This window comes from Aporhodopirellula rubra (assembly GCF_014192335.1).
GTDB lineage: Bacteria > Planctomycetota > Planctomycetia > Pirellulales > Pirellulaceae > Rhodopirellula > Rhodopirellula rubra.
Window position 1 is genome coordinate 1 of sequence record NZ_JACHXU010000037.1, and the last position, 57,671, is coordinate 57,671.

General features: G+C 58.2%; 40 protein-coding genes and 1 riboswitch (1 of these 41 running past the window's edge). Of the genes, 10 read left to right on the forward strand and 30 right to left on the reverse strand.

Annotation, left to right across the window (positions count from 1 at the left end; all coding sequences use genetic code 11):
- Nucleotides 1–171: 171 nt before the first annotated feature.
- Genes FHS27_RS29130 through FHS27_RS29140 form a run of 3 tightly spaced genes read right to left on the reverse strand, consistent with a single transcriptional unit; the run spans nt 172 to nt 2,689 of the window.
- The gene (locus FHS27_RS29130) at nt 172–1,245 is read right to left on the reverse strand and encodes an NACHT domain-containing protein (RefSeq protein ID WP_184309686.1); all 1,074 of its coding nucleotides are present in this window, start codon (nt 1,243–1,245) and stop codon (nt 172–174) included.
- 8 nt (nt 1,246–1,253) lie between these two features.
- Nucleotides 1,254–2,336 carry a helicase gene (locus FHS27_RS29135; protein WP_246421253.1) on the reverse strand — a complete coding sequence of 361 codons (1,083 nt, stop codon included), beginning with the start codon at nt 2,334–2,336 and terminating at the stop codon, nt 1,254–1,256.
- Nucleotides 2,333–2,689 carry a hypothetical protein gene (locus FHS27_RS29140; protein ID WP_184309688.1) on the reverse strand — a complete coding sequence of 119 codons (357 nt, stop codon included), beginning with the start codon at nt 2,687–2,689 and terminating at the stop codon, nt 2,333–2,335. Before FHS27_RS29140 ends, FHS27_RS29135 begins: the two co-directional genes overlap by 4 nt.
- A gap of 745 nt (nt 2,690–3,434) precedes the next feature.
- Here FHS27_RS29140 and ilvB point away from each other — a divergent pair.
- A complete protein-coding gene (gene ilvB / locus FHS27_RS29145; protein ID WP_184309690.1) occupies nt 3,435–5,312 on the forward strand; it encodes a biosynthetic-type acetolactate synthase large subunit in 1,878 nt (625 codons plus the stop codon).
- A 107-nt stretch (nt 5,313–5,419) separates the two neighbouring features.
- On the opposite strand, the gene FHS27_RS29150 is transcribed toward ilvB, so the two are convergent.
- The 3 genes from FHS27_RS29150 to FHS27_RS29160 all read right to left on the reverse strand — a co-directional run bounded on the left by FHS27_RS29150 (nt 5,420) and on the right by FHS27_RS29160 (nt 11,496).
- Nucleotides 5,420–7,786: a serine/threonine protein kinase gene (locus FHS27_RS29150; protein WP_184309692.1), complete on the reverse strand. Its 2,367-nt coding sequence runs from the start codon at nt 7,784–7,786 to the stop codon at nt 5,420–5,422.
- On the reverse strand, nt 7,783–8,418 hold the full coding sequence (locus tag FHS27_RS29155; protein ID WP_236624844.1) for a sigma-70 family RNA polymerase sigma factor: 636 nt from the start codon (nt 8,416–8,418) through the stop codon (nt 7,783–7,785). Before FHS27_RS29155 ends, FHS27_RS29150 begins: the two co-directional genes overlap by 4 nt.
- A gap of 297 nt (nt 8,419–8,715) precedes the next feature.
- Nucleotides 8,716–11,496, reverse strand: a complete 2,781-nt coding sequence (locus FHS27_RS29160) for a DUF11 domain-containing protein (RefSeq protein WP_184309694.1) — start codon at nt 11,494–11,496, stop codon at nt 8,716–8,718.
- Between the two features lie 303 nt (nt 11,497–11,799).
- Here FHS27_RS29160 and FHS27_RS29165 point away from each other — a divergent pair, with 303 nt between their 5' ends.
- Nucleotides 11,800–12,894, forward strand: coding sequence for a TIGR03009 domain-containing protein (locus FHS27_RS29165; protein WP_390854859.1), 1,095 nt, complete (start codon nt 11,800–11,802; stop codon nt 12,892–12,894).
- Between the two features lie 222 nt (nt 12,895–13,116).
- On the opposite strand, the gene FHS27_RS29170 is transcribed toward FHS27_RS29165, so the two are convergent.
- A complete protein-coding gene (locus FHS27_RS29170; protein ID WP_184309698.1) occupies nt 13,117–14,133 on the reverse strand; it encodes a metal ABC transporter solute-binding protein, Zn/Mn family in 1,017 nt (338 codons plus the stop codon).
- Between the two features lie 288 nt (nt 14,134–14,421).
- On the opposite strand from FHS27_RS29170, the gene FHS27_RS29175 reads away from it, so the two are divergent.
- Complete coding sequence (locus tag FHS27_RS29175; RefSeq protein WP_184309700.1) at nt 14,422–15,240, forward strand: hypothetical protein; 819 nt, start codon at nt 14,422–14,424, stop codon at nt 15,238–15,240.
- A 209-nt stretch (nt 15,241–15,449) separates the two neighbouring features.
- Here the strand turns inward: FHS27_RS29175 and FHS27_RS29180 are convergent, their stop codons facing one another.
- Nucleotides 15,450–16,121 carry a BON domain-containing protein gene (locus FHS27_RS29180; protein WP_246421255.1) on the reverse strand — a complete coding sequence of 224 codons (672 nt, stop codon included), beginning with the start codon at nt 16,119–16,121 and terminating at the stop codon, nt 15,450–15,452.
- A gap of 357 nt (nt 16,122–16,478) precedes the next feature.
- On the opposite strand from FHS27_RS29180, the gene FHS27_RS29185 reads away from it, so the two are divergent.
- The 3 genes from FHS27_RS29185 to FHS27_RS29195 all read left to right on the forward strand — a co-directional run bounded on the left by FHS27_RS29185 (nt 16,479) and on the right by FHS27_RS29195 (nt 19,984).
- Entirely contained in the window at nt 16,479–18,386 is a 1,908-nt protein-coding gene (locus tag FHS27_RS29185; protein WP_315854750.1) for a DUF3352 domain-containing protein, read from the forward strand.
- 514 nt (nt 18,387–18,900) lie between these two features.
- Nucleotides 18,901–19,323: a TraR/DksA family transcriptional regulator gene (locus FHS27_RS29190; protein WP_009097874.1), complete on the forward strand. Its 423-nt coding sequence runs from the start codon at nt 18,901–18,903 to the stop codon at nt 19,321–19,323.
- 85 nt (nt 19,324–19,408) lie between these two features.
- Nucleotides 19,409–19,984, forward strand: coding sequence for an adenine phosphoribosyltransferase (locus FHS27_RS29195; RefSeq protein WP_184309706.1), 576 nt, complete (start codon nt 19,409–19,411; stop codon nt 19,982–19,984).
- Nucleotides 19,985–20,038: 54 nt separating this feature from the next.
- Here FHS27_RS29195 and FHS27_RS29200 read toward each other — a convergent pair whose 3' ends face one another.
- The 13 genes from FHS27_RS29200 to FHS27_RS29260 all read right to left on the reverse strand — a co-directional run bounded on the left by FHS27_RS29200 (nt 20,039) and on the right by FHS27_RS29260 (nt 36,845).
- Nucleotides 20,039–20,920, reverse strand: coding sequence for a DUF4465 domain-containing protein (locus FHS27_RS29200; protein WP_246421260.1), 882 nt, complete (start codon nt 20,918–20,920; stop codon nt 20,039–20,041).
- A gap of 114 nt (nt 20,921–21,034) precedes the next feature.
- Nucleotides 21,035–21,850: a DUF1559 domain-containing protein gene (locus FHS27_RS29205; RefSeq protein WP_184309710.1), complete on the reverse strand. Its 816-nt coding sequence runs from the start codon at nt 21,848–21,850 to the stop codon at nt 21,035–21,037.
- Nucleotides 21,847–22,719, reverse strand: coding sequence for a PEP-CTERM sorting domain-containing protein (locus FHS27_RS29210; protein ID WP_184309712.1), 873 nt, complete (start codon nt 22,717–22,719; stop codon nt 21,847–21,849). The genes FHS27_RS29205 and FHS27_RS29210 overlap by 4 nt, the downstream gene beginning before the upstream one ends.
- Nucleotides 22,720–22,964: 245 nt before the next feature.
- Nucleotides 22,965–23,190, reverse strand: a riboswitch (cobalamin riboswitch).
- Nucleotides 23,191–23,424: 234 nt separating this feature from the next.
- A complete protein-coding gene (gene rsgA, locus FHS27_RS29215; RefSeq protein ID WP_184309714.1) occupies nt 23,425–24,612 on the reverse strand; it encodes a ribosome small subunit-dependent GTPase A in 1,188 nt (395 codons plus the stop codon).
- A 5-nt stretch (nt 24,613–24,617) separates the two neighbouring features.
- On the reverse strand, nt 24,618–26,636 hold the full coding sequence (gene ftsH, locus FHS27_RS29220) for an ATP-dependent zinc metalloprotease FtsH (RefSeq protein ID WP_184309716.1): 2,019 nt from the start codon (nt 26,634–26,636) through the stop codon (nt 24,618–24,620).
- Between the two features lie 114 nt (nt 26,637–26,750).
- Nucleotides 26,751–28,112 carry an outer membrane protein assembly factor BamB family protein gene (locus FHS27_RS29225; RefSeq protein ID WP_184309718.1) on the reverse strand — a complete coding sequence of 454 codons (1,362 nt, stop codon included), beginning with the start codon at nt 28,110–28,112 and terminating at the stop codon, nt 26,751–26,753.
- A 231-nt stretch (nt 28,113–28,343) separates the two neighbouring features.
- The gene (locus FHS27_RS29230; protein WP_184309720.1) at nt 28,344–29,360 is read right to left on the reverse strand and encodes a DMT family transporter; all 1,017 of its coding nucleotides are present in this window, start codon (nt 29,358–29,360) and stop codon (nt 28,344–28,346) included.
- Nucleotides 29,357–30,796, reverse strand: coding sequence for an exodeoxyribonuclease VII large subunit (gene xseA / locus FHS27_RS29235; RefSeq protein WP_184309721.1), 1,440 nt, complete (start codon nt 30,794–30,796; stop codon nt 29,357–29,359). The genes FHS27_RS29230 and xseA overlap by 4 nt, the downstream gene beginning before the upstream one ends.
- Nucleotides 30,793–32,073 carry an aminotransferase class V-fold PLP-dependent enzyme gene (locus FHS27_RS29240; RefSeq protein WP_184309723.1) on the reverse strand — a complete coding sequence of 427 codons (1,281 nt, stop codon included), beginning with the start codon at nt 32,071–32,073 and terminating at the stop codon, nt 30,793–30,795. Before FHS27_RS29240 ends, xseA begins: the two co-directional genes overlap by 4 nt.
- Nucleotides 32,070–32,558 carry a Fe-S cluster assembly sulfur transfer protein SufU gene (gene sufU, locus FHS27_RS29245; protein WP_184309725.1) on the reverse strand — a complete coding sequence of 163 codons (489 nt, stop codon included), beginning with the start codon at nt 32,556–32,558 and terminating at the stop codon, nt 32,070–32,072. The genes FHS27_RS29240 and sufU overlap by 4 nt, the downstream gene beginning before the upstream one ends.
- A 434-nt stretch (nt 32,559–32,992) precedes the next feature.
- Complete coding sequence (locus FHS27_RS29250; RefSeq protein WP_184309727.1) at nt 32,993–34,315, reverse strand: PQQ-binding-like beta-propeller repeat protein; 1,323 nt, start codon at nt 34,313–34,315, stop codon at nt 32,993–32,995.
- Between the two features lie 49 nt (nt 34,316–34,364).
- Nucleotides 34,365–34,952, reverse strand: a complete 588-nt coding sequence (gene hisB, locus FHS27_RS29255; RefSeq protein WP_184309729.1) for an imidazoleglycerol-phosphate dehydratase HisB — start codon at nt 34,950–34,952, stop codon at nt 34,365–34,367.
- A gap of 513 nt (nt 34,953–35,465) precedes the next feature.
- Entirely contained in the window at nt 35,466–36,845 is a 1,380-nt protein-coding gene (locus tag FHS27_RS29260; RefSeq protein ID WP_184309731.1) for a radical SAM protein, read from the reverse strand.
- 154 nt (nt 36,846–36,999) lie between these two features.
- Between FHS27_RS29260 and FHS27_RS29265 the strand changes: the two genes are divergently transcribed.
- The gene (locus FHS27_RS29265; RefSeq protein ID WP_184309733.1) at nt 37,000–37,176 is read left to right on the forward strand and encodes a hypothetical protein; all 177 of its coding nucleotides are present in this window, start codon (nt 37,000–37,002) and stop codon (nt 37,174–37,176) included.
- A 30-nt stretch (nt 37,177–37,206) separates the two neighbouring features.
- On the opposite strand, the gene acnA is transcribed toward FHS27_RS29265, so the two are convergent.
- Entirely contained in the window at nt 37,207–39,912 is a 2,706-nt protein-coding gene (acnA, locus tag FHS27_RS29270; protein ID WP_184309735.1) for an aconitate hydratase AcnA, read from the reverse strand.
- Between the two features lie 154 nt (nt 39,913–40,066).
- On the opposite strand from acnA, the gene FHS27_RS29275 reads away from it, so the two are divergent.
- Nucleotides 40,067–41,632, forward strand: coding sequence for an aldehyde dehydrogenase (NADP(+)) (locus tag FHS27_RS29275; protein ID WP_246421264.1), 1,566 nt, complete (start codon nt 40,067–40,069; stop codon nt 41,630–41,632).
- Nucleotides 41,633–42,389: 757 nt separating this feature from the next.
- Here the strand turns inward: FHS27_RS29275 and tnpA are convergent.
- The 8 genes from tnpA to FHS27_RS29315 all read right to left on the reverse strand — a co-directional run bounded on the left by tnpA (nt 42,390) and on the right by FHS27_RS29315 (nt 54,763).
- Nucleotides 42,390–42,899 (reverse strand): IS200/IS605 family transposase, encoded by a 510-nt coding sequence (tnpA, locus tag FHS27_RS29280; protein ID WP_246421266.1) that lies wholly within the window; start codon nt 42,897–42,899, stop codon nt 42,390–42,392.
- A 433-nt stretch (nt 42,900–43,332) separates the two neighbouring features.
- A complete protein-coding gene (locus FHS27_RS29285; protein WP_184309739.1) occupies nt 43,333–45,033 on the reverse strand; it encodes a Kelch repeat-containing protein in 1,701 nt (566 codons plus the stop codon).
- A 115-nt stretch (nt 45,034–45,148) separates the two neighbouring features.
- Nucleotides 45,149–45,583 carry a carboxypeptidase-like regulatory domain-containing protein gene (locus FHS27_RS29290; protein ID WP_184309741.1) on the reverse strand — a complete coding sequence of 145 codons (435 nt, stop codon included), beginning with the start codon at nt 45,581–45,583 and terminating at the stop codon, nt 45,149–45,151.
- Nucleotides 45,580–46,491, reverse strand: a complete 912-nt coding sequence (locus tag FHS27_RS29295) for a DUF1559 domain-containing protein (RefSeq protein ID WP_184309743.1) — start codon at nt 46,489–46,491, stop codon at nt 45,580–45,582. The genes FHS27_RS29290 and FHS27_RS29295 overlap by 4 nt, the downstream gene beginning before the upstream one ends.
- A gap of 272 nt (nt 46,492–46,763) precedes the next feature.
- Nucleotides 46,764–47,543 carry a hypothetical protein gene (locus FHS27_RS29300; RefSeq protein WP_184309745.1) on the reverse strand — a complete coding sequence of 260 codons (780 nt, stop codon included), beginning with the start codon at nt 47,541–47,543 and terminating at the stop codon, nt 46,764–46,766.
- A gap of 125 nt (nt 47,544–47,668) precedes the next feature.
- Nucleotides 47,669–48,862, reverse strand: coding sequence for a prenyltransferase/squalene oxidase repeat-containing protein (locus FHS27_RS29305; protein WP_184309747.1), 1,194 nt, complete (start codon nt 48,860–48,862; stop codon nt 47,669–47,671).
- 319 nt (nt 48,863–49,181) lie between these two features.
- A complete protein-coding gene (locus tag FHS27_RS29310; protein WP_184309749.1) occupies nt 49,182–53,543 on the reverse strand; it encodes a PVC-type heme-binding CxxCH protein in 4,362 nt (1,453 codons plus the stop codon).
- A 59-nt stretch (nt 53,544–53,602) separates the two neighbouring features.
- Nucleotides 53,603–54,763 (reverse strand): Gfo/Idh/MocA family protein, encoded by a 1,161-nt coding sequence (locus FHS27_RS29315; protein WP_184309751.1) that lies wholly within the window; start codon nt 54,761–54,763, stop codon nt 53,603–53,605.
- 699 nt (nt 54,764–55,462) lie between these two features.
- Between FHS27_RS29315 and FHS27_RS29320 the strand changes: the two genes are divergently transcribed.
- Complete coding sequence (locus tag FHS27_RS29320) at nt 55,463–56,101, forward strand: hypothetical protein (RefSeq protein ID WP_246421268.1); 639 nt, start codon at nt 55,463–55,465, stop codon at nt 56,099–56,101.
- A 259-nt stretch (nt 56,102–56,360) separates the two neighbouring features.
- Nucleotides 56,361–57,671, forward strand: the 5' portion of a protein-coding gene (locus FHS27_RS29325; protein ID WP_184309755.1) for a peroxidase family protein. It continues 906 nt past the right edge of the window; only the first 1,311 of its 2,217 coding nucleotides appear in the window; it begins with the start codon at nt 56,361–56,363; its stop codon lies off the right edge, out of view.

The following is a 57,671-nucleotide window of genomic DNA, read 5'->3' on the forward strand; positions in this document are numbered from 1 at the left end:
AAACAACGGGGCGTCGACTGGCAATTGCAGATCGGCGAAGCAAGAACCAAACTCGCGCGGCTCTACCCCCAAATTAAGACTGGATGATGCACTAGGTAGCTCTTTCCAATCATTACTAACTTTTGGTGTTGTTCTTTTTGGCTCCGTTATTGACGTGCCCGAAGAAGTGCATCATTGCACCAGGAGGTTCGTCTGCACCTCCCACGTCAAACGCATCTCCCAGTGAATCGACAGCTTGCAGCTCCTCTCGAATCCTATCGTAGGCATGGTGGACTTCTCACCAAACCTAACAACTTCGTCGCGGTGCATCTCAGCTCGTTGAGCAGCAAGCGAAAGGAAGCAAACTCCCTCAAAAAATCTTCCCAGTTTGCTATCAGTTGCCCCAGATTTACGTGGGCGTTCATAACCAGCCTTTGAACGGTCGTGCCTACGTAGAAGGAGGTCAAAAAGGTCACCGAAGAATGCTTCCTCGTTTTCTGGGATAGTGGCATCAATTCTGTATCGCAAAACCAATAACGCCACCATCAAGGGGGTGTCGAGCAAATGTTTTATTCTGCATTCACTGCTTTCTACGCCTTCGATAATTCTGGCCGCATCTGCTGCGCTATCTGTCATCTTGCGTATCAGCTGCACATATTCTTCACTTTGCAGGTAGCTCATCTCAAGCAAGCGAAGAAAGGACGAGGCTTCGACACCAGAGTTTGGCCGTGATGAGACGAATAGTCTTGAGTCCGGATAGCGTCGGACGAGTTCTTCAATCTCGGATATTGTCCGCCCCTGTTTTCCCTGTGGGATTTCGTCGAATGCGTCAAGAAAGAAGACGAGTTTTCCGTGGGTACCTAGGTGCTCGAGGACGGCTCGATGCGATGAGAATCCCAAGATACTGAGTTCGTTCTTAATCAGTTCACCAAGAGTTTCAGCATGGACAAGTTTTCGTAGCTCAATAAAGATTGGCAAAACTGTGCCCGTCTCCATGGCCTTTCCAGCAAGGTATCGAAAGAATACTGACTTTCCTTGTCCTGCAACTCCTCGGAAAACAATGCTTCCCTTTTCAGGAATTGCGTCAATGGTGGTTACGAGACATCTCTTTTGAGCCTTATTGACATATTGCGGACTGTAGAAGGATTCCAGATCAACCTCGTGTTCTAGATCGAGAATCGTCTTTACCTTTCGAACCTCCTCAATTCGCTTGCAGATTGTCTTTGTTAGATTCTCTATGGATCGTATCTGCTGTGCCTCAGACACTTTGCTTTTTATGCCAGCATGGACATCGCTCGCTGACCTTTCGACTCAGCTTCCTGGAGTCGCCGTCGAAGCTCTTCCACTTCGGCGGAGTGCTCGTCTTGGGATTGAGCCAACGCCTCCGCCAAAGCCTTTTCAATGGCTTGGCGTTCCGCCGCGATCCGTTTCATTTCCCGTTCAAGCTCGCGTTCGGCTTTTTGTTCTTCTTTGATCTGTTCCCGAATTCGCGCTTGCTCGGCCCGCTGGACTTCTTTGCGAACCGCTTCCGCATAATCTTCTTTCAGTTCGGCTTTGACAGACTCATAGATCTCGGGTTCCACTGGATACCCTTTCTTGCCACAAAACTCGACCGCTTTCTCGTACGTTTCGAGCTGCTTGTGGTAGTTGTTGGAATTGAGCTTGGATTTGATTCCTTTGCGAACTTCGGCGAGATACTTGGTCGCGATTGCTGCTGCGGCAGCCTCGTATGAGGCAATCTCGGTCTTGGCCTCGTCCATCGCCTCTGACACTCGATCTTGGACTGCCGACCATTCGTCCGCAGCCATTTCTCGTTCGGCTGCCGCGTCGGCCAAGAGTCTGGCGTGTTGTTTCTGTATCGCCGCTTTTTCCGCATCGACCAATTCACCAAAATTTGTCTGAAATCCATGGCACTGCTGTACGAGCGCGGTCTGCTGGCGATGCAATTCTTCGGCCGTTTCCAACAATGAACGATAGGATTGACGCAGTTGATTCGCCTCGGTGCTGTGGTCCAGCCAATACGCGACGCCCGCGACTCCCAAGGCGAAGGTGATTGCTGCGACAATGAATAATGCGAGGGTGATCCCAGAAGACGCTGCGCCAATGAACCCGATCGCGAGTGCGACAACTGCAAACAATGCGATCAGTTGCACCTTGGGTTGCATTAACGGATTGCCGGAATCGACGAATTCAACCAGGTCAGGTGTGAGCTCGGGCCGGACGTTGACATAGTCGACGAACAGCACGCGAGTTTTGCATTTCGGACAAATCTGTGGCTTGGCAAACTTGTGTTTTTCCGCAGTGACCTTTGCTTTGCACTCAGGGCAATAACGGGTGACTTTTTGGGGTTCGTTCATGGTCGTGCACTTCCGGCGCGATCGCGTGGGGACGGTGTGTCGCTGGCATAGCGGGTGATCGCTTGCTGGACTTCTTTGGCGACTTCCGTGCGGAGTGATTGGGTGGCAATGACTCCGGCGGTGGAGCCGATGCTGGGGATGTCGCTTTTGATTTCGATCGTGCTGGTCAGTTTGACACTCACGTCGAGACTGCCGCCGGGGCCGGGGGGGCGCGGTGCTGTGTTGTTTCGGTGGGGCGTCTGCGTGCTGATGCGGTGCGGTGTGGCGGGCGTGCCGTTGGTTTTGTTGACCTGGCCGTGAGGTGTCGATCGCTGGGATCGTGGATGTCGCTTCCGCTGCGTTTTGATGCTCATCTAAAGAAAACCCCTCGCTTCTGAGCCGTCGTGGCTCTTCTGTGTGCCCCAAAATGTCGTGCGCTTCAAAAATCGCACTCGGGTGAGTTTAGCAGGTTGCTGGATGGAGGGGGGAGGGGTGGAGTGCCCCGGGAGGTTTTTTGTTTGACGATGAGGCGTGGATTGGGCTTTGCCGCACGCGAGTCGCTGGTTTCTCGTGCGAGGGCGACGTGTCCGGCGGCCTCGGGCTGGGCTTGCAGTCGGGTGGGGCTTGCTGGCGGCCGGGACGTGCTGTCGGGCGGGACTTGATCGCGCTCTACGGACTTCGATCGATGGTTCGGTTGCGTCAGATCGTTGGTATGGCGAGTGATGATTTTGTTCGTTGCTTTCTGGCGATTGAGCGTAACACTCGCGTTTGAGAGTTAGGCGCCGGGACGCTCGATGCGCATGGTTTGGGGGGAGCCGTGTTGAAATGGGGGCGATCCGTGTCGGGGCGGGGTGAACCTTTGGCTTGCAATGCCTATCAATGGAAGCAAATTTGTGCGACCGTTTAGCGAGCGTGCTCACGCGATGCGGATCGATTGATTCGTGTCCGTGACGCGTGGTTTGTTAACGCGGAAATTGCGGTCGCGAGACGGGGCGAGAGTTTTCGTTGGTCTCGTTGTGGGCCGAACGTCTTAACCCCATTCGCTAAACCGTGAACTCACGTTTTCGATGTGCGCAACCTTCGTCTTCCCTGCCCCCGTAGCGCCGAAAAGGCAACTTCATGAACAAGAACGATCCCTCCCAACTCGTTCACGTTACCTACGACGACGTTTCTACGATTACGGGTGGCGCGATTACGGATCTGGTGGAGTCCGATCGTGCGCACGCGAAACGGGGTGCACGGCTTCTCGCCGAAGCACTGGTGGCCGAGGGCGTCGATGTGGTTTTTGGCTATCCGGGAGGGGCAAACCTCGAAATTTTTGACGTGCTGCCTGAAGTCGGTATCGAGATTGTCCGGGTTGAACACGAACAGGGCGCCGCGCACGCGGCCCAAGGCTACGCACGCGCGTCGGGGAAAGTCGGCGTCTGTCTCGCGACGTCAGGTCCCGGCGCGACTAACCTGGTGACGGGAATCGCGGACGCCAATTCCGACTCGGTTCCGATCGTCGCGATCACGGGAAACGTGCCGACTCATTTGTTGGGCAAGAACGCGTTTCAAGAGGTCGACATCGTTGGCATCTGCAAACCCGTTACCAAGCGAGCGTATTTGGTCAAACGGGTTGCCGAGATTCCCGAAACCGTGCGCGAAGCATTTGAGCTCGCTGGGGGACAGCGACCGGGGCCGGTGTTGATCGACATCCCCAAAGACATCCAGCAACACTATCCACGTAACCCCGAAGGCCGTTACGCGCCGCCGCGCATCCCCGCGGTCATCTCGGCGCCCGAACGTCCCGCCGGCGCGATCAACCCGGGGCAGTTGGATGAGTGTTGCCATCTGATTCGTGACGCGAGCAAACCGATTCTCTACATCGGTGGTGGTGTGGTGAGTTCGGACACGGGGCCGCAGTTGGTCGCTCTGGCGGAAAAGTTAGGCATCCCGGTGACGTCGACGGTCATGGGGCTCGGTGCGTTTCCACCCGGCCATGAACTCGCTCTCGGTGTCTTGGGCATGCACGGATCGAAGTTTGCCAACATGGCGATCAACGAAGCCGATTTGGTGGTTGCGATCGGTGTGCGTTTCGATGACCGCGTGACGGGCAAGGTCGATGAGTTTATCAAGCATGGGAAGATCGTTCACATCGATATCGATCGTCGTGAACTCAATAAGAACAAGCCTGTCACCTTGCCCGTTTGTGCCGACCTGAAACATGCGCTGGCGCAGTTGCTCGAATCCGCGACGCCGGGAGACTACAGCGATTGGCGAGCGGAAGTTGCCGCCAACCGGGCCCGTTATCCTTTCACGGTTCCCGAGGGCGAGGAGCTCAGCCCGCAGGCGACGATTCGTGCGATCTCGGAGGCGACCGATGGGCAGGCGATCGTTTCGCTCGGCGTCGGTCAGCACCAAATGTGGGCGATGCAGCACTACCAGGTCGCGCGTTCGCGTTCGTTCTTGAGCTCCAGCGGGTTTGGCACGATGGGTTATGGTTTGCCGGCCGCGATCGGGGCGAAGGTGGGGTGTCCCGATCGGACGGTGATCGATATCGACGGTGACGGTTCGCTGAACATGACCGTTCACGAACTGAGCACGTGCCATCGATACGGCATCGGCGTCAAAGTCGTTGTGATCAACAACCAATGGCTGGGGATGGTGAGGCAGTGGCAGGACATGATCTACGACGGTCACCGCAGCGGCACGGCGTTGGGCGATCCGATGGCGGTCAAGCGTCCGGGCGAGGAGGACATCTATCCCGACTTTCTCTCGATCGCGAAGGGATACCGCGTCAAAGCGGAGCGGGTCACGCGGGCCGCCGATCTACCCGCGGCGATCGAACGCATGTTGGCCGATCCCAACGAGCCTTACCTATTGGATGTGATCGTGACGTTTGAAGAAAACGTGTATCCGATGATCCCAGCGGGTGGAACGTACCGGGACATCATTATGAGTTCGGAAGATTTGGCGCGGGGAGAAAGTAAGGCGGCTCAGGGGAGTAATGTTTGAGAGATGCTAGTTGCAGGTTGCAGGTTGCAGGTTTCTCGTTTCTCGTTTCTAACTTCTCGCCTCTCGCCTCTAGCCTCTAGCCTCTAACTTCTCGTTTACTCTCGGGTTCAAAAGGGGGGGCCGATGAGGGCTTTCCATTTTTCTTTTTGTTCGGCGGTTAGGATCTTGAGGATCTCGTTGACCGTGTTTTGGGTGGCGGCCGAGCGGGCTCTTTCGAATTCGAGATGGACGCGAGAATCGGGCGAGTTGCGTGGTGAGTCGTTGGGCCGGGGGCGATTGGGATCGTTGTTGTCCGTCGGTGGACGTTGAGGGTCGCCGCTGTTTCGGGGGCGGCCATCGCCGCCGTCAAATCGGTCTCGGGATCCGCCGCCTCTGGGATTTCCAAAATTGGGATTTCCAAAATTGGGATTTCCGAAATTGGGGCCGCCGAAATTCGGTCCTCCAAAATTGGGGCCTCCGAACCGCGGTGGTCCGCCGCGGCCGGGGCCTTCGCGTCCGTTGCCCGGGAACGGACGTGTTTCTTCGATGATGCGATTGATGTCGTCGATCTGTTCACGTGAGAGATCGAGTGCCGCGATCACGCGAGATGATTTGAACGTGAACGGCAACATCTCTTGGGCCATGATTTGGCTCAGTCGTGTCATCTGCTGCGTCGAGAGTCGCTGGGTGACGAACGCGTTGAATTCTTGTGCGAGTTCGGACGTCGCGTCATTGTTGGCGGGGCCACCGGAGTACTGGCTGCCGAGCGTTTGGCGTTGGAGGTGGAACTGTTGCACGGCGGCTTCGATCTCATCGGCGTCGTTGTCGTTGATGTCGATCTCTCGTCGCACGCGTTGATCGGCGAGGGCACGCAGCGGCCAGATGCTTTCGAGGATTTGCAGCTCATCTAACATCTTGGTAACCCGGTCGGACGTCGCCTCGAGTTCTTTGGCGAGCGTCGGATCGTCGGCTCGATCGGCGAGGAAGTCTTGGTAGAACGCCAACGAGGTTTCCAGGAAGCTGCGCCGGAGGTCTTGCAAGTCCGGCCGATGGGCGAGTTCGCTTTCGCTCAGGCTGCTGAACGTGTCGACGGCGCTGCGGGCCTGCTGAAAGCTCCGCTGCGCTTGCTCACGTTGATGCATTTCGCGGCTGAGTGCGTTTTTGGTGTGACGTTGTTCTCGCCAAATCATCAGCGTGGTGACGAGCAGTGCCAACGAAGCGAACAGCAACAGTCCGCTCGCGACGGCAACGAGTCCGCTGTTGCGTCGACGCCATTTCGATAGCCGTTCGAAAACGGTCGGTGGTTTCGCGGTGATCGGTTTGTCGTCCAACCAAGCTTGCAGGTCGGCGGCGAAATCGCCCGCGCTGCTGTATCGTTCGCCCGGGAGTTTGGCCATCGCCTTTCGAACGATCGTGTCCAGTTCCATCGGCAGAGCCGGATCGATCGAGCGTGGCGACGGTGGTTCGTGGAGGGCTACGTTGTTGAGCATTTCCCGATAGCCGTTGCCCTCGATCGCGGGGCGCAGCGTCAGCAGTTCGTAGAGCGTGACGCCGAGCGAATAGATGTCCGTTCGGTGGTCCAGTTCGTCGCGTTTGCCGGCGGCCTGTTCGGGGCTCATGTAACGGAGCGTTCCCATCGGGTCGCCCGTGCGGGTTAAGTGCGAGGCTTCGGTTTGCACTTGGGCCAATCCAAAGTCCGTGACCCAGATTTTGCCGGTCGAATCGAGCAACAGGTTGGCCGGTTTGATGTCGCGGTGCACCACGCCATATTGATGCGCGTGCTGGATCGCGAGTGCGGCTTGGTGAGCCATCCGAACGACGGATCGATAGTAGCGAGAACGCGACGAGACGTTGCTGTTGAGCAGCGTGGTGTGCCGGGCGACGGTGTCGTTGGCGCGTGTGGGGGACGCGGTGCCGATCGGGGCGGAGTCGATCGCAGCGGTGTTGTCGGTTGAACCATGCGCGTTCGTCTTTCGCATGTTTTCGATCAACTCGGCCAGCGTGCTGCCGTCGATCATTTGCATCGCGTAGTAGTGGACGCCGCGATCGCTGCCGACGGCGTACACGGGGACGATGTTGGTGTGATGGATCGCGGCGGCGGCGTGGGCTTCATTGCGGAACCGTTGCAAGCGGACTTCGTCGAGGCCGCTGGCGAAGGGCAGTACTTTGAGGGCAACGTGACGACCGAGCGATAGTTGGATCGCTTCGTAGACGACGCCCATGCCGCCGCGTCCGAGTTCACCGACAATTTGAAAGTCGCCGATCGGTTTGGTTGTGAACTCCGCGTCGGGGGCGACCATCGTTGATGGCGTGGGGTCGGCGGCGCGGTGAACCAGTGCGAGACCTTCGAGCGAGGGACGCAGTTCGTCGGCGATGTTGGCGTGTTGTTGCAAGAACTCGTCAGGCGTCGGCGCGTTGCCGGCGTCCAGCATTCGCATGTAGTCTTTCACGGCCGAGACGACGCGTCCGTCATCGGTTTCGTCGAGGTTGCTCATTCGTCGCTCATGCTAGATTTGAGTTTTGCTAAAGCGCGTACCCATAATTTCTCGACGCTGTCGACGGTGCGTCCCATCGTGCGAGCGACTTCCGCGAACGGCAGTCCCTCGACGTGACGCAGCACAATCACGCGTCGGTAATCCTCGGGTAACCCTTCGAGTGCGCCGGCGAGTTGCAAGAACGCTTCGTTTCTCGCAAAGTTTTGGCTCGGCGAGGTGACGTCTCCGGCGAGCTGCGATTGCAGGAATCCCGTCGCGCTCGCCATGCTTTGGTTGAGTTGTTGTTCGAGTCGAGGGTCGCGTTTCGCCGTGCCGAGGTATTTGCGGACATGCATGGCCATCGTGTTGGTCAGGATGCCTCGCAGCCATCCGGCGAACTCTTCGGCCGATTCGCCTCGGAAGTCGGCGATATTCCCATGCGCGGCCAGGCAGACTTCTTGAGCGATGTCCGACGGGTCCGCTTTGCCTTGCATGTGATGGTGCAATCCTGTGCGAGCGAGGAATACGAGGTAACGACGATAGTTGCCGAGCAATTCACCCAGTGCGTCTGCATCGCCGTCTCGCGCAGCGTCGATCAGTCGCTCCATCCGGCTGGGCGGTTGCGAGGGGTCAGCGTGGGAAGGGTTTTCCAATGTGACTGTTTTGGGGTTGGATAGTGCGACAAAGAGATGGTTGCGGCGGGACAACGAATCCGCCGCAAAAAGTTGAGGAAATTCTGTCGGATATCCTACCCGATCGACACGCGGGCTTTGTGCGGGGAAGGCGGCCGTTTCTGTTGCCCGGCCGAGCTCCTTTGGCGGAAAACGTGAAAACGAAAAAAGGCGTCGGGGTTGAGTAATTTCAACCTCGACGCCTTTCGACGTTTGTTACCGATTCGGACGGGCGTGATCCTTTGGGATCGTGCCCGTCACGTTGAGTGTTCGGAGACCTTAGCGGTCGGCGTAAACCATCGTGCTTTCTTCCTTGGTGACGGGCACGCGTGACTGGTCGCTGGTGACGACGGCTTTGATCACGTGTGTGTCGGGTTGGACGCCGCGGACGCGGATGCGATAGACGAGTTCTTCACCGGCGGGCAGGTTGCCGTGAGGAGCGAACATCACACCGCCGCGACCGTCGGTGCCGGCATCGGAGTCGCTGCCCAACATTTCGATGCCCGGAGGCAGCAACATTTGGACTTGGACGTTGGTGTCGTTACGCGATCCGGAGTTGCGGACTTTGATCTCGTACGTCGTTTCGCTGCCCAGTTCGATCGGGTCGGCGGTGTCGGCGATCGAGAACGTCAGTTCGGCTTGCGATTCGACCGAAACGGTGTTTTCGATTTCGCTGCGTGCGTTCAAATCGGCACTGGCTTCGAGCCGGATGACTTGATCACCCGCTTCGACAGGCAGCAACGTGACGGGAACGGAGGCGACGTCACCGGCCGGCAGGTCAACGATCGACCACAGAACGGCGTGGCGGTTGGGATCGTAGTGGCCGTTGTTTTCGGTGCTGACAAAGGTGAAGCCGCGATCGAGTCGGGCGACGATTTCGACGTTGGTCGCCGGAGCGGTGCCGCGGTTTTCGATGTTGACGGTGTACGTTGCTTGGCGTTCGAGGAACCGGCGTGACGGTCCCGACAGAGCCACGTTGATATTCGGCGAGACGACTTCGACGGATACCGTGTGCGAGACCGCTTCGGCGTCTTCGGCGACGAGGTGAACGACGTTTTCGACCATGCCAGGTTCGGCAGCCCGCATCCGCAAGACTTCACGTCGGACTTCACCGGGGCGTAACGATCCGAGTGCGTTGTCGAGTTGTCGGCCACGTGGGTGATCCAGGCCCGGAGGCACGTCGGCTTGCAAGATCACACCGGTTGCTTCGCCGGTACCGACGTTGGCGACTTCGAGTTCGATTTCGAGTTGTTGTCCGATGAGGACTTTCGCGGGAGCACGCTGGGTGATTTTGAGTTCGGGGCGTGTGCTGCGGGTTCGCACCGAAGCGGCGGCTTCGAACGTGACGCGTGCGACGCTGCCGAGTTCGCCTTCTTCTTGTGGGATTAACTGCATCGTGATCGATCGTTCGTCACCGGCGGGCATTGCACCGAGTTGCCAGACCAGCAAATCGCCTTGCATGGTCGGGGCGGGCGTGGCGTCGACGAGTTGCATGCCGGCGGGCACGCGGTCGTGAACGAGAACACCGAGGGCTTCGGCACTGCCAACGTTGCGGACTTGGATGACAAACGTTGCCGGACGTCCGACCTTGACTTCGGCGGGAGCCCGTTTGTGAATCACGATGCTCGGCGTTTGGACGCCTTCGAGGTGCCGGTCGCCGGGCTGGCTGATGGTGATCGGGTCGCCACCGTTTGCCAGGTAAGGATCGGGAGCGTAACCGCCGGCGCGGGCCATGTTGTTGGGTAGCTGTCCGCCCATGGGAGAGCGGCCGTCACGTTGATGTCCGGCAAACTGAGCGGGCGTTTCGCGATACGGTTCGGGTTGACCGTACATCGATGGTTCGTTGCCGGGCTGTTCTTGGGCGCCGCGAGGTTCGGGTAGGGGTGGCAAACCGGTTTGACGCAAATCGGTCGGCGGTGCGTTCGAGCGTAGTTGGTTCTGAACGCCGGAAGGATCGCGTAGCGAATTGCCGCCAAACGTTTGAGCGGCCGGTTGTCCGTAGTCGCCGACGAAACCCTGCATGGCGGGGCCTTGGTTCGTGTGCGACGGTTGGACGTCGGTGTCTTGGTAGGCCGAAGGACCCGCGTCTGACGCGGCGCCGTACATGGAGGGGCCGGCGTTCATGCTAGGACCAGAATTCATGCTTGGACCAGAATTCAAGCTTGGACCGGCATTCATACTTGGGCCGGCATTCATACTTGGGCCGGCGTTCATGTCGGCGGCGTGCATGTTGGGACCCAGGCTGTTTGGGCCGTCTTGCATTGCGACTTCGTCCATCGGTCCGGCGCCCATGCTGGGACCCGCAGCCAGGCTGGGTCCGGCACTCATGCTGGGGCCGCTACTCATGCTCGGGCCGGCGTCGAATTGGATTTCCTGCATTGTCGGCTGGCTGAGTTGGGCCGGCGGTGGTTCGGATGCGGCGGCGTCGTGAGCTCCCGGTTGCGGCATTTGCATCTGTGGCATTTGCATCGCGGTCGGCTCGGGGAGCCCCGGTTCAGCGGATGGTTGCCCCGCGTCGTTGGAGGTTTGCTCAGGCAGGCCCATCATCGGCATTGCCATTGCGGGAGCGTCCGCGGGGCCGCTGTTGTCGGATTGTTCGGGCATGCCCATCAATCCGGCTGGGTTGAATCCGCCGGGGGCGGGCATTGCCATCGGGGCATCGTTTTCGGCGTAGCCGGAATCGTCGATCGTTTCCTCGTGGCTGACTTGCGAGACGAGGATGGGCGACGGTCCGTTGTCGTTTCGTGGTTGCGATGCCGCCCAAGGGTCGTTGGCGTTTCCATTGGGGCCCGGGTTTCCACTGGAGCCCGGGATTCCACTGGAGTCAGTGGACGGCAACTCGGCGGCGTAGGACGCGTTTATGACGCCGGGGGCGTCCGCCGAATCGGCTCCGATCGGCATCGGCAGCGAATCGGCCCAGGCCGGAGCCTCGAGGGCGGGAACATCTGTGGCGTCGCTGATCTCTTGGCGCTGGGCCTGTGCCGCCGCGAGGGCACCCAGGGCGATGGCTACAACGCCACCGGAGAGACGCCATGAGAGTCGTTTTCCGAATTCCATCATCGTTCGCGTTCCTTTCGCGTGTCCTCGAGTCACCGGGGGTGACCCGATATGCCAATCCGTGGCGTTCAGGTGGACAATTTGTGTTGTTTTTTGATGCCGAACCGATCCGTCGGGACAGATCGTCGTTCCGCTCACCCCTAGCCTCTATCAAATCCCCCCGTCCGCCGCCAAGAGAGAATCTGTTCTCTTTTTCGCTCTTTCGTTCAAGTGGCTCGATTCGTTAGGTTCTCCCCAAATGGACGTTGCGATCCTGTCCACCCCGGCTCCTGTTCACCCCGACTCGATGCGTCAAGGATGATGCGAATGAACCTCTGTTGCCCCCACACCGGCCCCACGCCCCACACCGGACGTACGCTTTCGGCCGGTGGTCGAAACCAATCACCGGTTGCTCTGTTTCCGGTCGCATCGCGATCTGCTCGTCGAGCAATGGGGAGGTTCGTCGTGATGAGCGTTGTCGCGGCATGCACGTTCGCCATGGCCGTGACGGTGAGTGAATCCGCATCCGCACAAGCACCCGGCGGGCAAGCTTACAACGCGACGCCGACCGGTGAACGCGCCGCCGACGGTGGACCCGCGATCGATCCTAACGCGGCACCGTTTCCTCCGCTCGACGCCAAGTCGCAAGCACAACTCAACGCGATGTTGAAAGCGTGGGAAACACAAAGCAAAGGAACCAAGACGCTCGAGTGCAAATTCCAACGTTGGCACTACGACCTGTTTGCGGCCCCGGCAGGAGTTCACGCGACCAAGAGCACGGGCGTGATCAAGTACGCGTCGCCTGACCGTGGTTTGTTCAAAGTTGAAAACCTCGTTTCCTTCGACGGAATGGAAGGCGACAAACCGAAGTACAGCGAGAAGCCTGGCCAATTCGGTGAACACTGGGTTTGCAACGGCGAAGAATTGCTCGAATTCGATCACAGCAAGAAAGAGTGCCGCGTTCAACAATTGCCGCCCGAATTGCGAGGCAAGCAAATTTTTGAAAGCCCACTGCCGTTCGTGTTTAACCTGGACGCCGCTCAGATCGTTCAGCGGTACTGGGTCCGTCAGGTTCAAGCACCGAAACCGGGCATGATCTTGATCGAAGCCTATCCGAAACGACAAGACGACCGGGCGCAGTACAAACTCGTGCAGATCGCACTCAACGAAAAAACGTTCTTGCCGGAAGCCTTGTTGATGTACGCACCGAACTTCAACATCAAGACCGCTCCCAAATGGGATCACTATGAGTTTGTTGGTGTGGAGCGTAACTCGATCGCAGCGGGCTTGTTTGATCGATTCATGAAGAACTTCATCGACGAGAAACCACCAGGCGATTGGAAAGTGTTCCACAACACCTACCGCCAACCCGGACCGCCACAAATGGCGACCCCTGGTGCGACACCGAACGAGCGTCGCTAAAAGATCGATTCTCTTTCGACAACCACGGTCATTAAACTGTGGACCTCTTCTCGTATTCTCGTAGCCACCGTTGCTAAACGGTGGTGCATGTTCTGACACGCAAAGTTGGCAATCGAGAGCCAACGTCCGTTGCATGCCGTGTTCGTGAGCACTGAGGCCGCACGCTACAATGGGCGGTTTCGCAAGACGGACGGGCCGCGAATCATCGTCGCGGCGTGTTGTCTATTCGCCTTTGAGAGACAGTTTGCCGTTGAGGCCGCGTTCGGGGGCTTCTCCGCCGAGGGCTCGTGTGATGACGGTGACGTTGTGGTCGACCATTCCTTCATAGGTTCCCTCGTAGGAATCACCAGGTCCCGCCGCATCGGAAAAGAGCATCCCACCGATGGCGACATTGACGCCGCGGGAAGCGGCACCCTCGATCAACGCTTCAATGCTCTTTTCGGACACGCTGCTTTCGATGAAAACGGCAGGCACTTTTTTGTCGACTAGCAAATCGACCAGTTCGTTCACGCGGCGAAGGCCGGCTTCGGAATCCGTCGAAATACCTTGCACGCCCATCACATCGATGCCGTAGGCCCGGCCGAGATAGCCGAATGCGTCGTGTGAGGTGATCAGGATCCGTTGGTCCTCCGGGATCGTTGCGAGTTTCTCGACCGCGTAGTCAGCAACCCGTTGGAGGCTTTCTTGATAGGAGGCCGCCGACGCGTGGAACTCTTCGGCGTGTTCGGGTAACCGTTCGGCCAACACATCGGCGACGACCTCCGCCGTCGAACTCCATAACGTCACGTCGAACCAGACGTGGGGATCCGGGTGAGCGTGTTGTCCGTCAGGCGACAGCAATTGGTCGGGCGTCAGACGCTCGGTCAACGCGTGCACGGGTATGTTCTTGCCGACTTGGGTGAGCGTGTCGGTCATCTTTCCTTCGAGCATCAATCCCGAATAGAAAACCACGTCTGCGTTCATCAGCAACGCGGTGTCGTCGCGTGACGTCTTGTGCAAGTGAGGATCCACGCCGGGGCCCAGCATCACGGTGACGTCGACGTGTTCGCCACCGACACCGCGGACCACATCACCCACCATCGCGGTCGTGCAGACAACGTTCAGGATTCCGGTCTTTGAGGAATCGTTGCCGCCGGTTGCGGGCGACGTCGACGAAGGTCGGCACCCCGCCGCCAACAAAAAGACGCCCAAAACAACGGAGCAGAGAACGGCGGTCGGGAGGGAACGGGGGTGAGGCATCGGCAACGCATCCTTGAGTAAACGGGCAATCGGGACGCCTAGGTTGTACTCGAACGGGCATGAATTCCGAAGCGGTTGAGCTGTGCGGCGTTGGCTGGCCGAATCAACGCGGACCGAGAATCGGACGTGTCTCGCAGGCCGGGCGAGTAGATTTGACAGCGAATAAGGGCATCGTTACGATCCATTACAGGCTGGCGGCAGGGGGTGGGTGCTTGGTCCGGCAGGCGGGTGCGGGCATCGCTTCAAAAGCGTCGATTGAAAACGGCTTCTTTCAAGAGGATACCTTTGATGCCTTACAAAACCGTTTCCCGGGGACCGTCGCTTTCCATGTTTATCGTGTGCGTGATCCCGCTGGCAATCCTCGTGTTGCCGCGCGTCGTCGCCGCCGATGACTTCTCGGACAAGATTCAGCGGTTGGTGGAGAAGTTTGGCGATCGAAAACAGAAGGCTCGAGAATTCGCGCTGAACAGCTTCGATAAGGCGCAGACTCAAGTGACACGATCCCGAATGCCTGACACCGATCGCGTCGAAGCGGCGATGCGGGTCGTTCGTGCGAAGGCTGATTTTGAATTGACCGGCAATTTTCCCGAAGACGGGTCGATGGCGTCGATTCAGTACGCCTATTTCCGGCAGTTGCATCTGGCGTACACGCCGATTCAGTCGCTGATCGGAAAGGAGATTAGTTCGGCGAGTCGAAGTGGCGCGATTGCGAAAGCTCGGAGCTTGATGATTCAACGAGCCTCGTTAGAACGCGACTTATTAGGGATCGAGGCGTTCGGCGATAAGTTGGCGTTCAAGGGAACGAAAGCTCTCAGCAGTGGAAAGACGATGCCATTGAATTTGTACCTCAGAGACATTTCTGATTCCGGCACGTTCAATGGGAACGTCGACGATAACCCCGGCGTGATGGGACATTGGCGATACGAGGTTCGTGGAAAGCGGGAAGGCCTGATGCTGTCTTTCGCGATGACGAAGAGCCTTCGGGGCAAGTTCTCGTCGGTGCGAGCAGAAGGGTTCTTGTTAGGCGATTTTCTCGTCGCTCAATTCATCGAGGCCGTCGGGACGAAGCGACCGGGAGCGTCGTACGTGGTCTTGAAACGGCAATGAGATGAATCGATCACGTCACCGTATTGGGCCACCGCCGGGTGACAGAGGCTGCGAAAGGAGATGAAAGTGCTGTCGAGGGTTTTCGACAGCGATGTCGCCGATGTCGCCAAACATCGTGGCGCCGATGTTCTCACGAAGCGAGCGTGCGCCTTTGAGCGTTCTGCCGCGAACGTTTGAGGATGGGCAGACGTTTTATGGGCAGACGCTGATTATGGGCTGACGCTGATGCGGTTTTGGACTTTTGAGACGCCAGGTTCTAGTCGCATCAACAGTTCACTCATGCGACGGTCGCTTTCGTTGGCAACGGTTCCGTTCAGGATCGCGGTTTGGTCTTGGATCTGCACGTTGACTCCGCTGTAGGCGTTCGCGGCGGTACCAAATGAAGCACCGGAGCCGACGTTGGTGCGTGGTTTCAGTGTTCCGGCGGTGCGGAAACGGTTTTCTGCGACGGCTTGGCGAGGCAAGCGTGATTGCATGACGCTGGCGGGCAGCTCGACTCGGCTTCGCAGGCGAGTGCGAATAGGCGGCGTCGAGTTGCTGCTGTTGGCGTTATTGTTGTTGAACAGGTTACCGAACGCGGCCCCGAAGCCTCCCCCGAAACCGCCTCCGAACGCATTGCGACCGCCACCGGCGGCGGAGGCACCGGCGTTGGACGCGGCACTGGCTCCGACGGGAGCGGCGGTGGCGGATTGGCCGACCACGCCGGTTCGCTCAACGCCGCTGGAGAACGCTTCGTCGGGTGTGATGCCGCCGATCGCGCCTTCTTGTTGTTCAGTAGCTGGTTGAGCGAACGAGGGCGTCGCGAGGGCGGCGGACACGAGCATGGCGGCGACGAGGGCGAAGAATCGCGGAAGACCGGTGGTTGAATTCGAAAGATTCATATGTTCTTTTGCTTTGTTGGAATCGTGGTTGCCAAGATCGCCTTCGACGGAGCGAATGGACGCACGTTGATCGCAGTTGCCCGCGTGCGGGTGCGGTATAACAGCGTCTGGTGCGGTTGGCGACTCGTGAAATACCATGTCACTGAAACGCCGTTCTGCTGAAACACCGTGATTGCGGCGAAGTTTCTGTCCACCGCGACGATGCCAATAGTCTAGTCTCCCCACCGGCAGTTTGCCCTCTGTTTGGATTCAAATTTCATGTGCGTTCGTTCACTTCGGCTCGGTCTTCGGTGTTTGTTTGGTTGCATAACCGGCATCACCCTCTTCGTCGCACCCGTCACGGCTCAGGATCGCGGCGTGGCCCGCGATAGCGTGTCGGACGCCCTTTCGTTTGAATCCAAATCGCCGCCCGCTTCGCGGTTGTTGCCGTCGGACACGTACGCGTACCTGCGGATTCGAAACGTGGCCGATTTGAAGGTCGGTTTCGCCCGCTCGTCTCTGGGGCAAATGCTCGATGATCCGGCGATGCGGCCGTTCATTTCGGATACGTATCAAACCGTCAGTAACACGTTGGAGGAGTTTGCGTCGCAGATCGGGTTATCGCTCGACGAAATGTTGTCGATCCCCCAGGGCCAGATCGCGATCGCGTTGGTGCCTGGGGCGCCTCCCGAAGAGGAGCCTAAGAATCCCACTCGTGGACCCGACGAGGATGAAGACGAACTCACGGACGAGGAAATCGGGCGGCGTCTGCAGCGTCAACGGCGTCAGCAAAACAGTTTTGCGGTTGTCCTGATCATCGAAACGGGAGAGAAAAACGCTTCCCAAACACGGATGCGCGAGTTGTTAGCGGAAATCGGTGACTTGTCCGGCCGAAATCAATTCGTCCGCGATGACGAAAAGATTGGTGACCACGAGCTGACGTCATGGCGGCGTCCACGCGGTCGCGGCCAACATGTCGAGTGGTTTGAACGCGACGGTGTGTTTGTCGTCGGGCTGGGCCGGCGTGCGGCAGCCGATGTGCTCGAGCGATGGAACGAGTCAGACGAACCACGCAATCGCAAAGAGGCGTCCGAGCGAAGCAAAGATACCGACAGCCAGATGGTTGAAATCAGTGGCAACTTGTCGAGCAATCCTGATTTCGGTGCGGTGATGACGCGGTCGATCGGTGCCGAAGAAGAAACACCTCAGATCACGTTTTTCGTTCACCCGTACGCGATCGCACAAAAGATCATCAGTCGAACGGGATCGGCGTTTTTCATCATGCCGATCGTCGACACTCTCGGTGCCGAAAAGATTCGCGGCATCGGCGGTAGCATCTTCCGCGGCGGTGATATCGTGGAGGGCATCATTCATGCTCATGTCGTGATCGATGCACCACGTGATGGGTTCTTCGGTGTGGTGCGTCCGGAGACGGTTGAGCCAAGTCCACCGGATTGGGTTCCCGCCGACGCGACGAGTTACACGACGGCGCATTGGGACATCGCGACGTCGACGGACAACCTGACCAAAATCGTTGACCAGTTCGCGGGAGAAGGTTCGTTTGACCGGTTCACCGAGGACCGCGTGAAAGGTCGGTTGGATATCAGTCTCAAAGAGGATCTGATCGCCAACCTGACCGGACGTTATGTCGGAGTTCAACGTTATCAATTACCCGCGGCATGGAACGCGGTTGCACGGCTCCATGCGTTGCAGGTTCACGACGTGGATAAGGCGCGAGAGATGTTGAAGAAGGCGAAGACCAAATTGCCGCCGGCCGACATGCAAGCGGAAAACGTCGGAGGCATCGAGGTGTATTTCATTGCGAACCGGCGTGAGTTGCCCGATACGCTGCGAACACCCGAGCGCAGCGTAGCGTTGATCGACGACTACCTCGTCCTCGCCGACAGTCGCGAATTGGTCGAGCAAGTGGTGAGGGCACGCGGCGGCAAGACTCCTCGACTGGTCGACGACACCGACTACGCGCTGATGATCTCCGAACTCGGTGCGAAACTCGATGGTGAGCAACCGTTTTTGCTCAGTTTCTCACGTGACGCGGACAGTTATCGGGTGCTGTACAACATGGCGGCCTCGCAGACGTTCGCCGATACACTGAATCGCCGCGGCGAGAACAACCCGGTCGCTCAGGAATTCGCCGACCTGCTCCGTAGGCAGCAACTGCCGTCGTTCGACAAGCTGCAGAAGTATTTCAACGTCAGCGGCAGTTTCGGGTATGACGAGCCCGGCGGGCTGCACTTTGGATTGATGACGTTGCGACCGTTGGAGTAGCCGGCGGCCGGTCGGGTGCCTGCGATAATGGGCATCGAGTGTGCGAAAATTGACACGTCGGTCGAGGGCCTACGTTTGGGAATCGCCCCTGGATTCCCGTTAGTGGCGTTGTGGGGTCCTTTAGTGGCGGCTCAAGGAAGTTTACCGCCCCGCGATGGGGTGGGGGCTGTTTGAAATGTCCCTCTAAAACGGCGGTAGAGCAAAAAGTTTTTTGGGTGGGAAATGAGCGTTTTCGGCACAATCGTTGCGACATCGGCGTGAGGTCTCGTGATTGCCAGGTTTTTAGGCTTGAAATTCGTGTTGGACGTCTAACCTTGCTGCGGCGAGACATTTATTGCCTGCCGTTGAGGCAAAAGGGCTCCCAGTGAAGAACGCATGATTTTCGGACCTGGCTGCACCAATATTCGATTCCGCGTAGCGAACTTTGGTACGTTCTCGAACGTCTGAGCAGTTACCGCGGGGCAGAATTTGCGGTTCACCCCGGACGTCACCCGTCTGTTTGAAAGGTTTTCCAATGTCAAGAAAAGAATCTCTCCAAAAACTGCGAATCACGTTGGTCCGCCGTCGTGATGCTCTGCGGAAGGCACTGGCGGGGGATCTCAGTTTGCTGCGTGAACTGCATCAGCAAAAAACCGGTGATCCGCTCGATGCGGCCGCGGATACCGTCCAGGACGAACTGAACAGCCAGTTGGTCGAAGTCGAGAGTCGTGAATTGACGGCGATCGAAGAGGCGATCAATAAGTTCCAGCACGGTACGTACGGCGACTGTGAAGAATGTGGAAAACCCATCCCGCTGAATCGCCTCCGCGCGATTCCTTACGCGAGCGACTGCATCGATTGTCGTCGGTTGGCTGAACGTGGCAGTGACGATTCGGCGGCCTCGGTTCCGTGGAACCGTATCTTCGACATGACCGAAGCCGATGTCGTCGAGGGCTAACGGGTCGAACAGGTTTGGGTGTATGGTTATTGTCTTGTGGTCAGAAACATTTCTCTCCCGCTTCACTCCGTGAAAGACAATAACCATGACGGACCTACGGTCTTACGTACGTGACATTCCCGATTACCCCAAACCGGGAATTCTGTTCCGAGACATCACGCCGCTGCTCGCTGATCCCGACGCACTGACAGCAGCAGTGGACGCCATGGCGGCACCTTTCTTAGACGCGGACATCGACATCGTTGCTGCCGCCGAAGCCCGTGGTTTTATCTTCGGAACCCCGCTGGCGATGCGTCTCGGCGCCGGGTTCGTTCCGATCCGCAAACCCGGCAAGTTGCCGTTTGATTTGCACTCGTTCGCCTACCAACTGGAATACGGCACCGACGAATTGCAAATTCATGTCGACGGCATCAAACCTGGTCAGCGTGTGCTAGTCGTGGACGATCTGCTCGCCACCGGTGGCACCGTCGAAGCCTGTCTGCGATTGCTCGAAAAGTGCGACGCCAAAATTGTCGGCTGTTCCTTTTTGATCCACTTGGAAGCACTCGGCGGCGAGGCCCGAATGGAGCCCTACGATGTTCACAGCGTCTTAAGGTACGGCGGCGACGACAGCGAACAGGAACTGAGCATTCAGAACGAAATGCCAGGACCCAGCGTTTAACCTTCCCGCGAGCGACGTAGCTATTTATGAAACTACGTTACTGATCGAAACGCTTTAGCGGGCATTTCGTTTTCGGCGACGTTGAAAATGAACGGCGCCGAGGGTGGTGATCCCGAGCAGCGCCAGACTGCTCGGTTCGGGGACCGCCGAGGCGGTAGTCAGGTTGTCGATCGCGAAATAGCCTGGCGTGTTCATTCCGAACGCACCGACGTCGGAGGAGGAAAGGTTGAAGTGCAGACTCGATGCACCGGCCAGCGGGCTGAGGTCGAGAGTCGTCCACTGGTCGACGATGTAGTCGAGTGAGTTGTCGTCGAAACGAAAGTCGGCGAGGTAGAACTCGACCGACGTGTTGAGAGATTGGTTGGAATCGTCGATACCGAACACCGACAGAAGAAGGTAGTCCGGATCGTCACCACCGGGGCCGCCGAACTTTTTCGCGAACGAGTCGCCGTTCTGCATCGATAGCGCCGCGTACGTCGCGTTCGTAACCAGCACGCTGGCGGCATTCATTCCGACGGGCAACGTGATGCTCGGTAAATAGCGGAGGTCGTTGACGTCGGCTGGATTGAACGGAACCGGATTGAACGCGTTGGGCGCGACGTCGAGATATCCGCTCGCGACGGCGTAGTTTCCGCTGCCTCCAAAACCCGATCCCGTCACGGCGGCGAACTGATTGGTGAACCCAGGTGTTGTCGGATCATTGACGTTTGAATAACTCCATCCCGGGCCGTATTGCCCCGTGTTGAATTGAAAGCCTTGTGAGGTGAACCCGGCGGAGTTGGCGGCTTGACCGTAGCCGTCGAAATAGCTGCCGTTGGGACCGGTGTTTGTGTATCCGGACATTTCGTCAAAGTCGACGGTCACCGCCGCCGGTACGATACAGGTAGCGAGCCATACGTGTCCCAAGAATGGGATCAGAATTCGGAGCGAGGGCATCGTTGAGGGCATGGTCGAGGGCATGGTCGAGGGCATTGTCAAGGACATTGACGAGGGCATTGACGAGGGCATCGTTGAGGGCATGGTCGAGGGCATTGGGATTGGAGTCCTGTGTTAGAGATTGGTGGTGTCGACTGGTTCACGTTTGGCACGTGTGATCAATCTTCCGAGCAGCGTTCGGTCGATCGACTCGGAGAGGAAAACGGTGCGTCCGTCAGCGAAGAGGACCATCGCGCCGCCACCGTGCAGGCTGCGAATTTCGTTGTCGAATGGAGGGGCCTCGGTGTCGTTGACGCCGAAGGCTTGAGCGAACACGTTTCGTCCGTTGATCCACTCGCTGTCAGGACCGCCGACGTCTTCGCCGATAATCAGGGTGTTGGTCAGCCCGTCGAGAATGTCCACGAATCGGATGGGCTTCTCGTACAAGAACACCCCGTCGTCTTGCTCGTTATCAACGAGCAGTTCGCCGAAGATGCCGGCGTAATCGGTTTGGGCACGAATCAACTGTCGCTGCGGGGCGGTCGGGCATTCATAGGTTCCCACTCGCGTCGCGGCCGCGTCGGCGTTTTTCGGTGCATCGAAAGGTAGCCCGAAATCGATCCGTTCGTGTAACGGCTGTTGTTCAATGAAGGGCAGCAGGAATGCGGACCACGCGAATTGTCGCAGCGTTGGTGGCGCGCGGAAGTACCGCCATTCGAAGCACCCTGTTGGCAACGAGCGATGCACGTCGTGATATGAGTGCAACGCGATGGCGATTTGGTGCAAGTGGTTCTTGCAGTTCACCTGACGCGCCGCTTCGCGTGCCGCTTGGACGGCGGGAAGCAGAATCGCGATCAGGACGCCGACGATGCCAATCACGACGAGCAGTTCGATCATCGTGAAGGCGTTGTCGGCTTGGTTCCTGAATGAGAATCGGCGGTCGATGATCATGCTGCGCCAGCGGACTTGCGGCGTCGACGTAGCATCAGTGCACTGCCCGCGATCGCGAACAGGGCGAGGCTGCTCGGTTCGGGAACCGCGGTCGCGTTAAGAACGCCGATGCCAATCCCTTCGCCGAGTCGGAAGTCAAAGCCGCCGGATCCGGTCGTCAGCCAGTTGTCGTAGATCGGGTTGTCGTTGCTGTCGAGGAACGATCCGTTACCGGGAATGTCGAAGAGTCGCACGTATTGGATGTTGTCGAGATCGAGCAACCCGCCCGTAACGAGCGGATCGGTGCTGAGGTCATCGAGATCGAATGGCGTTCCGAATCCGGCGGCATGTTTGCCCGCGAGGTTATGCACGTTGGTGACATCGAAACCGGAAAACGAGGTGCCAAAACCGCCTGGCAGCGCTCCGTCGTTCAACGCCGTGCTGGGGAATCGAGCGAAATCACTTCCGTTGGTCGAGACATCCACGTAGGCGAACTCTGCAAACAATCCCGATACGCCATCGGCATTGGTGCCGAATCGAAATCCGTTTTCGAAGACAGCGAAGTCCGCTCCGGAACCGTTTCCGATTCCTGTTGGGAACAGTACCGTGAGGTATCCGGGTGAGTCGCCACTCGCGATCTCGGTGGCGTTCAAATCGCCGAGACTGTTAAAGCCGCCGGTTTGATTCACCGTCGTGCTGCCGCGAGGTCCGAACATGGTTCGCGTTTCGTCGATCACGTTGGCCCATTCAACGAATCGTGGATCGTTCGACGCGATCGCGCCATCGACCGTGTTGGTGGTGTCGGTCGGGCCGGAATAGATACCGGCCGATGCGGGGTGTCCGAGCAGCAGAACGGCAAGGAAAGTGGAGAGAAAAAGGGGACGGAGCATGTTTGATGCCTTTGTCGATCGCAGGCATTCCGCGACCGTCGATTCCGTCGGCGCGTATCTTCATCCCAAACGATTCGCTCCGTGAGCAAACCGCATACGAGACAGACCGGTACCGGGAACGATGACAGCGTGAACGCCAAGGCTACTAAAAAATCCAACGCGGACGCGGCAAATCACTCGGCAGCAAAATACCGATCGTTTTAATCACGACTGCATTGCAACGTTTGCCTCAATCCAAGAAGGCACGGAACGTCTTGCTCAAGGTAGGTCTTCTGACTCACCACCTTTTCAGTCGCTCACTGCCTTCTCACCCGTTAGCGGGCAATGGCACTTCCATAGAAGGAGCGAATGATGTGATTGGTTAAAATCACTGGCGGAACACAGCGGCTGGACCGTCCCGGAATTTCACCGGAGTTCCCTGTTCACGAGTCGCACACCTGTGGGCTCGTCACCATGAACACGCGAGAGTCTAGATCGTCCTCGCGGAGTGTCAAGTCGTTTGATCGGCACGAACAACGGCGGTCAACAAAGACGACGAAAACGACGGTGTGCAACAGTGCAGCGGTGAAGCGAGGGTACACGCACGATGGGTTGCCGCCCCGCGAGAGCGTTATTGCTTTCGTTATAGCCGCCGTCGACCGACGGTGGCCCACGTTCAAGAGAACCTCGCGTCTCTCAAGAGCCTAAGTCGTTTTCGGCGATTCGTTACAGCAAATCGTCTTCGAGCAAATGGCAATACGCGTCGTAGCGACGGGCGTCGATTCGGGCGTCGGCGACTGCATCTTTGACCGCACAGTCATCTTCGTGCAGGTGCAGACAATTGGGATAGCGACAACCGTTGACGTAGGGACGCAGGTCTGGCATCAAGCCCGCGACTTCGGTTGCCTGAATGTCCCACAATTGGAATTGGCGGATGCCCGGAGTGTCAAAGACGGCACCGCCATCGGCTAATGGGATCAGTTTGGATGCGGTGGTCGTGTGTCGACCTTTTTGGTTTTCGGTGCTGACGGTCGAGACCGCGAGAGCCAGGCCGGGTTCGATCGCGTTGAGCAAACTGCTCTTACCCACGCCGCTTTGTCCGGCCAACGCGGTTTGCCGGTTTCGTAAAAACTCGCGGAGATATTCGATGTTTTGACCGGTGGATGCGGACGTCGGCAAAACGCGATAACCCAGTGACGCGTACGCTCCGACGAGCGACTGCAGATGGATCGGATCCACGAGATCGATTTTATTGATAACGACAACGGGTTCGATTTCGCACTGCGCCGCGGTTAGCAACATCCGATCGATCAGGACCGGCTTGATACCGGGTTCGGCGGCGCTGGCGATGATCAGCATGGCGTCAACGTTGGCGACGATGACGTGCTGTTTTCCGCGGCTGGTGCGGCAAATGATTCCGTGCCGCGGTTCGATCCGTTCGATCATTCCGTCGGCCGTTACGACTTCACTTGCGCGGCGGCCGGATTGTCCGTCATCACCCACGCGGGCTTCGGTACGGAACCAAACATGGTCTCCGGCGACAACGACACCGCGTTGATCGGTCGCGAGCGACTTGAGCACTTGGCGAGTCGCACACGCGTACAGCCGACCGTCGTCGCTGAGCACTTTGCTTTGCAGGCCGTGGACGCTCAGCACGCGTCCGTGGGTCAATTGCGTCTCGTCGACGTGAACGTTGACTTGCAGACCGTCCGAGCCGGCGGGAGTGCTGTCGGCTCCCGCGATCGTTCGGCGACGTGTCAGTTCGCCTTTCCCGGTCAGCCGCTCACCGCGTTCCACATCGTCGAGCCGCGAGGACTCTTCGCTGTGGAATTCACGAGTCAGATCGCTCGTGCGGACGCGGCCTTGATGTTTCTTTCGAAACTCCGCCCGCAACTTGCCTTTCTTTTTAGCCAACGAGATTAATCTTCGGTTGGGACGGTGGAACCGGAGCTGCGCTCGGCGGCACCTTCGGGAGCCATGATCTGTTCGATCTTGCCATCCCGGTCGCCTTTGCGTTTGTGAATCGACGGGCCGATCAGCTCGGTCAATTCGTTCTCGCTGAGTTCCTCGCGTTCGAGCAGGCCGCGGGTGATCTTCTCGAGTTCGTCACGATGCTCACGCAGCAACTGTTCCGCCTTTTGATCGGCTTCGAGAAGAATGCGTGCCACCTCTTCGTCAATCAACTCTTGGGTGTGTTCGCTGAATTGACGTTGTTGGTGAATCTCGCGACCGAGGAACGGATCTTCGTCGCTGGTCTTGTAACTGACCGGACCGATCTTCGGACTCATGCCCCAATGCGTGACCATTCGACGCGCGATGCTGGTCGCCCGTTCGAGGTCGTTTTCGGCGCCGACGCAGGTTTCGTTGTAGATGATCTTTTCTGCCGCACGGCCGCCGAGTAACACGATCAGCTGGTGATCGAGTTCCTTCTTGCTCATGCTGAGACGATCCTCGTTGGGGACGTACTGCGTCACGCCGAGGGCACGTCCACGAGGGATGATCGTGACCTTGTGGACGATGTGCGATCCTTCGAGGTGCCACGCTGTGAGCGTGTGCCCGGCCTCGTGGTACGCGGTTTTTTCCTTCTCGTCTTCTTGAAGGACTTCTTCGCGTTTCGCACCCATCAGGATCTTGTCGCGTGCGAAATCGAAGTCGATCATTTCGACGACCTTCTTGTCTTGGCGAGCCGCCCAGAGAGCCGCTTCATTGACCATGTTGCGGATGTCCGCACCGGTCAGGCCGACCGTACCGGCAGCGAGTCGTTTGAGATCGACGTCGTCTGCCAACGGCACGTCGCGAACGTGAACCTTGAAGATCTCTTCGCGGCCCTTCATCGTCGGCCGTCCGACTGTGACGTGGCGGTCGAAGCGCCCAGGACGCAGCAGAGCGGGGTCGAGAACGTCTGGACGGTTCGTCGCGGCGATCACGATCACAGCGTGCGAGCCGCTGAATCCGTCCATCTCGCCGAGGATTTGGTTGAGTGTTTGTTCGCGTTCGTCGTGTCCACCACCGAGACCGGCACCGCGTTGGCGACCGACGGCGTCAATTTCATCGATGAAAATGATCGACGGCGAATGCTCTTTCGCGGTTTTGAACAAATCTCGCACGCGGCTGGCACCGACGCCGACGAACATCTGAATGAATTCACTCCCGTTGACGCTGTAAAACGGCACTTCCGCTTCACCAGCGACAGCGCGAGCGAGCAACGTTTTCCCCGTTCCCGGAGGTCCGTTGAGCAGCACACCCTTGGGCACTTGGCCACCGAGCCGCGAGAACTTATCGGGCGTTTTGAGGTAATCGACGATTTCTTCCAGGTCGGCTTTGACGCCCTGGAGACCGGCGACGTCGTCAAACGTGATGACTTTGTCGGTCGCCTCAAAACGTTTCGCAGGACTCTTGCTGAACCCCGACAGGAATCCGCCTCCGCCCATCATTTCGTTGCGGCTGCGGCGGATCATCGTGAAGATTAGGAACAGAATCCCCAACGGCAGGACCAGCATCAGCAGAATTTGCATGATTGCGGCGGTCGAATCCGGCTTTTGGAATTCGTAGTCTTCGACGCCCTGCTCTTTGAGACGTTTTTCTAGAGCGTTGGCGTATTCGTTACCGGCGGGACGGGTGAAAACAAATTCTTTCGAATATTGCTCGACCTTCGTGTCCTCGTCGATGTTTTTTTCTTTGGGAAACGGCTTATCTGGCCGAACCTTGAATTTCCCCGTCACCTCCAAATCGCCGATTTGAACCGACTCAACGTTCCTCTTTTCCAACTGTTCTTGGAAGAAACTAGCGGAAATCTGTGAGCGGTCGTCTGGGCGGTTGGCGAACAAAATTGCAGCAAGTGCGGCAATCACGAGGGCAATCATGATCGGATTGCCGCCGCGTCGACCACCATCCTGGTCAGTCGGTTCTTTCGAGGGGGACTCGGAGTCCTTGGCCATATTGTTTTCCTATCGTGTCTTAGGCTCTATGAAAAACGAGCCGTTTTGGCATTCGCTGCGGGAGTGTAGCAAGGAGTGTACCGGGAATTCGAAATGACGACCAACCGAGTCTTTTTAGTTCCCGATTACGTACAAAAAGTTTTTTGTACGCAGTCCCAAAGCGTCGCCCAGCGAGACGGGGCTGGCGACGGTGTATTCTTCGTCGTCCGCGACCTCATTGGTGGCCACGATCGACGGTTCGTCGGAGGCGTCCGGTCCCCCGAGTGGGGAGATTACCGATGTGCTCGCGTTTTCTCCGGTCACGTAGAGGCGGTCGCCCGAGATCAGCGGCGAGCTGCTGAAACTTTGGCGTGTTCGCGGCAGTTTGACGGTCCATAGCGTTTCGCCCGATTGGGCGTTCAACGCGTAAACCGTTCCCTTGTCCTGCTTGGCGTCCGAAACGACGTACAGAACGCCGTCGCGGATCGCGGGCGTTGGCACGTCGCTGCCGAGGTCGTCGCGGAACCAGACGATCGAATCTTTGCCTTTGCCCGCCACGAGTTGTGTCATGTCGACGGCCGTCAGGGTCGCGCCTCGCGAATAGGGGCAGAAGATCAGGTTGCCGGCCGCGACCGGTGATGAGATCGACCGAAAGAACTTTTGCTGTTCGGGATTGAATCCACCGAGACGCCCGATCTCCTTGCCGTCGGACGCGTTGTTGATCGTCAGGTGATCGGCGCCCATTACCGCGATCGCGGGTTCCCCGTTGATCTCGACGGCGAGCGGAGTCGTGTAGCTCTGAGCCGCTTCTTCGGGAGCATCCGTCATGCGGTCCGCTTTCCATTTCATCTCACCGGTGGCGATGTCGAACGCGACCAGATAGCTGGGCCCCGTCTGCATCACGGGAACGACCACCATCGAACCGACGAGCAGAGGCGACGATCCCAAATCCCACCACAGCGAGTCTTCGCCGAATTTGTCTTGCAGGTTGTGACTCCAGAGGACTTCGCCGGTCAAATTCACGCACGCCAAATCACCGCTGCGGAAATACGCGACGACGTGTTCGCCGTCGGTCACCGGCGACGGGTTACTGCCGCTGCCCTTGCGGTGTTTGTTGCCACGGTCGGAGCCCATCGGGACTTGCCAGATGATGCGTGGTTCTTTGACGTCGACCGCGAAAAGGACGTTTTTGCCTTCAACACCGCTGGTCAAAAACGCCGTCTCGCCGACGACGACGGGGGTGCTGCCACCGGAGCCCGGGATGGCGACGCGAGTGGCGGATTCTTCCGTCCATTTCACTGGTAAATCGGTGTCCGGCGACACGCCTTGCTGTGACGGGCCACGCCACTGTGGCCAAACGGTGTTGGGTTGTGAGTTCGCGCTAATCGCACCTGATGCTGACGCGGTCGTCGCTTCATTGGCAACGCAAACGTTCGCTGTTAACAAAGAACAGGCGACTAAGCATGCGTTCATCGATCGGACGGGCACCGTAAACATTTTCGTTCCTCTTTCAACGGAAGACATGTGCGACAGGCGAAAAGACCATTGTGGGGCAAGGACTGATAACTCGCCAGTAGCAAGTGTTTGTGGATGGCCGATGAATCGAATTTTTATAAGCGACCGCCACACTGACCGATACATTTGTCGGTCTGGTCCCCTGCTCGTTGACGTCGCGCCATTGACATTGTGTCGTTGGCATCACGCCATGAACGCTGTGCCCGGATGTGTCTAGCCGGGCTGCGCGTTGGGCCGTCGGCGGGCGAGCACCAACAATCCCACCATCGTTAACGCGATCCCGATCAGAAGCGTTGACGTGACCGGTTCCGCAAACAGAATCACTCCCGCCCCGGCGGCCATCGCGACCTGGGACGCGTTGAGTAGGTGGACCGCGACGATTGGGAGCACTTTCATTGCCGTTGTGATCGCGATAAAAGCCAGAAAGTTAAACACTCCCGCGGCTCCCATTGACCACCACAGCGACGCGGGCAGTTCAGTGATATCGGCGAAACCGCCACGCAGAGCCACCAACGCGAACAAAGCCAACGATCCCACCGCGCCGCTGATCCACATCGCGGTCGCGGCTTGCATTCCATTTTGCATGTTGAATCGCATCGTGGAACTGAACACCGCGAAACACAGTCCTGAAAAAACAGCGAATGCGGCACCAACCCATCGCTGGACCGCAAGACTGTCGGCACGTTCACTCGCGACGAGGCTCGACGCGTCCGGATCGGGATGTCCGGCTTGCGAAAGAATCACGACGGCGACCATCAAAATCGCCATCGCGATTGCCGTCCGGCGGCTGACGGTTTCGCCGAGCAAGACCCGGCCGACGATCGCGCTGCCGATTAACAACGCACCGAGTGTGATCGGGACCGCGGCGGCCAACCCGATCATGCCGAGTGCGACTTGAAAGGACGCGTTGCCGCCGACCTGGCCGAGCAAACTGATCAGGATAAATCGCGGGACGAGATGACCGCTCTTGGCGATCGGTTGCCCACCCATTTTCAACGCGACGAGAAAAGGGGTCAGGCAGATGACCGTGGGGATCGCTTTGAAGGCCGCCACGAGAAACGGATCGGCGGCCACCGATTGTCGCAGCGAGATGTTTGCCAGCGTGTAGAACACCGCGGAGATCAATCCGCATACCACGCCGAGACCGATGCCCGGGCGGACGATCGAGCCGTACATGCGTTCGGGCCAACCCGGCAGTACTTTTGCGTCAGTGGCGAGGGATTCAATCATTGCACCGTCGACTCGATGACACCGTCGGCAACGCGGCTCTGTAAGGTTTGTCCGGATTGAACGTCATCGACCGATCGAACGACGGTTCCGTCATTGGTTTGCGTCACACTGTATCCGCGCGAAAGAACGCTCAGCGGCGAGAGGGCCGAGACCGCCGCCGCGAGTTGACGCATCCGGCTCTGGTTCTGTTCTAATCGCCGGCGCATCACCGACCGCGCTCGCTCATCGAGGTCGTCAACCATCCTGCTGCGATTGAGGACGATCTCGAACGGGTTGCGAAAGATCGGACGTGACTCGATCCAGTCCAAACGTTGCCGCGACGATTCGATTCGCCGAAACAATGACCGCCGCATCACACCATCGAGTGCGTCGAGCACGTCGACTAAAACCTCGCGATCCGGCAAGACTTGGATGGCCGCGTCGGTCGGCGTCAATGCACGAACGTCGGCGACAAGGTCGGACAGCGTGACGTCAATTTCATGGCCGACTGCGGAGACCGTCGGGATGCGTGATCGTGCCAATGCGCGTACGAAACGTTCTTCGTTGAACGACCAAAGGTCCTCGAGCGAACCGCCTCCACGAGAAACGATCAAGACATCTGGCAGCGGATCGAGTTGATGAGCGGCCGCGATTCCCTCGACCAACATCTCGACACTGCCTGGCCCCTGAACGCTCGACGGGATCAGCACGATTTCGACCCCCGCATGACGCGACGCGGCTGCTTGCAAGAAGTCACGAATCGCCGCTCCCGTGGGGCTGGTAACGATCGCGATTTTTCGTGGGACGCGCGGCAGCGGGCGTTTGCGTTCGAGCGCGAACAGGCCTTCCGATTCGAGTTTGGCTTGCAGTTGTGCGAGCGCCAATTGCAACGCGCCCATGCCTTGCGGTTGGCATTTCTTGACGACCATCTGTACCGTGCCGCGTGCGGCGTAGACTTCGATGTCGCCGAAACACAAGACACTTTGCCCGTCATCGAGATCGAAGGGCAGACGTTCGGCGACGCTCCGCCACATCACGCCGCGAAGCTGCGAGCGATCGTCTTTCAGCGTGAAGTAGAGGTGGCCGCTGCGTGGTCGCGCGATGTCGGTGATTTCGCCCGCCACCCACATGCTCGACAACGACGACTCGACGGCCCGTTTAATCCGCAACGTCACTTCGCTGATGCTGAGGGCCTCTTCGGCGGAGGCGGCGGTCTTTTTCTTTGCGGGCGTTTTAGTCGCAGCCGTTCTTTCGGCGACCGTTTTTTCCGTGGCCGTTTTGTCCGCGGCCAGCGATTTTTCAACCGACGTTTTCGGCGCGGCCGTGCGTTTCTTTCTCGCGGCTTTCTTTACCGGCGCAGCGTTCTTTGACGCCGATTTGCGTTCCGCGTTCTCGTCAGACGGTCCGTCATCTCCACCGCCGAAGTCGAAGGGAAGTTGTTGCTGGTCTGCCGTCATGCGCTCGGCTCGACCGGACGACGTGTTCGGCGGCGCCGTCCCGATCGGGCAAATTTCGCTCGCACGTCCGCGACCGCGACGAGCAATTGATCCACCTCGTCGGTCGTGTTGTACAAATAGCAGCTCGCTCGCGCCGTTGCCGTCACGCCGAGCGATTGGTGCAGCGGCATCGTGCAGTGATGTCCGGCCCGTACCGCAACGCCACGGCCGTCGAGGAATTGGGAAACGTCATGAGCGTGAACGCCTTCGATCACAAAACTATTGATGCCCCCTTTTTTGTCCGCGGTCGGTCCGATCACTCGCACGCCGTCGATCGCACGCAGTCCCGCGTCGGCGCGTTCGCCGAGGACACGTTCGTGGGCGTGAATGTTTTCCATCCCGATCGCGGTCAAGTATTTCAGTGCCGCGGCGAGCCCGATGGCTTCGACGATTGGTGGCGTTCCGGCTTCGAATTTCTCGGGCAGTTCGTGAGTCGTGAATCCCTCCGTCGTGACGTTGAGGATCATCCCGCCGCCACCCAAGAACGCGGGCATCGCGTCGAGCATCGCTTCTTTGCCGTAGAGCACGCCGATACCGGTGGGGCCACAAACTTTGTGACCGCTGAACACGACGAAGTCCGCATCCCAGGCTTGCACATCAATTTGTTGGTGCGGTGCCGCTTGCGCTGCATCGATCAGCACCGTCGCACCGTGTTGACGCGCCATCGACGTCCAGCGTTGCACGGGATACTCGCTGCCGAGCGTGTTGGACGCGGCGGCGAAGGCGAACATTTTTGGTTGCAGTCGATCGAGATACTCGGCGACGGTTTCGTCACTGATTTCAAAGTTCTCGTCGATCGGAATGAACTCGACTCGGCATCCCGTTCGCGCCGCGAGTTGATGCCAGGGCACAATGTTCGCGTGGTGTTCGCTGATCAACAACAAGATCACGTCATCCGACGAGACGTTCGCGTCGCCCCATGACCGGGCAACGGTATTGATCGCCGCAGTGGTTCCGGCGGCGAAAATGATTTCACGAGCGGACGCGGCGTTCAAGAATTCTCGCGTGGTCTCCCGTGCCGCTTCGTACGCACGTGTGGACTCTTCGCTGAGCGTGTGGATGCCTCGATGCACGTTGCTGTAATACTGCAGATAGCATTCATCCATCGCCTCGATCACCGCTCGAGGTCGTTGCGTGGACGCAGCGTTGTCGAGGTAGATCAGCGGATGGCCGCCGGTGACGTTCCGTTGGAGAACGGGAAAGTCGCGGCGGATTTTATCGGTGTCCAGCAGGCTCATTGCTCTTCCTCGAGCGAAGGGCCGCCGAACGAAGTCTTCGTATCGAGTTCATCGTCGTTTTCGGTGACGCTGGGGTCGGCCTCGGTACCGACCGGGCGTTTGAGCGCACCCTGCACCACCTTCCAACTCAGCAGGCAGCATTTTTGGCGGTTGGGCGTCAGTCGTGGGCCGAAAAGTTCGAGCATTTTTTCGGCGGAAAAATTTTCGACTTCCTCAATCGTTTTGCCCTCGATCGCTTCGAGCAGCATCGAGGCGGACGCTTGGCTGATCACGCACCCGTCGCCCTCGAACCATGCTTCGGCGACACGTCCGTCGGCATCGAGACGCAGATCGATGTGGATTTTGTCACCGCACAGCGGGTTTTTGCCGTCGTGGGCGTGCGTCGCGGTCGCCAACGGGCCACGGTTGTACGGATCCTCGTAGTGATCCAAAACGTGCTCTTGGTAAATATCCTGATCGTTAGGATTGTCCTGCGGGCTAGGCATTGGCTTTAAAAAGTGGGGCTGAAAGAGAAGGTTGGGTGGATGTCTGTTGTGGAGTCGTGGGATTGACCGAGAAAGTCCGAACGGCTGAGAAAAACGAGCGATTTCGTGACCGTAATAACGACGCTGCGAAAACTCGGTCTCTCCTTTCACTCTACGCGAGTTGTCAAAAAAAGGAACGCCTCCAAAGCCAACCGGGCGGGCCGGTCGGAGACGCCAGGCCTTCAACACGCCGGCAATTCCGGCTGCGACGGTTAGCGAAATCGCCCGGCACTGCATCGCTGGGGGCGAAATCATGAGTCGCCGCGGCTGCCGAAATCGAGGGCCGCCGGAGTCCAACGTTCGCGGCGTGTTGCCTGCGACCGGCGAATCAAAGCCGATTTTTCGCATTCGCCCGCGATTTCAATCGCCGCCACGGAACCGCGAACGGGGTTTCGCTAACGCGAAATGTCGAAAGCGAACATCAGGTCTTGGTCTCGGATAAAGAGCGTTTGGTTGGCGATCACGGGGTGGGCCCAAATCGCACCGCGGTCGCGGGGCAGTTCGGTTTCGTGGGGCAGTTTGATTTGTCCGGCCGGTTTCCACTCGTTGCGTTCGGGTTGCACCAAAATCACGCTGCCGTCACCGTCGTTGTAACAGTACAGCCGTCCGTCGGCGTAGGCGATCGAGCCGCTCTTGTTGCCGCGGATTTTTTCTTGCCACAACGTCTCGCCCGTCGCGAGGTCTTGTGCCATCCAGTTGCCACCGTTTGCTTTGGTGAAACCGTAGATCACGCCGTCAACCAAAACGACGCCGCCATGATGATTTTCCATCGACTTGCCGGTCTCGAGGTAAACCACTTCGGCGTTAATCGCATCACTGCCGCCGGTCAGTTTCAGTAACACGTTTCCGGCACCATACGCACTGGTGTGATAGATCCGGTCGCTGCCGATCAGCAACGGCGTCGGGATGGTGGCAGTGCCGTTGCCTGAGAGTGCGTTTTCAAAAAGCTTCTTGCCCGTCTGGCAATCGAAAGCCACCACACCGATCTCCGCGGCGGTCACGTAGTATGGCGTTCCCGCGAATGAACCCTTCATCGTCGAGACGTAATGTGCCTTCGCGTCGGTGCCTTCCGAATTCCAAATCAGTTCGCCCGTTTGGCGATCCAACGCGACCATGAATTTGCTGCCGCCGGCGGTCACGACAACCCGTTCGCCGTCGATCAATACCGATTCGCTGTAACCCCATTTCGGGATTCCGCCGCCCAGGTCGGCGACCAGATCGACTTTCCAAATCAAGTCGCCTGTGTCTCGCGTCAGCGCCGCGACGACACCAATGTCGGACAACACGAAGACTTGATCGCCATCGACGGTTGGGGTGCTGCGTGGGCCGCCGCCCCAACCTCGGTTGTAGTCGCCACCGACGCCTGCGCGTGCGATGTTCGTTTTCCAAACGCGTTTGCCGCTGTTGGATTCATAGCACGCGGTGAAGCAATTCTTTTCGTCCGCGCCCATCGTGTACAAGCGACCGTCGACGATCGACATGCTGCTGTAACCGATGCCGACATTGTCGGCTTCCCATTTCAATCGTGGGGCCTTTTGTTCCCATGACTGAGCGAGCATTTGAGGTGCCGCATGTCCGTCACGCTGAGGCCCACGCCACTGCGGCCAATCGGTCGGATCCGCGTGGCAGGGTGCGAGCGTCAACACGACAACGCAAGCGGCGCAGCCGATGGAAAACAACCGAGGAACAATCGAAAGTACGGAGGTAGGCATCGGCATCAAACTCGTAGGTGGGATTGGAGGGACGAACGGCGGGAGGTGGGCAGGATTACAGGACGCCTTTCGTGCTCGGAATCGCGTCGCTGCGTGGGTCGCTTTCGATCGCCATGCGGATCGCACGGGCCGTCGATTTGAAAACGCATTCGGAAATGTGGTGAGCGTTGCGTCCGTGATGGAGCACAACGTGCAGGTTGCAGTTCGCGTTGGCGGCGAACGATTGCCAAAAGTGTTCGACGAGTTCACTGTCGAAGGTCCCGATTTTGTGGGCGGCAATCGGGGCGTGGTATTCAAACGCGTATCGTCCGCCCATGTCTACCGCCGACGTGACCAGGCATTCGTCCATTGGCAACGTGAAGTGGCCATAGCGGAACACGCCCGCGCGGTCGCCCAACGCTTTATCGATGGCTGTCCCCAATGCAATTCCGATGTCTTCGGCGGTGTGGTGATCATCGACGTGCAAGTCACCCGTCGCGTCGACGTCCAAATCGATCAGGGAATGTTTGGCAAACAAATCGAGCATGTGGTCGAGGAAACCAATGCCGCTGCTTCGCGTGCCTCCGCCGGTGCCGTCGAGGTTCACGGAGAGTTTGATTTGCGTTTCGCCGGTTTGGCGGTCGACCGTGGCGGTGCGTGGCATCAGGCTGGATCGTTGAGAGATGGGAGATTGAGAGGCAAGAAGGAGACGCGGTCGTGGCGAAATGTTCACGACCGGGATCGATCGGCCGCGTTTCGATCGGTTTCCGGCATTATCAATGCGAGAGCCGCGATTTCGAAGCCAATTCGCGAAGATTTAGCGATTTGGCAACCGGCGGGGCCGGACGACCGGGGGCGTCGGTGGCGACGGGGGTTCCGCGGCACCAAAATAAAACGCCGAGATTCTAACGCAGAATCCCACTCCAATGCGAGGTCTCACGCATCGCCGGAGATTGCTGTGGCAGCGAGAATCGATCGTCGCGTGCTGTCTCTTTGCAGCAAGGCGACGTCTGGGGCGACATCGGGGGCGACGTCTGGGGCAACCGTTTCAGTGAGACTGTTGCGGCGGCCGGTCGGCGAGAGCATTTCAAATGTCGGCGCGTCAGGCAACAGTCGCCGGATTCGCCAGGATCTCAGGCTTTTGAAGCTTGGCGACATCCTCGCAGAAAATGCTCGTTTACCCGTTTGAGCCTGGTTGGGCGAACGTCCATTGCACGTCGAAACCGTCCTCTTGGAGCCCGGCGGCGATTGTTTCGACGGGGCGCTGGTCGACGATGGGGAATTGTTCGCCCAGCGACTGATCCGTGATGCCTTCTTCGTCGTTCGTTTCGCGGTATCCGCCGGGCGTCGTCGAGCTGCCCGCACTCATTTGAGTGATGCAAATCTGTTTCAGCCGATCCCGCAGTTCCGCCGGTTCGCGTGTCGACAGAATCAGTTCGCTGTCGGGGAAAGCGAGCCGGCAGATGCAATACATTCGAATCAGCAATTCATCCTCGATCACGAAAGGGATCTCGTATCCGTCGGGAGCGTGGCGAATTCGCGGCAGACTGAACGCCAATTTCAATTGAGGAAAACGGTCCTTGAGATAGCTCGCGTGTCGCAACATCGCGCGAACGTCCTCTTCGGGATCGGCAAGGCCGAGTAGGACGCCGAGTCCGATGCGACCAATGCCCGCTTCGGCCGCGCGATCGGGGGCTTCGAGACGCCAGTGATACGACGCCTTGGGGCCTTTCAAATGGAGGCTACGGTAGACGGACTCGTCGTACGTTTCTTGGTACAGCGTCAGGCCCGTGACGCCAGCCTTTTTCATGGCGGCGTAGGAGTCCGTTGATTGCGAGGCGATCTCAATGCTGAGTTCGAGATTTTCCTGTCGCAGCATCGCGATTAAATCGCAGAAATACTCCGTCGACGTTAGCCGCGGGAAATCGCCTGCCACGATCAGTTGATGTCGAAAGCCACGCTGGCGAAGGATGCGTGATTGTTGAAGGACTTCGTCGCGATCAAGGTGAATGCGATCGATTTTTAACGGATACTGAAACCCACAATACGTGCAGTGGTTAACGCAGTGACTCGATACATACAGCGGCGCGTAAAGAAGCATCCGGCGTTGACCACTGCCGGCGCCCGTTTCCGGAGTCGAGATCGAAAAGTGTTCTTGCGTGAGCCGAGTTGCCATCGCTTGCAGCGACTCCGTTTCTCGATCCGGATCGAACCATTCGGAGAACGAGTCGTCTGTGGCCTGTGGTTTGACTGCGTGTCTGGCGCTACGAAGGCAACGAGGGTTTGTTCCACGCAGTTGGTTCAACCACAGATCGAGTTGATCGATCAGCGTCTCGTCCATGCTCTGTCGCGAGTCGCCGCATTCGTTGAAGCGTTGATATCGCCAACGTTCGAGCTTCGAGGCAAGCAGACGGCTTTCGTCCGTCGGCAATTCGCAACCATCGCTTAGCAGCGACTCGACCTGTTGAATCAGTCGGAGGTGATGATCGGAATGGTCGTCGGAAGCCGCGATCCAATCGCGAATGGATGGCAGATCGACAAGAGAGGTGTCGGACATGATTGGCGAACGTTGTCTTCCCGGAAACGCGATCGTGAGTCGTCGTCACCAAAGTATCGGAGCGGACAAAAGGCTCACTCAAGATACCGAAAACAAACGCTCGCCAGCACACCAGTATCGCCAATCGACCTGCGTCAATTCATCGCGACCCAGAGTGCCCGAACGCTCCAACACCATTCACCAACAACCGCAAGAAATCACCGAACCTAAAAAGCAGGATTTCCGCTCCACCGACCACGCAGCGTACGGCCACGTGGTGCTGCGAATTGGCGGGCAATCGCCCTGGGCTTCGGGGGCCGAGGGCGATGTTTGCGTCGCGGGCTTGGTTTAGCCACTGGGGGTGTTTAGCCGCAGGGGTTGGCTAGCCGCGGAGGTTTCGCAGGACGGTGGGGAGGATCCCGCCGTTTTGGTAGTACTGCAACTCGACGGGGGTGTCGATGCGGACGCGGCAAGGGAACTCGGTCTTCTTGCCGTGGGGGTCGGTTGCGGTGACGGTGATCAGCGAACGAGGTTTGAGATCATTGGATAGGTCGACGATGTCGAACGTTTCCTCGCCACTGAGTCCGAGCGATTCCCATGTGGCACCGTCGGCGAATTCGAGCGGGAGCACGCCCATGCCGACCAAGTTACTGCGGTGGATTCGTTCGAAGCTCGCTGCGATGACTGCTTTGACGCCCAGCATCATTGTGCCTTTGGCCGCCCAGTCACGACTGCTGCCGGTGCCGTATTCGGTGCCCGCGAGGACGACCAATGGCACGCCTTCGGCTTGGTACTTCATCGACGCGTCGTAGATGCTCATCACCTCATCCGTCGGAAGGTAGCGAGTCACGCCGCCTTCGGTGCCGGAGGCCAGTTGGTTGCGGATGCGGATGTTTGCGAACGTACCGCGAACCATGACGCGATCGTTACCACGACGTGAACCGAACGAGTTGAACTCGCGAACTTCGACACCGTTTTCTTGGAGGTAACGTCCGGCAGGTCCGTCCGTCGCGATCGCACCGGCAGGCGAGATATGGTCGGTGGTGACCGAATCGTTCAACAACGCGAGCACGCGTGCTCCCTTGATCGGGCCGATGTCGGGAACGGCGTCGCCGGTAACAGCATCGAGGAACGGTGGGTGGTGAATGTACGTGCTCTTTTCGTCCCATGGGTACAACGCACCGCCCGCGACATCGATCGCGTTCCACAGTTCGTTGCCCTTCACCGCGGCTTCGTATTCGTCGGTGAACATTTCCGGCTTGATGCATTCGGTGATCGTTTCACGGATCTCTTCAGCGGTCGGCCAGATTTCTTTCAGATAAACGTCTTTGCCTTCGCTGTCTTGGCCGATCGGATCGTTGACCAAGTCGATGTCGGTCGTGCCTGCGAGAGCGTAAGCGACCACCAACGGAGGGCTGGCGAGATAGTTGGCTTTGGTCAGCGGATTGACGCGGCCTTCGAAGTTCCGGTTTCCGCTGAGCACGGCGGAGGCAACCAAGTCGCCTTCCTTGATCGCTTTGGCGACCGCTTCAGGCAATGGGCCGGAGTTTCCGATGCAGGTCGTGCAACCGTAGCCGACGGTGTTGAAGCCGAGTTTGTCGAGTGATTCGGTAAGGCCGGCACGGTTCAGGTAGTCGGTGACGACGCGAGAGCCCGGTGCAAGTGAAGTCTTCACGTGCGAGGCAACCGTCAGGCCGCGTTCGGCTGCACGTTTGGCAACGAGTCCGGCACCGATCATGACGGACGGGTTTGACGTGTTCGTGCACGAGGTGATTGCTGCGATCACGACCGCACCGTGCGTGATTTCGCTGCTGTGGCCGTTGTCGGAAACCTTGCCGACTCGCGTGAGGGCTTCCGGAGGCAGCCCGAATCCGGACTTGCCCACAGGAGCAGTCAGCGACTTGTTGAACTCGCCCTTCATGTCCGCGAGTGTGATCCGGTCTTGCGGGCGTTTCGGCCCCGCGAGGCTCGGTTCGACCGTCGACAGATCGAGTGACAGTGTTTTGGTGTAGTTGAGTTTGGGGCCGTCGTCGACGCGGAACAAGCCTTGTTCTTTGCAATATCGCTCGACGAGATCGACGTTCTCTTTGGTCCGTCCGGTTTGACGCATGTATTGCAGCGTCACGTTGTCGACGGGGAAGAAGCCCATCGTTGCACCGTACTCGGGAGCCATGTTGGCGATCGTTGCCCGGTCGGCGACGCTCATGGCGTTCATGCCGGTTCCGAAGAATTCGACGAATTTGCCCACGACGCCTTCGTTGCGAAGGATCTCGACGACTCGCAGAACCATGTCGGTCGCGGTCGCGCCGGCGGGGATTTCGCCCGTCAATTCGAACCCAATGACTTCGGGCATCAACATGTACAAGGGTTGCCCGAGCATGTTGGCTTCGGCTTCGATTCCGCCGACGCCCCAGCCCAGAACGCCGAGGCCGTTGATCATTGTCGTGTGCGAGTCGGTTCCGACGAGGGTATCGGGAACGGCGACGGGGCCTTTGTCGTCATTGGTGATCGCGACGACGCGTGCCAAGTATTCCAGGTTGACTTGGTGAACGATGCCGACGTTGGGTGGGACGACGGTAAAGTTATCGAATGCTTGTTGTCCCCATCGCAGGAATTCGTAACGTTCTTGGTTACGTTGGAATTCCATTTCGACGTTGCGAACCAGTGCACCTTCGCTGCCAAAAAAGTCGACTTGGACAGAGTGGTCAATCACCAGATCGACGGGAATCAACGGGTTGATTTTGCTGGGGTCACCGCCGATACGTTCCATCGCCGATCGCATCGCGGCGAGGTCCACGACTGCGGGAACGCCCGTGAAATCTTGCAGAACGACACGGTAAGGTTTGAACGGGACTTCGTGCGGCGCCACTGCGGTGGCTTGCCAACCGGCGAGGTTTTTCACATCGTCTTGTGAAATCTGAAAATCGTCGCAATTACGCAACACGGCTTCCAGCAGAACGCGTATCGAGAACGGCAAACGGTCGATTTGCCCGAATCCTTGCTTCTGCAACGCCTCAAGACGATACAGGGCAGCTTTGCCCGAGCCGGTTTCGAACTGATCGCGTGCACCGAATAAATCCGCAGTCACTGGTTGGTTTCCTTCGTCGAATTGCAATGATGGCGTCGGCGATAATGCCTGCCTTAGAGTCCGCCTTGAGAACGAGAGTTTAACAATGTCGTGACAGATTGTCTTCGGCCCGACGGTTTCGCGATTCTGGTTTTCCACTATCCAGGAGTTAAAGATGACAGATTGCCCCCAACCTGACCGGAATGAGGTCGGCACCGCGGCAAAGGATATGTTTTACGCGTTCGATGCCGCCACTGCGCAGCCGATCGAACCCGGTTTCGTCGAAGCCACCGAGGCCGAAATCGATCGGGCCGCGACCGAAGCGGCGGACGCCCGCGAATGGCTGGCCCGATCCGAGCCCGCCCGGCGAGCCGAGTTGCTAGAACAGGTTGCCGATGCGATGGAGGCTCGGCAAAGCGAAATCGTGCAGCGATGCGTTACCGAAACGGGGTATTTGCCTGAGCGAGTGGTTGGTGAATTCCGGCGGGCCACTGGGCAGTTGCGGGTGTTCGCGAAACTGACGCGGGAACGCTATTGGGACCAGCGACAAATTGCCGCGGCTGATCCGAAACGCGAATTGGCCCCGGGCGTGATCGTGCCGCGACCAGAGATGCGGCGACGATTGGTTCCGGTCGGTCCGGTTGCGGTGTTCGGGGCATGCAATTTCCCGCTGGCGATCTCAGTGGTCGGCAATGATTTTGTTGCCGCGATCGCCGTGGGATGTCCGGTGATCGTTAAATCGCACCCGTCCCATCCAGGAACCTGCGAGATTCTCGGCCGAGTTGTTTGCGAAACGGTCGAGCGACTCGGGTTCCCCGCGGGCACGTTTGCGTTGTTGCACGGTCGGCGGCCCGAAACCTCCGTTGCGTTGGTGCAGCATCCCGCGATCGCCGCAGTCGGCTTCACCGGCAGTCCCGTGGGCGGCAGGGCTCTCGCCGAAGCGATTCTCCGCCGCGAACGGCCGATCCCGATTTTCGCGGAGTTAGGTTCGACCAATCCGGTATTCATCACCGCATCGGCTTTGGATGAACGGTGCGAGAGTATCGCAAATGGTTTCGCCGAGTCGTTGCGGTTCGGTAACGGACACATGTGTACCAAGCCTGGCGTTCTCGTCGTGCCAAAAGACGCGTGCGATCGGTTTGTAGAACAAGTGGTCAGCGTCATGGCTCAACAAACACCCCTGCCCCTTTTGAACGGTGGCGTGGCCGAAGCGTTCGATCGTGGAACCGAAGATTACCGATCCGTTATTGGAGCTCAAACGCTGTACGAGGAAGTCGTCTGTGATGAGAGTGAGCGATCGTTCGGTCCATGGCATCGCGGGCCTCACTGGTACGCCGTCGATGCGTCGACCGCCATGGAGAACCACGAGGTGCACCGGAGCGGTTTGCTGCACAGTGAAACGTTTGGCCCGGTGTCGTTGTTGGTACAGTGCCGCGACAAGGAAGAAATGCTGGCGGTCGCGAAGCAGTTCCACGGATCTCTCACCACGTCGCTGCACCGGGGCAGCGATGATGATGCTTTCACTCAGCACTGGCTACCGATCGCAGAACGGTTCGCCGGTCGAATCGTCTACAACGGTTGGCCAACAGGAATGGAAATCGGCCCCGCCACCCAACACGGAGGCCCCTACCCCGCAAGCCTGGACGGAAACAGCACCTCAGTCGGCTACGCCAGCCTGCAAAGATTCGTCCGCCCAGTGTGTTATCAAAATTGGCCGGAAGAGCAGATTGGTGGGTGGTGATGGTTGATGGTTAGACAGGCCCGGAGGGCCGATACAACGATTGCCGGGGGTGATAACCCCCGGTATCTGATTTCCACTTCCCAACCCAAGGCCCGGAGGGCCGACACAATTGCCTGCACTCCTGGGTGTCATGCCAGAGTTGTGTCGGCCCTTCAGGCCTTGGGGGGTTGTATTGGATGAGTATCCGGGGCCTGACGGCCCCGGCATTGGTTGTGCCAGCCCTCCGGGCTTTAGTGCATGGCTTGTGCCAGCCCTTCGGGCTTTGGGTGGCAGATTGGTATCCGCCGTCCGGCCAATGATGGCGAAGTTGTGTCAGCTCTCCTGGAAATCAAGAGTTCCTTTTCATCTGGCCTCTTAGCATTTCTTGCATCTTAGGCCCGGAGGGCCGACACAACGAATGCCGGGGGTGATAACCCCCGGTATCTGATTTCCACTTCCCAACCCAAGGCCCGGAGGGCCGACACAATTGCCTGCACTCCTGGGTGTCATGCCAGAGTTGTGTCGGCCCTTCAGGCCTTGGGGGTTGTATTGGATGAGTATCCGGGGCCTGACGGCCCCGGCATTGGTTGTGCCAGCCCTCCGGGCTTTAGTGCATGGCTTGTGCCAGCCCTTCGGGCTTTGGGTGGCAGATTGGTATCCGCCGTCCGGCCAATGATGGCGAAGTTGTGTCAGCTTTCCTGGAAATCAAAAGTTCCTTTTCATCTGGCCTCTTAGCATTCCTTGCATCTTAGGCCCGGAGGGCCGACACAACTTTATGTCAGTCCCACACGTATCGCTCGTCGAATTCGATTCCGTGTTTGGAGAGGAGATTGAGATACTCGGACTGGTAGGGTTCTTTGGTGTGGTGCTGCATCTGATTGGCGATGTAGCAATCGACTCGGTCTTTTTGGGATGTGCTTACCGTGAAGGCTCCATAGCCGTCTTGCCATCCAAATTTGCGAAGTGAGTCGTTTGTCGCGTTGATGTGCTTGCTGGTGTTCGCTTTGAGTTTTCCGACAAAGGCGGCCACTGCGATCTTCGCGGGGATCCGCACGAGGAGGTGTGCGTGGTCGATGTGCCCGCCGACTCGCAAGGCGCTGCCGCTCAGTTCTGTGCACGTGCCTGCCATGTATGCGAACACACTTTCGCGAAACTCGTCTTCCCGCAGATAAGGCTTCCGGTTCTTGGTGCTGAACACAATGTGGTACAGCAACTGTTGGTGTGTGCTCACCAAATTCGCCTGGGACAAAGGGGCGTGAAAGGAAATGAGTTGCACCTGTTTTACCATCTGCCCGGCGGCGATGCCCGGGTTGTGTCGGCCCTCCAGGCCTTGGGGTTGGGTTGGCTGGATGACCGGGGCCTTGCGGCCCCGGCATTGGTTGTGTCAGCCCTCCGGGCTTTTGGGGGCTGGGTAGTGTTGGCCCTCTGGGGTTTTGGGTGCTTTTTGGGGTGGCTGGATTTCAGGCCCGGAGGGCCGGTACAACCAATGCCGGGGGTGTTAACCCCCGTGTCTGTTTGGCGCTTCAAAACTCAAGGCCTGGAGGGCCGACACAATCGTCTGCGCTACAGAGCGTAGCGGCAGAATTGTGTCGGCCCTTCAGGCCTTGGGGTTAGATTGGTTGGATGACCGGGGCCTGACGGCCCCGGCATTGGTTGTGTCAGCCCTCCCGCCTTTGGGGACAGGATTGAATCAACCCTTCCGGCTTGTGGGCCGAGCTGTATCAGCCTTTTGGGCTTTCTGTACCTTCACCCTTGCCCGTTAGCTTGACGGCATCGATGTTGGTGAACTTTCCGATTTGCATGTTGGCTCCTCCAATGAGGAGGAGTTCCGTTTCGCTGCGTGGGAGCATGCGGTGGAAGAATCGGGCGGGGTCGCATTGGGCGATGGTTTGCCATTGGCGTCCGTCTTCGCTGAGTTGGTGAAGGAAGCCGTCCATCGTGTTGACGTAGAGGTTGCCACCAGTTGCGAACGAGGCGGTGCCGAAGCCGGCCATTGCTTTGCCGGGTAGGGAAGGTGCGTCGGTCCATGTGTCGGTTTGGGGATCGTAGACGTCGACTCGCGTGGTCGGGCCGTTTTCGGCATGCATGCCGCCGAGGACGAACAGTTTATTGTTGTGTGCGGCGACGCTGATGGCCCGGCGTCGAAATGGTGGTTTCGCGAGCGGTTGCCATGTGGCGTTGGCGTCGTTGAGGTCGAGCGACCAAGCCGTTTGATGCCACTTGCTTTCGTCGCTTTCGCCCTGCAGGCTCCATCCGCCAAACACATAAGCGGTGTCCCCTAGCACGGCGGCGTCGAGAGACGAGCGAGGTTCCGGGAGATCGGCGAGTTTCGTCCACTGTTGTGTCTTTGCGTCGAAGCGCGAAACCGATGTTTGCGAACGGAGGTCTTGGTCTTCGCCTTCTGCGTTCATCGCGGTGAACCCGCCGATGCGAATCACATCCTCACCGTGAGGTACCAGTGCGAGTCCTTGCAACGATGGGCCCGACGCCAACTCTTTCCACTCGCTGGTTGTTTCATCGCCGGATTTGGCGGCAGCAAGATCCAGCATCCAGAACCGGTTGGATTGTTCTTCGATCGAGTACGAGTGAGCACTGCCGGTGTGGCCGCCGTAAACGTACAGTTTGTCGCCCGCGATGGTGGCACCGAAGCTGGTTAACTCTTCGGGCAGGTCAGGCAGTCCGGCGGGTTCGATCGATGCTGAGCTTTCGGGTGCGACTTCGGGTTCGGTTTGGGGGGCAACGCGAAACGTTGCCGTTAGATAATCGGTCGTGCTGCGGAAGACGTCGCCGTCGAGCGTGCCGGAGGCGTCTTTGTCGGTCACTCCGACAACGATCGCGTTCAGTCCTTCCTCGACTTCTTCGCTCGTGAAGCGAACGACGCCTTCGCCATCGGTTTCGCGTGACGCTTCTTCATGACCTTCTTCGCAGTACAGAGCCACCTTCGTCTCGGCCAACGGTTTGCCGCTGTGAAGAACGGTGACTTCGATCCCGCCGTCGTCTTCGGCGCGGACGACGGTTTGCAGCGCTGCATCCTCACGAGGCTTGGCAGGCCAATCGTGCGGGTTGGATTGCGAGAGATGTTCGACGTGGTAAGTCAATTTCGTTCCGTGGTAGAGACCGTAGGTCACCGAACCTGAGATTTCATGTTCCGGATCGATGGGCGAATCGGATTGTAGACCAACGAGGGTGTCGGTGTTTACCGGGGTGGTTGCGATGGCCGTGGAGTCGCCGGCGGATGCCAATTGAATCGCTTGGATTGATTCGGGCATCGGATACGTGCGGTCGTCAGGGGTTTCGCCGAACCACATGACGGCTTTGCCCTCGTCATCGGTTGATAGCCAAGGGAAGTGCGCGTGGGCGGCGTTCGCGGAGAGCACGAGAATCGTCGCGGTCATCGCGAGAGCGTGTTTGTTGATGTTCATGGAAATGTTTGGTGAAAGATGGTTTGTGTGTTTCGATCGAAGCACATCCGGGCGGCGGGAGTCGGCCACGTGGCTGCTCGATCAAAAGTGATGATGTGTCTAAGAGCGTGGAACGCTATCGGCTCGATAGTTCAAACCGATAGTGATTGTCGGTTTCGGGATCGACGGTTGCCTGCAATGCCCCTGAACGCTGGTAGCGTGACGGGACAGAGCGAGCGTTCAGTGGATCGCGGTCACCGGATTGGATCGCCTCGATTGCTTCATTCAGTTCCGGACTGTTGGGCGTCACGACAACGTCGTACTGTCCTGGCGCGAGCCCGTTGTTTTGTTCGATTTGGAACTTTCCTTCGGAAACGATCGTTGCCGCATCGCCGCTGCGTTGATCGGAGATGAACCGAATCGTTGCGGAGGAAACCGGTCGGTCATCAAGTGTTACTTCACCGGTGACGGGTAAGCGTTCGATGGTTTGATTGAGATCGCATCCGAGCAGTATGAAGGATGACACACTCAGTACGGCGAAACAACAAAAATTGTCAATTTGCGAACTCACTGTGCTTCCTCCACGACTTCGTTGCCGTTTCGTGTCGCGAGGGCATCGAGCAATTCGCGATCCATGAATTCGGATGCGAATCGGACGCTGCCGTCAACGTAGAGCATGTGCACGCCGCCGGGGTGCATGCTCTGGAACCCACCGTTGTTAGCCGCGTTGTGGACGTTGAGTTCTTTCATTGATGTGCCGAGCGAAACGACTGGATAGCCGACGACCCATCTCGCGGTGCCCCATTTGACCTGACCGGCCGACGCAGCAGGCGGTCTCCAAAGGTAATCAGCCATGTCATAGGTCGTTTCACTAAATGCGAGCGTGTTGCTCGTTCCGTCGGTCACGTCTCGGAACCCGGTGGCCGGATTGTTGAAACCATAAGATGTCCAGTTCAAACCGAACATGCCGTCGTTCTTGGTCATGTATGACGCCGTGCCCTCGCAGGCGAGATAACTCGACGGGCCGCCCGTTTCACCGTTGCTGGTATCGGGGACGAGTCGCGGTAGTGGCATCGAGGGACAGAGGTAAGTCGCGATTTCCTGAGCAGCGACTTCTTGATTGTAAGGGTCCGAATACGATTTGCTGAAATCGAATTGCGAGTACGTGTTGTCTTGTTCGAGGTAAGGCAAAACGGAAGCGAGTGGGCCGATGAAGTTGCTCAGCCGTGAGCCTTCGGGAAACTTGTTGAAGCTGCCGTGATAGTTGTGAAGAGCGAGGCCGATCTGTTTCAAGTTATTGCTGCACGACATGCGACGTGCGGCTTCGCGAGCGGCTTGGACGGCAGGCAAAAGCAGCCCGACGAGAACGCCGATGATCGCAATCACCACGAGCAGTTCGACCAGCGTGAAGCCGGATCGTTTGGTGTCCGAGGGGCGGCGAACAATAGGCGACGAGGAAGGGAATTGGCATGTAGGCATGCATACATATAGGCACTTCATAGAAGGCTCCAGCGAAAGGGCACACGGAAGAAGGATCAATCCCGGAACAACAAATTCCGAGACGGGATCGAGCGTGGCTGGCTGGAGGGCGCGAGAGGCCCCTTGCTTGCTGCGTCGTCGACGAAACTAACTCTTATTGCGAATCAGTCTCAAGTAGTTTGGCCGTAGTCACGTTTTATTGCAAGTGTGTGCATGAAAAAAATTGGTTGTGAATTCAACTATGCAACTTGTTTGGTGCGATGGGGGCAATGTTATCCGTTGGCGGCCAACTCAAGGTTGTTCGTGTGATGACTTAAAGCGTCCGGAATGGTGTATCGCACCAGGTACCAACCGCGTCCGAGTTTCGTTGCCGAGACGAGTTGATGCGGATCGCCGAGGCCACCGACGAATGATTGAGGGCGGCTGGAATCGGGATGCCATTCCGCCCAGTCGTCGTGTGCTGAACCGCTCAGTTGCATGCGTATCGGACCGCTCTCGTTTCCCTCGACGGCAGCGATGCAGAGTTCGTCGCCCGCTACGTTCGGCGACTGCAACAAAATCAACGTGGTCGGCCGGCCGAACGGATATGCCATGAACGGCCCCACGCCGGGGAGGTCGCCGTCGCGAGCGGGCCACTGATTGCGAAGCGGAGCGGCGAGATGTTCCAGTTCATTGACCTGGATCGCGATGCGAGCACGTTTGCCTTGCCATGCGAGGGCGGAATGATTGATCACGATCCCGCACCACAACGCGGTCACCGTGGTGATCGCGAGCAGCGAGGCAGTCGAGCGGGCTCGTGAACCGTGATGAAATCGGAACAAACGCACGCAGGGAACTGCGATCGTGATCAGCGCCAGCAGGAGAACGGACGCGAAACCGAATACACGGATGAGTCCGCTCTCCTTGACGTTCGCCTGCATGCTTTCGAGCAAGTTCTCGCTTGATGACGACGGCCAGAACGCGAGTGACTCGAAACGTAAATCGAGCGCTGCCCATAAGGCGACGCCTACGAGGGTGATGATGTGAACGATCCAGAAAACACGTGTTCGCATTCAGACTCCAACATGAGAGCATTTGTTGAAACAACGTCGCCAAACTTTCGAAGACTGAATTTGGGCGACAACGCGACTGGCGTTTGGCGCTGAGGCACCGCATGCCGATGGGAATGGTGCCGCCGTTAATCGCAGTAGGACAACGCCATCAACGCAAACGAGGTGGCCAGGTTCTTGTCGTTCTCAAACCATCGTTGGTTGTCGTTGCTCCATGAGCCATCGTCGTTTTGTCGCCGGGCTAATTCGGCGATCAAGTCTGCACGCCAATCGTGTTCGAACCCGTCGGAATCTTTTAATTTCTGAATGCCGGCGGTTTTGAGTGCGGCGGCAAAGGTGTGGTAGTAGTAATAGAGTCCCGCCGTTCCCATGCCCGGGTTCTTCTCGACGGTGTAGTGATTCTCGATCCACTCAACGGCCGCTTTCACGCGTTTGTCTTCCGGCGTCAGCCCCGCGAAGATCATGCTCTTGAGACCCGTGTAGGTCATCGAACCATAACTGCGAAGACCACCGTTTTCGGTGTAGCGTTCGTCGGACGTGCTGGGATCAATTTTGGTGGTGGGGATCTCATAGTAGAAGCCACCGTCGTCGATCTTGGATGCGAACGCGGTGTCGTTGTACTGCGAATCGAGGTTTTGACATCGCGACACGAATGCGAGGGCGCGTTGGATTGCGGGATCGGAGGCTTGCGTTTCGACGGCACGAAGGGCTTCGATCATGTAGGCCGTGTTCGACAAGTCGGGCCGGCCTGCACCGCCATATCCGACGCCGCCATACCATGGGTCCGAGGGATCACGTTCTCCTTCGGCGTATTGCAAATCGGTCACGAAAGCTTTGGCCCGTTGCAGGAGTTTGGAATACTTGCCGGTTTTGTTGGCTTCGGCAAAGCACACCATCGCGACGCACGTTTCGTAGTTTTTGATCCGGCCATTGCCGTAGATTCCGCCGTCGGGTTTGACGAAACCTTCGAGGGCTTTGAGTCCCGCGGCAACGGTGGGATCGTTAACGGAATGACCGTTACGGATTGTTGATGTGATTGCCAGTGCGGTCACGCCGGGGCCGGCGCGGTCGGAGAAAGTGCCCGCCTCGGATTGGCCCTGCTGAGCGAGAAATTGAAAGCCCTTTTCGACAAGCTGACGCCGCTGTTTTTCGCTGGCGCTGGGGGCTGACTCGGCCGGTTGAGCGGTGTTGTCTTGGCCGGTGGGCAGTTTTTCCTGCGCCGACAGCACGTTTGTCGTGGCGAAAGCGGGCGTGACCGCGGCTAAGGAAAGGGCGAGAACAAATTTGCGACGCGCGTGGCGGAATTTCCGTCGTAGGTTCATCTGGCGATTCCGGATAGTGACCGAGCTAGTAAGTCTGCCACGCGGTGCATACGCTTAATTGCCGGCCGTCACGCCGGGAAAGTGTGCGAAAAGACGGGCAGTCGTGACAGGCCAGATACCCAATGCACAGGGCGTGCCGAGTGCACAGGCAAAAGAAGGCCGCGACAGGAATCGCGAATGACGGCAACATCTCGCCGCAGGCTGAGCGGATGGCTATCGCGCCGCGTGATTCGAGCAGGTAATCACGCCGTACAATGCAGCCGTAAATGCCGCGGTGCGGTGACGCGCGGTGCAGGGCTCGGGCATCACACCACGCAAGTCAGTGCGTGGCGGATGCTTTTGGTTCGATCGTGATTGCCATCACCATCGGCGCGCTCACGTCGTCGCCTTTGACCAGTTCGATCGTCTCGACGCGTTTATCGAGTCGTGGTGAGACGGCGAGATAGCGAATTTGTTGGTCACCCAATGCGAACGCAAATTCGCTTTCCGGTACATCGACGCGCCGGATGTAGTCGGCAAAATGAATTCCGTTGACGAGCGGATGATCTTCGGTTTGTCCATCCTCGTACCGGAATCGGACCACCATTGAGATCGTTCGTTTCTGGCTGTACGGGAAACTCCAACCGCCCACGCCGCTCAACATGTGGATCGATTTTATCGCTGCATTGCACGCCAACGTGACGCTCTTAGGCATTTGCGGAGGCAGTTCGGCGTTTGGGCCATTGAGCAAGATGATGTTCGGTTTTGTTCCGCCGAGCGGATCGACCAATTCGAACGGAACACCGCGAAACGTTTTGGTTGTCCAATCGGAAAAGACCATTCGGTCGGGGCCGTGGTTGCCGCCGCCGAACATCCCTTTGGTGCTGATCGCGGTGGCGACTCGGTCGAGAGGCAGCGGGACATATTGTCCTTTCTTGGTCAGGAATTCGAGCAGGTCGGTCATGCCATCGGGTTTGATCGCGTTTTCAAAACCTTCGGGCATGATGGACTTCGTCGACATCACGAGTTCTTCGATATCCTCACGCAGAACGCTCTGTCGTTTGCCTGCGGTATCGAAGAGTTCGATCGACGTTTTCGATTCCGAGGCCAACATGCCGCTGAGTACGAGACCGTCGAGAGTCAGCAAGGTGTACGCACGGAAGTTGCCTTCGACGTTACGACTTGGATCAAGGATATGGGTCAGTAATTCTTTTTTGGGGTGAACGGCCATGCCGGTGAGGTTCGGTCCGACTTCCGCGCCAATGTCACCATGGATATGGCATTTGGAGCAGTGTTCTTTGAAGATCGCTAGACCGCGAGTGGCATCACCGGTTCGTTCGGCGGTGACCAGGTATTGATCGAGGACGCGTTGTCGGTCTTGGTTCGGCATTGAGCCTCCTCTTTGCAGCAACTCCGCGGCGAGCGATTTGACATTGGGATCCGGGTGCGTGGCGAGTGCCTGTTTTTGATCGAGGGCGAGTTCATCGAGCGACATTTCGCCTTTTTGAGCCGCTTCGAGTAACGCCATGGTCGAGGCCGGACGTTTAAGTAATTGCCGGATCGCGACTTGTTTCAACGATGGCGTCATCGCGGCGAGCCGTGAGACGATTTCGTTGCCGATCTGTTTCCACTGTGACGATTCGAGTGCGTTGAGAATGCCGATCGAGAGTTGCGGCGAGGTGCGTGGGGTAACTTCGTCGAGCAAATCGATCGCGGCGTCTTCGTTTTCGGGGCGAAATTCGACGAGTTGTTTGGCCGCGTTGATGCGGTCCTTGTCTGAGGCGTCTTCGTCCTGAACGCTTTGGAGCAGTCGATCGCTGATTTCGTCGGCGTATCGCGACAACGATTCGCTGCCCCACCCGATTGCAAGTTTAATGAGGGTGGCTTTCGCGCCTGGCTCGGCGCGTTCGAGCACTTCCGCTAGCTGGGCTTCGATCTGGGGCGTGATGGTGACGTTGCGTTTGGGTTTCCAGCCACGTTCGAGACCTTGCAGCACCGAGGCGACGACGCGTGGGTCGGTTTTCCGAAGCCCCGCGACGAGTTGAGCAGAGTTTGCGATTTCGCGTCCCCGTGCATGGTGTTCGGCAACACGGGTAATGATTGATAACGCGGCATCGGGTAAGGATTCCACGTTCGCGAGCGAGGCTAAAACGGAGTCGCTGTTGTGGGCCGCGGCGCTGGTCATGGCGTCGGGAATCCACCGATCGGCGAGGTTCGTGTGGTTGGTCATCATGTGCAACAACGCATCGCCGCTGTTGGGATGAGCCGGCAGATCGGCGAGAGCGAGCGTTGCGGCGAGACGCACGTGGGCGTCGGAGTCGCGATGCAGGTTTGCGGCCAACAATGCTTCCACGGACGAAGCGATCTGAGGTAGTACTTGAACCGCGTTGCGTCGTACGCCAGCGGATGGATGACGCAGGGCGGCGAACACGGCTTGATTGGCGGCCGGGTTGGATCCGTCGAGGACGCCGAGACCTTGCATTGTCCAGAGTGCGTGGATTGCACCGACGTTGAGTCCGATCGCATCGGTTTGTTCGTCGGCGGTCAACGCGATCAAGGCGTCGATAACATCTCGCTCACCGCGCTCGACGAGCAAACGCTGCGCGTGTTTACGGACCAGCATCGTCGGATGAGTCAACGCGTCGACGAGTTGTTGAGGCGTCGCCGACGACAGAGTCGGGTACGGATTGCCGTTGGAGTCATTCGCGACGACGCGGTAGATCCGACCGTGCGTTTTGTCTCGTAGGTCGGTTTCGTATGCCTGCCCTTTGCCGGTCCTGAAACCTTCGGGGGTTGGGTTGTGTTGGACGATGTAGTTGTACCAATCGATGACCCAGACTTGCCCGTCGGGCCCGATTTCGGACATGATCGGCGCGGTCCATTCGTCGTCGGAGGCGAGCAAGTTGAAGGGGCTCGTTGAATGAAAGTCGCTGCCCGTGTCACGCAAAACAAACGAACCGACCAAGTGGCCGGTGGGGCCGTTCACGAACGCGACGCGGTTCCAATATTCCTGCGGGAATTCACGCGCCGTGTAGAGAGCGTGGCCAGCCGCGGCGGTGTAGCCGCCATGGTGATCGACCTGACGTACGTTTTCGGTGATCGGGTCAAAGTCGTTGGTGTCGGCGATCGACGACAGCGTCAACGAGGTAGCCCAACCGCGAACGCTTTCGTAATACCGGTTCGGGATCGGCATGAAGATGCTGGGGTTGCCGTTGGCCGTCGATCCGAAGATCAGCCCCTCTTCGCTGATGCTGAGTCCCCAGGTGTTGTTGTTAGTCGAACGAATGAATTCCACTTCACTGCCGTCGGGACGCATCCGAAAGAAGCCCATCCGGAAGCGTTGTTGTTTCTTGCCGTCGGCGATGGGTTGGGAGTTGTTGTAACCCTGCATCGCCCAGACCCAGTTGTCGAGTCCGTATTGAAAGTTACTAACGCCACCGTGTGTGTCGCCGAGTTCCCAGTTACTGAACAATACTTTTCGGACGTCGGCCCGGTCGTCGCCGTCGGTGTCTTTGAGATACAGCGTTTCGATTCCGTTTTGGACAATGACGCCGCCGCGATGAAACGTGATGCTGGTGGGGATGCTCAGGCCGTCAGCGAAGACGGTGAAACGATCGGCTTTCCCGTCACGGTCAGTGTCCTCGCAGATGCGGATTCGATCGCGTCCACCTCCGGGCGGTTGCAATTCGTTGGGGTAGTCGACTGTTTCGGCGACCCATAAACGACCGTCTTCGTCCCACGACATGCAAATCGGTTTGCCTTCGAGTTGCGGTTCGGACACGAACAACTCGACGTGGAAGTCTTGGGGGACAACCAAGTGTTTTATCGATTCTTCGGGTGCGAGCGGTTTCTGCATCCGGCTGACGGGCTTGCCCTGCACGCCCCACTTTTCCGATGGCGTGTAGTTCGGGATTTTGGCGCCGACGTCGATGTATTCGAACGGTTTGCGATCGTCGGGCATCGCTGTCATTTCGGGGACAGGAAAGGGTTTTTCGTTGAGGTAGGGGCCCGCGTCCTTCGGATCGCCGCCCGCGGCCCAGCGGATTCCTCGTTCGACGAGGTTCTGAAAACCGGGGTTGGTCCAGGTTCGGGAATCGTGACCGGATGCGGTGTAGAAGACGCGGCCTTTGCCTGCGGTGCGAACCCATGTCCATGGTTCACGTCCCTCTTCATCGACGCGGTATTCCAGGACGGTGCGATCGAGTTCGTTGTGCAAGTGATGCACGTAGGTCTCGTCCCAACTTCGGAAGCCGCCGTAGTCTCGCATTAGTTCGTGGTCAGGTGCGGCGATCTCGGCTTGAAACACGCCCGTGCCGTGACGTTGAAATTGGGCGCCCATGAGTGCAACCAGATCAGGCTGATTGCGGAAGCAATACGACGCACAGTGCAGAGGCACGAACCCGCCGCCTTCGTTGACGTACTGTAGAATCGCCTCGGCATGCACTCGGTCGACCTCATCGATGTTCGCATAGAGAACCAGTGCGTCGTATCGTTTGAGGTTTTCGAGTGTGAGGGTCGACACGTCATCGGTGTAGATCAGCGAGATCCTCTGATCCGCCATGAAAGGCTGCAACTCATCAAACCTTGCTTTGGGTTGATGGTGTCCTTTGTCACCGAGGAACAACGCGTTGATATCCGCGGCGGATGCGGCAGATATCAACGACGAACACAGAATGCAAATCAGGATGCGCAGCACGGTCATGTTGGGATGGTGGGGGAAGGAGGGAGGCGGGTGACGCGTGAATCGGTGCAACAGAAAGTTTACGAGCCCGAGATGGCGGGCTCGAGCGACGAGTCGGATGGTGCCAGCGTGAATTTGGGCAATCGTACGATTTCACCGCCTTTGAGTGCCGACTCGTGAGCGCAAATCCCAACGCAGGTCCAGTTTGCCGAGGTGGTCGCGTTCGGCCGTGGGTCGCGTCCGTCTCGGATCGCACTGACAAATTCGTGAACCAAGTGCGGGTGAGATCCGCCATGGCCGCCGCCCTGGACGAACGAAAGGTGTTCGCTGTCGTGGATCTCTTTGGGTAGCGTGAATCGCTGGATCGGCTCAGGCAGCAAGTGTGCGAAGTCCGGTACCTCGACCTCTTGCGCGATCTCGGGTTCTGGTTTCTTGGCCGTGTGCAGAACGTGAGGTTCGTTTTCGATCAACGTCCATTCGAAACTCTTCTTCGTTCCGTACACGTCAAAGCTCTCGCGATATTGACGTGCGACGTCGTAGAGTGCTCGCCAAACATGTGCAGTCAAATCCGTGTCACGAATTTTGATGTGACAGGCTTCGACGGCAAACCGGTTGCCTGACTTTTTCGCAATGTCATCACGCACGGTTCCCGAGCCAAAGCAGCTGACGTATTCGGCCAACCCGTCGACCAAACCCAAGCAGGGGCTGACGACGTGCGTGGCGTAGTGCATTGGGATCATTTCTTCCCAGTACGACGGCCACCCGTCCATGTCTTGCGGGTGAGAGGCGGCGATGTGTTGGATCTTCCCGAGTTCGCCGTTTTCGTACATCTGTTTGATGAACAGGAATTCGCGGCTGTACACGACGGTTTCGGCCATCATGTATTTCAGTCCCGTTTCCTCAACTTTCTCGACGATTTGCCGGCACTCTTCGATCGTCGTCGCCATCGGCACTGTGCACATCACGTGCTTGCCTGCGTTGAGCGCCTCCAACGTCATCGACGCGTGATCACCGATCGGGCTGTTGATGTGCACGCAATCGATATCAGGATCCGCCAGGACGTCACCGTAATCGGTATAGCGTCGCGAAATGTTGAATTGGTCGCCGGTCTCATTGAGTTTCTTTTCGTCACGACGGCAGATCGCAACGACCTCTGCATCCGGGTGTGCTTGATAGATAGGGATGAACTCCGAGCCGAAACCCAAGCCGACCATCGCCATTTTTACTTTATTGCTAGTCATCAATTCTCACTTTTCGGTGCTAGGTGGGGGACGTTGCTGCAGAACGAGGAGTGGCAGACCGGTGTGCGGTGAGCTCATGCTAAGGGCGTCGTTCCTCGCAGTCGGCAGCATTTTGCGTCGAAGTTCATTCTAGATCGCGTGCAGAATGGGGGAATGCATTTCCACGCTGCTTGTATGTGATATTTAACAGCTGGCCGAGAATTCGCGTCTTACAACGGAAGCCGCAGAAAATCAAAATTTCGTGGCGGATTCGATCAACAGGTGCAACTAACTCAGAAGAACGGTGCCGTTGGGTGATCGCAGACTCACCAAATTCGCTGAGAAATACCCATGTCGTTGTTGAACGTTCGACGGTTTTCGCCGCGTGCTTGGCGAGTTTTTCGACCAAACTGGTCGAGGAAATCGGGGGCGTTGGCCGCCGACGGATCGAGGGTTCCTGACGCGGCAGGCCCCGCGGCACTTTTACATGACTCGCAAACCGCTCGATTGAGGCGCTCGTCAAAATCAGAACACCGGCAGCACATCTCGGATGTTTGGTGAAATTGCGTATTTTTGACGACAAAATTTACGGTCGTGGAAACCACGTGTCGCATCGGGTGGCGGTTGACCGCGTCATCGTCATTGACTTTTTGCCGTGTGCCGAACTGCAGGCGGCAATACACTCCTCTTCTCTCCTTTTCTGACTATCAGGATCCCATGATGAAAACGTTCTCGAAACTTCTCTGTGGTTTGGCTGTCTTCGCAACGACCGGTTATGCCTACGCTCAACCTCCCGGTGGACGTGGTCAGGGGGGAGGGCGTGGATTTGACGGTGGCGGTTCGCCGGTGGACCGAATGATGGCGATGGATGCCAACGGTGACGGGCAATTGACGCCCAATGAAGTGACCGACACGCGGATGAAAACGATGTTAAATCGTGCAGACACGAACCAAGACGGCATTGTGACTCGAGCCGAATTGACAACCATGGTGGAACAGTTTGCCGGTGGTGGTAATCGCGGCCGCGGTGGGGAACGCAACGGCGCCGGTGGACCGCCTAATGGTGGACAGGGCGGACCGCCTAACGGAATGATGCGTGGCGGTGCCGAAGGGGGCCCTCCGCCGATTGGTCAAATCATCCCGCCGTTCGTGGCAGAGGAGCTGGGCCTGACCAGTGCGCAGCAAGCGGCGCTCGCGGAATTGCAAGCTGAAGTGGACGCTCGGTTGGCAGCAATCCTGACCGATGAACAACAACAAAAGCTGCAGCAAGGACCCGGCGGTCAGCGCGGTGGACCACCCGGCGGCGGACCCCAAGGGTTTGGTGAACGCGGGAAAGGTCGTCAAGGAAACGGTCGGTAACGGATCGATGCAAAGCGGCGAGACGGGGCCTCGCGAGAGAGCCCCATTTCGCGATGCAAATCCTGCCGATTCCATATTCGCACGTCTTGCACGGATATGCCCAAAGTGAGGATGCCCGTGATGAAAATCGCGGTGGGAGAAAAATCTGCGCCCCGTGAGTGACGTTTTTTTTCGGATACGTCCTTACGAAGGAGCGGTTCCGTCTTGCGCGGAGTCGTCTCTCCTCACACTTCTCTTCTAATGCACGAGGGCGTCTGCGATGCGACCATTCTCCGATCCGTTACGTGATCTTCTCAATCGATTTTCTGCACGAAGGCCTTCGTCGGGAAAGCGACCCAGCCCCCGCGGAAACAAGCGACGTCGACTCCGCGCCGAGACTCTCGAAGTCAGACGATTGTTAGCAGCGGACTTTGACGGGTTTCGGCACAACAGTTTCGACGCCGAAGACGTCAATGATGACGGCGAGGTTTCTGCGGTCGATGCGTTGATGATTATCAATGCGATCAACCGGCGGGACAGCGGCGATGGCGACATGTTCACGGACGTCAACAACGATGGCAAACGCAGTTCGCTCGATGCACTCCGTGTCATCAATCGGCTCAACCGTGGCAACAATCAGTTCGACCAGAACGATTCTCAGCGTGCGCGTGATAACGATTCCTCCGACCTTCCTGAACTGCCATTGGAAGTGCGATCGGTCGACGGAACGGGTAACAATCTCGACGACCCGTTGCTCGGATCGGCCGGGCAACCGTTGTTGCGAGTGGCCGATGCGGACTATGGCGATGGGATTTCATCGCCTGCGGGTGATGATCGACCGAGCACGCGTGAGATCAGCAACGCGCTCTCGGATGTTGTAGGGGAAGAGGTTAAAAACGAACGTGGGTTGACCGCGTTTTTGTATGTTTGGGGCCAGTTCATCGATCACGATCTGAGTTTGAATGAACAAGCCGAAGGAAATGATTCGTTTAACATTGCCGTGCCCGAAGGCGATCCCCTTTTCGATCCCACAGGGAGTGGCGATGTTGAAATCCCGTTGACGCGGTCCACGATTGCGGAGGGGACGGGAACGTCGGAGGACAACCCGGCCCAGCAGATTACGTTGATCACGTCATATATTGACGGGTCGCAGGTCTACGGCAGTGATCAGGCGACGGCCGACCAGCTTCGGACTTTCGTCGGCGGACGTTTGGCGATGACAGACGACGGGTTGTTGCCGCTCGATGAGTTCGGGCAAGTGATCGCCGGTGATATCCGGGCCAGCGAGAACATTGCCCTTGCTGCGGTTCAAATATTGTTCGTGCGCGAACACAATCGATTGGCCGAAGAGATCGCCGCCGATGATCCGAACGCGACGGACGAAGAGATCTATCAGCGGGCGCGGGCGATCGTGATCGCGCAAATCCAAGCGATCACCTACAACGAGTTCTTACCGGCGTTGTTGGGGAACCGGGCGATCGATGATTACGAAGGTTACGATTCCTCGGTCGACCCAAGCATCGCGAATGAGTTCTCCAGCGGTGCGTTCCGGTTCGGCCATAGCACGTTGAACGACGACATTGAGTTCTTC

Coding starts and splice junctions, on each gene's coding strand:
- FHS27_RS29180 (WP_246421255.1), bottom strand. CDS start 16,121: ATGAATCTTTCGAATTCAACCACCGGTCTTCCGCGATTCTTCGCCCTC.
- tnpA (WP_246421266.1), bottom strand. CDS start 42,899: ATGGTAAAACAGGTGCAACTCATTTCCTTTCACGCCCCTTTGTCCCAG.
- FHS27_RS29315 (WP_184309751.1), bottom strand. CDS start 54,763: ATGACTAGCAATAAAGTAAAAATGGCGATGGTCGGCTTGGGTTTCGGC.
- FHS27_RS29200 (WP_246421260.1), bottom strand. CDS start 20,920: ATGCCCTCGCTCCGAATTCTGATCCCATTCTTGGGACACGTATGGCTC.
- FHS27_RS29300 (WP_184309745.1), bottom strand. CDS start 47,543: ATGCGAACACGTGTTTTCTGGATCGTTCACATCATCACCCTCGTAGGC.
- FHS27_RS29320 (WP_246421268.1), top strand. CDS start 55,463: ATGAAAACGTTCTCGAAACTTCTCTGTGGTTTGGCTGTCTTCGCAACG.
- FHS27_RS29250 (WP_184309727.1), bottom strand. CDS start 34,315: ATGCCGATGCCTACCTCCGTACTTTCGATTGTTCCTCGGTTGTTTTCC.
- ilvB (WP_184309690.1), top strand. CDS start 3,435: ATGAACAAGAACGATCCCTCCCAACTCGTTCACGTTACCTACGACGAC.
- FHS27_RS29295 (WP_184309743.1), bottom strand. CDS start 46,491: ATGCCTACATGCCAATTCCCTTCCTCGTCGCCTATTGTTCGCCGCCCC.
- FHS27_RS29260 (WP_184309731.1), bottom strand. CDS start 36,845: ATGTCCGACACCTCTCTTGTCGATCTGCCATCCATTCGCGATTGGATC.
- FHS27_RS29165 (WP_390854859.1), top strand. CDS start 11,800: ATGAACCTCTGTTGCCCCCACACCGGCCCCACGCCCCACACCGGACGT.
- FHS27_RS29285 (WP_184309739.1), bottom strand. CDS start 45,033: ATGAACATCAACAAACACGCTCTCGCGATGACCGCGACGATTCTCGTG.
- FHS27_RS29230 (WP_184309720.1), bottom strand. CDS start 29,360: ATGATTGAATCCCTCGCCACTGACGCAAAAGTACTGCCGGGTTGGCCC.
- FHS27_RS29305 (WP_184309747.1), bottom strand. CDS start 48,862: ATGAACCTACGACGGAAATTCCGCCACGCGCGTCGCAAATTTGTTCTC.
- FHS27_RS29140 (WP_184309688.1), bottom strand. CDS start 2,689: ATGAGCATCAAAACGCAGCGGAAGCGACATCCACGATCCCAGCGATCG.
- hisB (WP_184309729.1), bottom strand. CDS start 34,952: ATGCCACGCACCGCCACGGTCGACCGCCAAACCGGCGAAACGCAAATC.
- FHS27_RS29240 (WP_184309723.1), bottom strand. CDS start 32,073: ATGAGCCTGCTGGACACCGATAAAATCCGCCGCGACTTTCCCGTTCTC.
- FHS27_RS29310 (WP_184309749.1), bottom strand. CDS start 53,543: ATGACCGTGCTGCGCATCCTGATTTGCATTCTGTGTTCGTCGTTGATA.
- FHS27_RS29205 (WP_184309710.1), bottom strand. CDS start 21,850: ATGATCATCGACCGCCGATTCTCATTCAGGAACCAAGCCGACAACGCC.
- FHS27_RS29195 (WP_184309706.1), top strand. CDS start 19,409: ATGACGGACCTACGGTCTTACGTACGTGACATTCCCGATTACCCCAAA.
- FHS27_RS29210 (WP_184309712.1), bottom strand. CDS start 22,719: ATGCTCCGTCCCCTTTTTCTCTCCACTTTCCTTGCCGTTCTGCTGCTC.
- FHS27_RS29135 (WP_246421253.1), bottom strand. CDS start 2,336: ATGAACGAACCCCAAAAAGTCACCCGTTATTGCCCTGAGTGCAAAGCA.
- FHS27_RS29160 (WP_184309694.1), bottom strand. CDS start 11,496: ATGATGGAATTCGGAAAACGACTCTCATGGCGTCTCTCCGGTGGCGTT.
- FHS27_RS29175 (WP_184309700.1), top strand. CDS start 14,422: ATGCCTTACAAAACCGTTTCCCGGGGACCGTCGCTTTCCATGTTTATC.
- FHS27_RS29170 (WP_184309698.1), bottom strand. CDS start 14,133: ATGCCTCACCCCCGTTCCCTCCCGACCGCCGTTCTCTGCTCCGTTGTT.
- FHS27_RS29150 (WP_184309692.1), bottom strand. CDS start 7,786: ATGAGCAACCTCGACGAAACCGATGACGGACGCGTCGTCTCGGCCGTG.
- FHS27_RS29190 (WP_009097874.1), top strand. CDS start 18,901: ATGTCAAGAAAAGAATCTCTCCAAAAACTGCGAATCACGTTGGTCCGC.
- xseA (WP_184309721.1), bottom strand. CDS start 30,796: ATGACGGCAGACCAGCAACAACTTCCCTTCGACTTCGGCGGTGGAGAT.
- FHS27_RS29225 (WP_184309718.1), bottom strand. CDS start 28,112: ATGTTTACGGTGCCCGTCCGATCGATGAACGCATGCTTAGTCGCCTGT.
- ftsH (WP_184309716.1), bottom strand. CDS start 26,636: ATGGCCAAGGACTCCGAGTCCCCCTCGAAAGAACCGACTGACCAGGAT.
- FHS27_RS29275 (WP_246421264.1), top strand. CDS start 40,067: ATGACAGATTGCCCCCAACCTGACCGGAATGAGGTCGGCACCGCGGCA.
- sufU (WP_184309725.1), bottom strand. CDS start 32,558: ATGCCTAGCCCGCAGGACAATCCTAACGATCAGGATATTTACCAAGAG.